48 protein-coding genes, 3 tRNA genes and 1 pseudogene (2 of these 52 running past the window's edge) are annotated in these 57308 nt (G+C 63.5%); 19 read left to right on the top strand and 33 right to left on the bottom strand.

What is annotated here, in order from left to right; translation table 11 throughout:
- The 3 genes in view from narH to P0652_RS11995 are tightly spaced (at most 31 nt apart) and all read right to left on the bottom strand, a layout consistent with a single transcriptional unit that may run on beyond the window.
- A protein-coding gene (narH, locus tag P0652_RS12005; RefSeq protein WP_284179040.1) for a nitrate reductase subunit beta crosses the window boundary here: on the bottom strand, positions 1–1403 show its 5' portion. Its footprint begins 124 nt before the window's first position; 1403 of the gene's 1527 nt are visible here — the first part of the coding sequence; its start codon is at positions 1401–1403; its stop codon lies beyond the left edge, outside the window.
- An 11-nt stretch (positions 1404–1414) separates the two neighbouring features.
- Positions 1415–5152, bottom strand: a complete 3738-nt coding sequence (locus P0652_RS12000; RefSeq protein ID WP_284179039.1) for a nitrate reductase subunit alpha — start codon at positions 5150–5152, stop codon at positions 1415–1417.
- 31 nt (positions 5153–5183) lie between these two features.
- Positions 5184–7937: a nitrate/nitrite transporter gene (locus P0652_RS11995; RefSeq protein WP_284179038.1), complete on the bottom strand. Its 2754-nt coding sequence runs from the start codon at positions 7935–7937 to the stop codon at positions 5184–5186.
- Between the two features lie 253 nt (positions 7938–8190).
- Between P0652_RS11995 and P0652_RS11990 the strand changes: the two genes are divergently transcribed.
- Positions 8191–8889, top strand: a complete 699-nt coding sequence (locus tag P0652_RS11990) for a cyclic nucleotide-binding domain-containing protein (protein ID WP_284179037.1) — start codon at positions 8191–8193, stop codon at positions 8887–8889.
- A 36-nt stretch (positions 8890–8925) separates the two neighbouring features.
- Entirely contained in the window at positions 8926–9609 is a 684-nt protein-coding gene (locus tag P0652_RS11985; protein WP_284179036.1) for an NnrU family protein, read from the top strand.
- Between the two features lie 380 nt (positions 9610–9989).
- On the opposite strand, the gene P0652_RS11980 is transcribed toward P0652_RS11985, so the two are convergent.
- The 4 genes from P0652_RS11980 to P0652_RS11965 form a co-directional block, all read right to left on the bottom strand.
- Positions 9990–11045, bottom strand: a complete 1056-nt coding sequence (locus P0652_RS11980; RefSeq protein WP_284179035.1) for a helix-turn-helix transcriptional regulator — start codon at positions 11043–11045, stop codon at positions 9990–9992.
- 117 nt (positions 11046–11162) lie between these two features.
- Complete coding sequence (locus tag P0652_RS11975) at positions 11163–12584, bottom strand: arylsulfatase B (protein ID WP_284179034.1); 1422 nt, start codon at positions 12582–12584, stop codon at positions 11163–11165.
- Positions 12585–12651: 67 nt separating this feature from the next.
- Positions 12652–13467 carry a hypothetical protein gene (locus tag P0652_RS11970; RefSeq protein ID WP_284179033.1) on the bottom strand — a complete coding sequence of 272 codons (816 nt, stop codon included), beginning with the start codon at positions 13465–13467 and terminating at the stop codon, positions 12652–12654.
- A 41-nt stretch (positions 13468–13508) separates the two neighbouring features.
- Positions 13509–13916 (bottom strand): hypothetical protein, encoded by a 408-nt coding sequence (locus P0652_RS11965; protein WP_284179032.1) that lies wholly within the window; start codon positions 13914–13916, stop codon positions 13509–13511.
- A 126-nt stretch (positions 13917–14042) separates the two neighbouring features.
- Here P0652_RS11965 and P0652_RS11960 point away from each other — a divergent pair, with 126 nt between their 5' ends.
- From P0652_RS11960 to P0652_RS11950, 3 genes are all read left to right on the top strand, one after another.
- The gene (locus P0652_RS11960) at positions 14043–16397 is read left to right on the top strand and encodes a tetratricopeptide repeat protein (RefSeq protein WP_284179031.1); all 2355 of its coding nucleotides are present in this window, start codon (positions 14043–14045) and stop codon (positions 16395–16397) included.
- 91 nt (positions 16398–16488) lie between these two features.
- Positions 16489–17037, top strand: a complete 549-nt coding sequence (locus P0652_RS11955; RefSeq protein WP_284179030.1) for an HdeA/HdeB family chaperone — start codon at positions 16489–16491, stop codon at positions 17035–17037.
- A gap of 132 nt (positions 17038–17169) precedes the next feature.
- Entirely contained in the window at positions 17170–18255 is a 1086-nt protein-coding gene (locus tag P0652_RS11950; RefSeq protein WP_284179029.1) for an alpha/beta hydrolase, read from the top strand.
- Positions 18256–18589: 334 nt separating this feature from the next.
- Here P0652_RS11950 and P0652_RS11945 read toward each other — a convergent pair whose 3' ends face one another.
- The 3 genes from P0652_RS11945 to P0652_RS11935 all read right to left on the bottom strand — a co-directional run bounded on the left by P0652_RS11945 (position 18590) and on the right by P0652_RS11935 (position 21164).
- Positions 18590–20446, bottom strand: a complete 1857-nt coding sequence (locus P0652_RS11945) for a tyrosine-type recombinase/integrase (protein ID WP_284179028.1) — start codon at positions 20444–20446, stop codon at positions 18590–18592.
- A gap of 172 nt (positions 20447–20618) precedes the next feature.
- Positions 20619–20710, bottom strand: a tRNA-Ser gene (locus P0652_RS11940).
- A gap of 139 nt (positions 20711–20849) precedes the next feature.
- On the bottom strand, positions 20850–21164 hold the full coding sequence (locus P0652_RS11935; RefSeq protein ID WP_349774981.1) for a hypothetical protein: 315 nt from the start codon (positions 21162–21164) through the stop codon (positions 20850–20852).
- Between the two features lie 313 nt (positions 21165–21477).
- On the opposite strand from P0652_RS11935, the gene P0652_RS11930 reads away from it, so the two are divergent.
- Together P0652_RS11930 and P0652_RS11925 are read left to right on the top strand one after the other, a co-directional pair.
- The gene (locus P0652_RS11930; protein WP_284179027.1) at positions 21478–21867 is read left to right on the top strand and encodes a DUF2147 domain-containing protein; all 390 of its coding nucleotides are present in this window, start codon (positions 21478–21480) and stop codon (positions 21865–21867) included.
- A 52-nt stretch (positions 21868–21919) separates the two neighbouring features.
- Positions 21920–23020, top strand: a complete 1101-nt coding sequence (locus P0652_RS11925; protein ID WP_284179026.1) for an ATP-dependent DNA helicase — start codon at positions 21920–21922, stop codon at positions 23018–23020.
- Here the strand turns inward: P0652_RS11925 and P0652_RS11920 are convergent.
- The 4 genes from P0652_RS11920 to P0652_RS11905 form a co-directional block, all read right to left on the bottom strand.
- Positions 23013–23435 carry a hypothetical protein gene (locus P0652_RS11920; protein WP_284179025.1) on the bottom strand — a complete coding sequence of 141 codons (423 nt, stop codon included), beginning with the start codon at positions 23433–23435 and terminating at the stop codon, positions 23013–23015. The two genes, P0652_RS11925 and P0652_RS11920, sit on opposite strands and share 8 nt — an antisense overlap.
- A 3-nt stretch (positions 23436–23438) precedes the next feature.
- Positions 23439–24140 carry a glutathione S-transferase family protein gene (locus P0652_RS11915; RefSeq protein ID WP_284179024.1) on the bottom strand — a complete coding sequence of 234 codons (702 nt, stop codon included), beginning with the start codon at positions 24138–24140 and terminating at the stop codon, positions 23439–23441.
- Between the two features lie 243 nt (positions 24141–24383).
- Positions 24384–24641, bottom strand: coding sequence for a hypothetical protein (locus P0652_RS11910; RefSeq protein WP_284179022.1), 258 nt, complete (start codon positions 24639–24641; stop codon positions 24384–24386).
- Positions 24638–25111, bottom strand: a complete 474-nt coding sequence (locus P0652_RS11905) for a GNAT family N-acetyltransferase (protein ID WP_284179021.1) — start codon at positions 25109–25111, stop codon at positions 24638–24640. The genes P0652_RS11910 and P0652_RS11905 overlap by 4 nt, the downstream gene beginning before the upstream one ends.
- A 131-nt stretch (positions 25112–25242) precedes the next feature.
- On the opposite strand from P0652_RS11905, the gene P0652_RS11900 reads away from it, so the two are divergent.
- Positions 25243–25797 carry a DedA family protein gene (locus P0652_RS11900; protein WP_284179020.1) on the top strand — a complete coding sequence of 185 codons (555 nt, stop codon included), beginning with the start codon at positions 25243–25245 and terminating at the stop codon, positions 25795–25797.
- Between the two features lie 64 nt (positions 25798–25861).
- On the opposite strand, the gene P0652_RS11895 is transcribed toward P0652_RS11900, so the two are convergent.
- The 5 genes from P0652_RS11895 to P0652_RS11875 form a co-directional block, all read right to left on the bottom strand.
- On the bottom strand, positions 25862–26170 hold the full coding sequence (locus tag P0652_RS11895; protein WP_284179019.1) for a hypothetical protein: 309 nt from the start codon (positions 26168–26170) through the stop codon (positions 25862–25864).
- A 182-nt stretch (positions 26171–26352) separates the two neighbouring features.
- Positions 26353–27375, bottom strand: coding sequence for a GNAT family N-acetyltransferase (locus P0652_RS11890; protein ID WP_284179018.1), 1023 nt, complete (start codon positions 27373–27375; stop codon positions 26353–26355).
- Complete coding sequence (gene gatB / locus P0652_RS11885; protein ID WP_284179017.1) at positions 27372–28856, bottom strand: Asp-tRNA(Asn)/Glu-tRNA(Gln) amidotransferase subunit GatB; 1485 nt, start codon at positions 28854–28856, stop codon at positions 27372–27374. Before gatB ends, P0652_RS11890 begins: the two co-directional genes overlap by 4 nt.
- 87 nt (positions 28857–28943) lie before the next feature.
- A complete protein-coding gene (locus tag P0652_RS11880) occupies positions 28944–29162 on the bottom strand; it encodes a hypothetical protein (RefSeq protein WP_284179016.1) in 219 nt (72 codons plus the stop codon).
- A gap of 1 nt (position 29163) precedes the next feature.
- Entirely contained in the window at positions 29164–30336 is a 1173-nt protein-coding gene (locus P0652_RS11875; protein WP_284179015.1) for a pyridoxal phosphate-dependent aminotransferase, read from the bottom strand.
- 176 nt (positions 30337–30512) lie between these two features.
- Here P0652_RS11875 and P0652_RS11870 point away from each other — a divergent pair, with 176 nt between their 5' ends.
- The 6 genes from P0652_RS11870 (at position 30513) to aat (ending at position 35934) form a co-directional block, all read left to right on the top strand.
- A complete protein-coding gene (locus tag P0652_RS11870) occupies positions 30513–31928 on the top strand; it encodes a M48 family metalloprotease (RefSeq protein ID WP_284179014.1) in 1416 nt (471 codons plus the stop codon).
- Between the two features lie 32 nt (positions 31929–31960).
- Positions 31961–32752, top strand: coding sequence for a DsbA family protein (locus P0652_RS11865; protein ID WP_284179013.1), 792 nt, complete (start codon positions 31961–31963; stop codon positions 32750–32752).
- A gap of 114 nt (positions 32753–32866) precedes the next feature.
- Positions 32867–33307 (top strand): type II 3-dehydroquinate dehydratase, encoded by a 441-nt coding sequence (aroQ, locus tag P0652_RS11860; RefSeq protein ID WP_284179012.1) that lies wholly within the window; start codon positions 32867–32869, stop codon positions 33305–33307.
- A 35-nt stretch (positions 33308–33342) separates the two neighbouring features.
- Positions 33343–33822 carry an acetyl-CoA carboxylase biotin carboxyl carrier protein gene (accB, locus tag P0652_RS11855; protein ID WP_284179108.1) on the top strand — a complete coding sequence of 160 codons (480 nt, stop codon included), beginning with the start codon at positions 33343–33345 and terminating at the stop codon, positions 33820–33822.
- 1 nt (position 33823) lies between these two features.
- On the top strand, positions 33824–35182 hold the full coding sequence (gene accC / locus P0652_RS11850; RefSeq protein ID WP_284179011.1) for an acetyl-CoA carboxylase biotin carboxylase subunit: 1359 nt from the start codon (positions 33824–33826) through the stop codon (positions 35180–35182).
- Positions 35183–35247: 65 nt separating this feature from the next.
- Positions 35248–35934, top strand: a complete 687-nt coding sequence (aat, locus tag P0652_RS11845; protein WP_284179010.1) for a leucyl/phenylalanyl-tRNA--protein transferase — start codon at positions 35248–35250, stop codon at positions 35932–35934.
- A 16-nt stretch (positions 35935–35950) separates the two neighbouring features.
- Here the strand turns inward: aat and P0652_RS11840 are convergent, their stop codons facing one another.
- Together P0652_RS11840 and P0652_RS11835 are read right to left on the bottom strand one after the other, a co-directional pair.
- Positions 35951–36616: a DUF2155 domain-containing protein gene (locus tag P0652_RS11840; protein WP_284179009.1), complete on the bottom strand. Its 666-nt coding sequence runs from the start codon at positions 36614–36616 to the stop codon at positions 35951–35953.
- Positions 36617–36696: 80 nt separating this feature from the next.
- A complete protein-coding gene (locus tag P0652_RS11835) occupies positions 36697–37101 on the bottom strand; it encodes an NADH:ubiquinone oxidoreductase subunit NDUFA12 (RefSeq protein WP_284179008.1) in 405 nt (134 codons plus the stop codon).
- A 735-nt stretch (positions 37102–37836) separates the two neighbouring features.
- Between P0652_RS11835 and P0652_RS11830 the strand changes: the two genes are divergently transcribed.
- The 3 genes and pseudogenes from P0652_RS11830 to P0652_RS11820 all read left to right on the top strand — a co-directional run bounded on the left by P0652_RS11830 (position 37837) and on the right by P0652_RS11820 (position 42536).
- Positions 37837–41556: a vitamin B12-dependent ribonucleotide reductase gene (locus P0652_RS11830; RefSeq protein WP_284179007.1), complete on the top strand. Its 3720-nt coding sequence runs from the start codon at positions 37837–37839 to the stop codon at positions 41554–41556.
- Positions 41557–41934: 378 nt separating this feature from the next.
- Positions 41935–42123, top strand: a pseudogene (locus P0652_RS11825) (GIY-YIG nuclease family protein); the annotation flags it as partial.
- Positions 42124–42236: 113 nt separating this feature from the next.
- Positions 42237–42536, top strand: a complete 300-nt coding sequence (locus tag P0652_RS11820; RefSeq protein ID WP_284179006.1) for a hypothetical protein — start codon at positions 42237–42239, stop codon at positions 42534–42536.
- Here the strand turns inward: P0652_RS11820 and P0652_RS11815 are convergent.
- Entirely contained in the window at positions 42523–43224 is a 702-nt protein-coding gene (locus tag P0652_RS11815) for a ceramidase domain-containing protein (RefSeq protein ID WP_284179005.1), read from the bottom strand. The genes P0652_RS11820 and P0652_RS11815 overlap by 14 nt on opposite strands.
- A gap of 68 nt (positions 43225–43292) precedes the next feature.
- On the opposite strand from P0652_RS11815, the gene xth reads away from it, so the two are divergent.
- Entirely contained in the window at positions 43293–44069 is a 777-nt protein-coding gene (gene xth, locus P0652_RS11810; protein WP_284179004.1) for an exodeoxyribonuclease III, read from the top strand.
- Between the two features lie 18 nt (positions 44070–44087).
- On the opposite strand, the gene P0652_RS11805 is transcribed toward xth, so the two are convergent.
- The 9 genes from P0652_RS11805 to P0652_RS11765 form a co-directional block, all read right to left on the bottom strand.
- Positions 44088–45053 carry a FecR family protein gene (locus tag P0652_RS11805; protein WP_284179003.1) on the bottom strand — a complete coding sequence of 322 codons (966 nt, stop codon included), beginning with the start codon at positions 45051–45053 and terminating at the stop codon, positions 44088–44090.
- Positions 45054–45120: 67 nt separating this feature from the next.
- Positions 45121–45894: a FecR family protein gene (locus tag P0652_RS11800; RefSeq protein ID WP_284179002.1), complete on the bottom strand. Its 774-nt coding sequence runs from the start codon at positions 45892–45894 to the stop codon at positions 45121–45123.
- Between the two features lie 59 nt (positions 45895–45953).
- Positions 45954–46826, bottom strand: coding sequence for a tetratricopeptide repeat protein (locus tag P0652_RS11795; protein ID WP_284179001.1), 873 nt, complete (start codon positions 46824–46826; stop codon positions 45954–45956).
- On the bottom strand, positions 46813–48543 hold the full coding sequence (gene ilvD / locus P0652_RS11790; RefSeq protein ID WP_284179000.1) for a dihydroxy-acid dehydratase: 1731 nt from the start codon (positions 48541–48543) through the stop codon (positions 46813–46815). The genes P0652_RS11795 and ilvD overlap by 14 nt, the downstream gene beginning before the upstream one ends.
- A 358-nt stretch (positions 48544–48901) precedes the next feature.
- The gene (locus P0652_RS11785) at positions 48902–51718 is read right to left on the bottom strand and encodes a valine--tRNA ligase (RefSeq protein ID WP_284178999.1); all 2817 of its coding nucleotides are present in this window, start codon (positions 51716–51718) and stop codon (positions 48902–48904) included.
- Between the two features lie 144 nt (positions 51719–51862).
- Positions 51863–52438: a DUF2497 domain-containing protein gene (locus P0652_RS11780; RefSeq protein WP_284178998.1), complete on the bottom strand. Its 576-nt coding sequence runs from the start codon at positions 52436–52438 to the stop codon at positions 51863–51865.
- 185 nt (positions 52439–52623) lie between these two features.
- Positions 52624–54006: a TolC family outer membrane protein gene (locus P0652_RS11775; protein ID WP_284178997.1), complete on the bottom strand. Its 1383-nt coding sequence runs from the start codon at positions 54004–54006 to the stop codon at positions 52624–52626.
- 296 nt (positions 54007–54302) lie between these two features.
- Positions 54303–54977: a protein-L-isoaspartate O-methyltransferase family protein gene (locus P0652_RS11770; RefSeq protein ID WP_284178996.1), complete on the bottom strand. Its 675-nt coding sequence runs from the start codon at positions 54975–54977 to the stop codon at positions 54303–54305.
- A 204-nt stretch (positions 54978–55181) separates the two neighbouring features.
- Positions 55182–55255: transfer RNA gene (locus P0652_RS11765), tRNA-Cys, on the bottom strand.
- A gap of 179 nt (positions 55256–55434) precedes the next feature.
- On the opposite strand from P0652_RS11765, the gene P0652_RS11760 reads away from it, so the two are divergent.
- Positions 55435–55510: transfer RNA gene (locus tag P0652_RS11760), tRNA-Asn, on the top strand.
- Positions 55511–55753: 243 nt separating this feature from the next.
- On the opposite strand, the gene P0652_RS11755 is transcribed toward P0652_RS11760, so the two are convergent.
- Positions 55754–57265: a permease-like membrane multi-spanning protein gene (locus P0652_RS11755; RefSeq protein WP_284178995.1), complete on the bottom strand. Its 1512-nt coding sequence runs from the start codon at positions 57263–57265 to the stop codon at positions 55754–55756.
- Positions 57262–57308, bottom strand: partial view of an ABC transporter ATP-binding protein gene (locus P0652_RS11750; RefSeq protein ID WP_284178994.1) — the 3' end only. It continues 736 nt past the right edge of the window; only the last 47 of its 783 coding nucleotides appear in the window; the start codon falls outside the window, past its right edge — the gene reads right to left on this strand; the stop codon is at positions 57262–57264. The genes P0652_RS11755 and P0652_RS11750 overlap by 4 nt, the downstream gene beginning before the upstream one ends.

Here is a 57308-nt window from a genome sequence, read left to right as displayed (position 1 = left end):
GCATCCTCGGTCACCTCGCGATGCGTGGTCGGGATGACGAAACGATCCTCGTAATTGGCAATCGCCATCACGTGGTACATCGCCTCGATCTGCTCGCCGGTGAGGCCCACGCGGGCAGCGACGGCCTCATCGATCACGCCGTCCACCGTCTTGGCCCGCATATAGGCCCGCATGGCCAACATGCGTTCGAGCCCGAGAGCCACCGGCTTCTCATCCCCGGCCGTCAGCAGATTGGCGAGATATTTCAGCGGAATGCGGAGCGATTTCACATCCGGCATGCCGCGATCGATGCCCATCTTCCCGGCCTCTGCCGCCGCCGTGATCGGCGAAAGCGGCGGGACATACCAGACCATCGGCAGGGTCCGGTATTCCGGGTGGAGCGGAAAAGCGACCTTCCATTCCATCGCCATCTTCCAGATCGGTGATTGCCGGGCTGCTTCGAGCCAGTTGTCTGAGATCCCGTCACGGCGTGCCTGCTCAATGACGGCAGGATCATTGGGGTTGAGGAAGATCCGCATCTGCGCTTCATAGAGATCGGTTTCGTTGGCTGCGCTGGCGGCTTCCTCGATCCGGTCGGCGTCATAGAGCATCACGCCGAGATAGCGGATGCGGCCGACGCAGGTTTCCGAACAGACCGTCGGCTGGCCCGCCTCGATGCGCGGATAGCAGAAGATGCACTTCTCGCTCTTTCCGCTCGACCAGTTGAAATAGATCTTCTTGTAGGGGCAGCCCGAGACGCACATGCGCCAGCCGCGGCACTTGTCCTGATCGATCAGGACGATGCCATCCTCCTCGCGCTTGTAGATCGCTCCGGACGGGCATGAAGCAACGCAGGCCGGATTGAGGCAATGCTCGCAGAGCCGCGGCAGATACATCATGAAGGTATTTTCGAACTGGCCGTACATCTCCTTCTGCAAGCCTTCGAAATTCACGTCGGCCGAGCGCTTGGCGAACTCACCGCCGAGGATTTCCTCCCAGTTCGGACCCCAGTTGATCTTCTCCATCCGCTCGCCGGTGATCAGCGAACGCGGCCTTGCGGTCGGAAAGGCTTCGAGTTCGGGCGCCTTCTGGAGGTGCTCGTAGTCGAAGGTGAAGGGCTCGTAGTAATCATCGATTTCCGGCAAGTCCGGATTGGCGAAGATATTCGCCAGGATCCGCCATTTACCCCCGATGCGCGGCTCGATCTTGCCGTTGCGCTTGCGGGTCCAGCCACCCTTCCAGCGCTTCTGGTTTTCCCAATCCTTGGGGTAGCCGATACCAGGCTTGGTCTCGACATTGTTGAACCACGCGTATTCCATGCCTTCGCGGTTGGTCCACACGTTCTTGCATGTCACCGAACAGGTGTGACAGCCAATGCACTTGTCGAGGTTGAGCACCATCGCGATCTGTGCGCGGATTTTCATGGCCGTTCTCCTTATTCGGCAGCCGTGGCAACCTGGTCCGGATGCGGGCGCTCCAGCCAGTCGACATTCTTGACTTTTCGGATCACGACGAATTCGTCGCGGTTGGTTCCAATCGTGCCGTAGTAGTTGAAATCATAGGCAAACTGGACGTAGCCGCCGATCATGTGCGTCGGCTTGAGCACCACACGCGTCACCGAGTTATGGATGCCCCCGCGCTGCCCGGTCATTTCCGAACCGGGCACATTCACGATCTTTTCCTGCGCGTGGTACATGAAGAGCGTGCCCTCCTTCATGCGTTGCGAAACTACCGCGCGGGCCACCAGCGCCCCGTTGGAATTGTAGGCTTCCACCCAGTCGTTATCGACGATGCCGGCCTTGCGGGCGTCGGTTTCGGACAACCAGACGATCGGTCCGCCACGGCTGAGCGTCAGCATCAAAAGGTTGTCGGTATAGGTGGAATGGATGCCCCATTTCTGGTGCGGGGTGATGAAGTTGAGGACGATCTCGGTTTCGCCGTTGGGCTTGGTGCCCTTGACCGGATGGATGGTCTTGAGATCGATCGGCGGCCGGTAATTGCAGAGCGCCTCACCGAAGGCCCGCATCCAGAGATGGTCCTGGTAGAGCTGCTGCCGCCCTGTGAGCGTGCGCCACGGAATGAGCTCATGCACATTCGTGTAGCCTGCATTGTAGCAGACCTTCTCGCTCTCGAGCCCAGACCAGGTAGGCGCCGAGATGATCTTGCGCGGCTGGGCGACGACATCGCGGAAGCGGATCTTCTCGTCTTCCTTGGGCAGGGCCAGATGGGCGTGCTCGCGACCGGTCGTCTTGCTCAGCGCCTCCCAGGCCTTGACGGCGACTTCACCGTTGGTTTCCGGGGCCATCATCAGGATGACCTCGGTCGCATCAATATCCGAGACGATCCGGGCCAGCCCCTTGTTGGCCCCCTCGAGATGGGTGCCATTGAGCGCTTTTAGGTGATCGACCTCATGGCCGGTCTTCCAGGCCATGCCCTTGATGCCGTTGCCGAGCGTGTCCATCAGCGGGCCAAGCGCGGTGAAGCGCTCGTAGATATGGGCATAGTCCCGCTGCACCGGCACCACGACCGGCATCGTCTTGCCGGGAATGGGCTCACACTCGCCTTTCTTCCAGTCCTTCGGATCGAAGGCCTGTGCCATTTCCATGGCCGTATCGTGCTTGATCGGGTTGAGAACGATGTCGGTCTCTTCGCCCAGCACTTCGGGCGCGACCTGCGAAAAGGCCTTGGCGATGCCCTTGTAGATCTCCCAGTCCGAACGGGCCTCCCAGGCCGGGTCTACCGCGCTGGTCAGCGGGTGGATGAAGGGGTGCATGTCGGAGGTGTTGAGATCGTTCTTCTCGTACCAGGTGGCGGTCGGGAGCACGATGTCCGAGTAGACGCAAGTCGTGGACATGCGGAAATCGAGCGTGACCAAGAGGTCGAGCTTGCCTTCCGGGGCTTCCTTGACCCAGTTCACTTCCCTGGTGCCGGCAGCCTCTGCCGAGCCGAGATCCTTGCCCAAGACGCCATTTGACGTACCAAGGAGGTGCTTGAGGAAGTATTCATGCCCCTTGCCGGATGAGCCGAGCAGGTTGGAGCGCCAGACGAACAGGTTGCGCGGCCAGTTCTTTGGATTGTCAGGATCTTCCCAGGCAAAGCTGACCTCACCTGATTTCAGGCCCTTGGCCACGTAATCCTTCGGTTCAAGGCCTGCTGCCTTCGCCTTGGCGGCGATATCAAGCGGGTTCTGCGTCAGCGTCGGATAGGCCGGCAACCAGCCCATGCGGACGGCCCGCACATTGTAGTCGATCATCGCGCTGTCCCAGGGGCCCGCCGGGGCGGTGGGCGAGACAATGTCCATCGCCTTCATCGTCTCGTAGCGCCACTGATTGGTGTGCACGTAGAAGGCCGAGGTGGAATTCTGCTGCCGGGGCGGACGGCCCCAGTCCAGCGCGAAGGCGAGCGGCGCCCAGCCGGCCTGCGGCCGCAGCTTTTCCTGACCGACATAATGCGCCCAGCCGCCGCCAGATTGGCCGATGCAGCCGCACATGATGAGCATGTTCATCACGCCGCGGTAATTCATGTCGGCGTGGTACCAATGGTTCATCGCCGCCCCGATGATCACCATCGAACGTCCGTTGGTCTTCTCGGCATTGGTGGCAAATTCACGTGCCACCTGGATGATCTTGTCGCGGGAAACACCGGTGATCTTCTCGGCCCAGGCGGGGGTGTAGGGCAGATCGGCATTATAATCGCCGGTCACATTCTCGCCGCCGAAGCCCTGATCGACGCCGTAATTCGCAACGAAGAGATCATGGACGCTGGCAACCAGCGCCTCGCCATCGGCCAGTTTCAGCCGTTTCACCGGGATCGCCCGCTCGAGGATCGAGCCATGATCGGAATGCGTGAAATGCTCGTTCTCGATATTGCCGAAATAGGGGAAGGCAACCGAGGCGGTTTCGTCCTCAATGCCCTTCAGCGTGAGGCGGAGCTTGGTTTCCTGGCCGTCCGAGGCCTTTTCCTCGAGGTTCCATTTGCCCTGTTCGCCCCAGCGGAAGCCGATCGTCCCGTTGGGAACGACGATCTTGCCGGAGCCCTCGTCATAGGCGACTGTCTTCCATTCCGGATTGTTCGCCTCGCCGAGACCCTTGTCGAAATCCGAGGCGCGCAGGAAGCGTTCCGGCACGAGCCGGCCATCCTGTTTCACCAGCCGGACCAGCATCGGCATATCCGTGTATTTCCGGATGTAATCCTGGAAATACGGAACCTGCCGCTTCACATGGTATTCGGTGAGGATCACATGGCCCATCGCCATGGCAAGCGCGGCATCGGTGCCCTGCTTCACCGGCAGCCAGATGTCCCCGAATTTCGACGCTTCGGAATAATCCGGGCAGATCACAGCACTCTTGGTACCGCGATACCGCGCCTCGGTATAGAAATGCGCATCCGGCGTGCGCGTCTGCGGCACATTCGAGCCCCAGAGGATGATGAAGCCGGCATTGTACCAATCGGCGGATTCCGGAACGTCGGTCTGCTCGCCCCAGGTTTGCGGCGAAGCTGGCGGCAGGTCGCAATACCAATCGTAGAACGACATGCACACGCCGCCGATCAGGCTGAGATAGCGCGAGCCTGCGGCGTAGCTCACCATCGACATGGCGGGGATCGGCGAGAAGCCAAGGATGCGATCCGGCCCGTAGGTGCGGGCGGTATAGGCATTGGCTGCCGCGATGATCTCGTTGACCTCGTCCCAGCTCGAGCGGACGAAGCCGCCATGGCCGCGCTTCGTTGTGTAGGAAGCACGCTTGTCCGGATCCTCGACAATCGAGGTCCAGGCCGCGACCGGCGAAAGCGTTGCACGGGCCCGCCGCCACAAGCGGATCAGGCGCGAACGGATCAACGGGTATTTCACCCGGTTGCCGGAATAGAGATACCAGCTGTAGGAGGCCCCGCGCGAGCAGCCGCGCGGCTCATGGTTCGGCAAGTCCGGCCGGGTGCGCGGATAGTCAGTCTGCTGGGTTTCCCAGGTGACGATCCCGCCCTTCACATAGATCTTCCACGAGCAGGAGCCGGTGCAGTTCGCGCCATGGGTCGAACGCACGATTTTGTCGTGCTGCCAGCGCTTCCGGTAGCCATCCTCCCAGCGGCGATCCTCAGCCGTGGTCACGCCATGGCCATTGGCGAAGGGCTCTGAGATCTTGTTGAAGAAGGTCAGGCGGTCGAGAAAATGGGACATGGTCTGTCGCCTCTCTGGCTAGCAATTCGGATCAGGCGGGATTGGCGACAGGCGTCGCCGGGCGGGGCGCACGGCCCCGCTCGATGTCGTGGAGGAGGCCGCCGCGCCGGGTGTAGAACCACCAGGTGATGGCGATGCAGGTGATGTAGAAACCAAGGAAGGCGTAGAGGGCGCCGGCCGCAGAGCCGGACATGGCGATCGAGGTGCCGAAGCTCTTCGGGATGAAGAAGGCGCCATAGGCGGCCACCGCCGAAGTGAACCCGATGATCGCCGCGCTTTCCTTGTCGGATTGCTTGACGAGATCCTGGCCCCTGAGCTGCGGCTCGAGCCGGGCCACTTCCTGCCGCATGATCGCGGGGATCATCTGGAAGGTCGAGGCATTGCCGACGCCGGTCGCTGCGAAGAGGAACAGGAAGCTCGCGAAGAAGACCGGGAAGGCGCTGGGGTTCCCCTTCATGCCGATCGCATAAAGGATACCGACCACGCCGAGGCACATGGCCACGAAGACCCAGAAGGTGATGCGCCCGCCGCCGATCCGGTCGCAGGCCTTGCCGGAGAAGGCGCGGGAAACCGCACCGACCAGCGGTCCCAGGAAGGCGTATTGCAGGGCGTTTACCTCGGGGAAGAGGATCTTCGAAAGCAGCGGGAACCCGGCGGAATACCCGATGAAGGAGCCGAATGTGCCTGTGTAGAGCCAGCACATCACCCAGTTATGGGTCCGGCGGAAGATCACCGCCTGATCAGCGAAGCTGGCCTTCATCGAGGCGATGTCATTCATCCCGAACCAGGCCGCGAAGGCCGAGGCGATGATGAAGGGCACGAAGACGAAGCCGGCATTCTGGAGCCACAATGTCGTGGTGACACCGTTGAGCGTGGCGGTTTGCGGCGAGCCGCCGAGTGCGCCGAAAACCCCGGCCGTGATCGCGAGCGGCACGACGAACTGCACCACGCTGACGCCGAGATTGCCGAGGCCGGCATTGATGGCGAGGGCGTTGCCCTTCTCCGCCTTCGGGAAGAAGAAAGAGATATTGGCCATCGAGGAGGCGAAGTTGCCACCGCCAAAGCCGCAAAGCAGGGCGAGCGCCAGGAAGATCCAGTAGGGCGTTTCCGGGTTCTGGACCGCGAAGCCCATGCCGAGAGCCGGGATCAGCAGTGACCATGTGGCAAGCGTAGTCCAGAGCCGGCCGCCGAACATGGCCGGCATGAAGCTGTAGAAGATGCGGAGGGTCGCCCCGGAAAGCCCGGGCAGCGAGGCCAACCAGAACAGCTGTTCATTGGTGAAGGCGAAGCCGACGCTCGGCAGACGCGCCACCACGACCGACCACACCATCCAGACCGCGAAGGAAAGGAGCAGGCACGGAACCGAGATCCAGAGATTGCGGCGGGCGATGGCACGTCCCTGCCCCTGCCAGAAGCCAGGATCTTCCGGCCGCCAATCCTGGATCGCGCCCTTGGCGGCGAGCGCACCTTCCTGTTCCGGGCCATGGATCGGCTGCATTTCCGGCAGTTGCGGCAGCTTGTTCAGCGTGGCGCCCATGGCCTGCTTTTCCATCGAGCGGATGGCGAGATGCATCCAGACGGCAGCGATGGTCACGATGGCGAAGAGCAGCCAAAAGCAGCTCTGCCAGACGCCCGTCAGGTCATTGAGCGCACCGAAAGCGATCGGCAGCACAAACCCACCGAGACCGCCGACGAGGCCGACAACGCCACCAACCGCACCCACGCGATCCGGGTAATAGACCGGGATGTGCTTGTAGACCGCCGCCTTGCCCAGGCTCATGAAGAAGCCGAGCACGAAGGCCGTGACGACAAAGCCAACCAGCCCCATCCGCGTGCTGAATTCCACCGGGCCGCGAATGCCTTCGACGATATAGCTCGTGGGCGGATAGGACAGGATGAAGGTGCAGACGATCGAGACCAGGAAGGTCCAGTACATGATCGTCCGGGCGCCATACTTGTCCGAGAGATGGCCGCCATAGGCGCGGAAGATCGAGGCGGGGATGGAATACATCGCGCCGATCATGCCGGCGGTGGCGATATCGAGCCCGTAGACGCCGATCAGGTAGCGCGGCAGCCACAAGGCCAGGGCGACGAAAGCCCCGAACACGAAGAAATAGTAGAGCGAGAACCGCCAGACCTGGATGTTCCGGAGTGGCTCCATCATGGCCGAAAGCGGTTCCGGCTTTGCACCGGTGGCGCGACGGCGGGCGAGGTCCGGGTCATCCTTGGTGAAGAGGAAGAACAGGATGCCCATGATCCCGAGGGCCAGCGCCCAGACGAGCGCGACACTCTTCCAGCCATAGGCGACCATAATGACCGGGGCGGCGAACTTGGTGACAGCCGCGCCGACATTCCCGGCGCCAAAAATGCCGAGCGCCGTGCCCTGCTTCTCCTTGGGGTACCATTTGGCGACATAGGCGACGCCAACGGAGAAGGAGCCACCGGCGATGCCGACGCCAAGCGCGGCAATCAGGAACGTCGGGTAATCATAGGCGAAGGTAAGCAGGAAGGTCATGACCGCGGCGGTCAGCATGGTCGCCGTATAGACCATGCGGCCACCATACTGGTCAGCCCAGATACCAAGCAGCAGGCGGATCAGCGATCCGGTGAGGATCGGCGTCCCAACCAGCAGCCCGAATTGCGTATCGGAAAGGCCCAGATCCTTTTTGATCTGGATGCCGATGATCGCGAAAATCGTCCAGACCGCGAAACAAACCGTGAAGGCAATGGTCGAGAACCAAAGTGCCCTGTTCTGGTCCGATGCGGTGACAGTGGCGACAGCCATGCTCGCCCCCTCTTCATGGAAAACGCGCTCTCAGGTCGAACGCGGAAGCCATGCTTGGCAGGGGGAAAGATCCGGGCCTTGATTTGAATCAACCCAGAAAAGGCCATAAAATCTTTCAAGAACAGGTACTTAATTTGTCAAGACGGAGCGCATTCTCGATCAAGACACAGCCTCGGTTCTGTCAAATCCAGGCTTGATCAATATCAAGGACGTGATTGCGCATTTGACGAAAGGTGCAGAAGGAGGTGCCGTCATGCGCGATGAAGACTTGCAGGAAATGCGGCAATTGCCGCTCTTTGACGGAGTAGGTGCGGCCTATGTCGACTCGCTCCTGCGCAGTGCCTTTGTCCAGCGGTTTCCGGCCCATGTCGAACTGGTGCATGAGGGCGATCCGGCTGATTTCCTCTACGTGATCGTTCAGGGTCAGGTGGAGATCTATGCCGGCTACCGCGATCGCGAGACCACAATTTCCGTCCTCGGGCCCGGCAACAGCTTCATCATCGCGGCGGTCTTGCTGGACCGCGTCTATCTCAAGTCGGCGCGGGGCCTGACGCCGACCCGGATCCTGATGCTGCCTGCCGAGGCGGTCCGGGAAGGCTTTGCCGAGGACGCGCATTTCGCTCGCGCCCTCGCGGTGGATATGGCTTTGGCCTACCGCGGCGTCGTGAAGGAACTGAAGAACCAGAAATTGCGCTCCAGCCTCGAGCGGCTGGCCAATTGGCTGATCGCAGAGGATGAAAAGGGCGGCAGCACCGGAAAGCTGGAAATTCCCTATGACAAGAAAGTGCTGGCCTCCCGTCTCGGGATGGCGCCCGAAGTCCTTTCACGCTCGATTGCCGCGCTGATCCCGTACAAGGTCGATATTCGCGGGCGGCATGTCCAGCTTAATGACCGCGAGGCGCTACTGTCCCTGGCGCGGCCCGTACCGACAATCGATGATCCCGCGTGCTAGGCGAAATCCCATGCGTTTCCTGCTCGTGCATCCCACATGATGGAATTTACGATCGCCGCCCTGACTTTCGGTGTCTCGCATTCCCTGCCGATGCGACCGCGCATCCGGGCAAGGCTCATCCGTCAATTCGGTAGCCGGACCTTCTGGACCCTTTATGGTCTTGTATCCCTGGTCAGTCTGGGCTGGCTGATCGACGCCGCCGCGCGGGCCCCGCATGTTGGACTCTGGGCGCCCGCGGCATGGCAGAGATGGGTGCCATTCTTCGTGATGCCGATTGTATTTGGGATCATCAGTTTGACGATTGCCGCGCCCAACCCGCTTTCCTTTGGCGGGCGGCATCCCGAGCGCTTCGAGCCCGAGAACCCGGGAATTGCCGGTTTCGCCCGCCACCCGCTGCTGGTCGCGCTCGCCCTCTGGGCCTTCGCGCATGTCATCCCGAATGGCGATCTCGCCCATGTCCTGCTCTTCGGTGCGCTGGGGCTCTTTGCTGTCATCGGCATGACGCTGATTGACCGGCGCCGGCGCGCGGAATTTGGCAACGCGGAATGGACAAGGCTGGCCAAAGGCACATCCAACTGGCCTCTTCATGCCTGGTTCACTGGCCACTCAACGCCGAAGATCATGGTCTCGGTGCAGCGTATTGGCTTCGCCATCGTCTTCTGGGCCTGCCTCATCTGGGCCCATGCGACGCTGTTCGGCGTTTCGCCGTGGCCGGTCTAGCAGCAACACTGGCTATGAAGCGGATACCAAAGGCGGCATAGGGGCTGGCGGGTCAGGGGCATGTGTCCCCGATGAATGTCTGCTTTCGGCTTGGCTTGCCAGGACCTTCAACGACCACTTTGGGGGCGCGAAGGAGACATTCAGGTTCAGGAAGCCCGAACCGGTTAGCTGCCATTGCGCGGTCTTCGCTCCGTGGTCGGTTTGCGGATGCAAAGCAGACTTCGAAAGTGCCCGGTCAAAGCGGTGTTTGGTACCTCAGTGAAACCGGATGCCGAATTCAAACCTGGCGGGTGAGACCCATGGAGTGGAAACAAGCTCGAGCCCAGCTCGACATGGCCCACACCGAGAGGAGCGTGCCTTCACTTCATCGGTTGGCGCGATCAGCAAGCGCTGCCGCCCTTTTCCGAATCCTGCAGCGTCTGACGATATTTCGATGGCGAGCAATTCTCCCATCGCCTGAAGGCGCGGTTGAAATGCGCGGCGTCGGAATAGCCAAGGGACATGGCGACATCAGTGATGGACTGTGTCAGGTCCGCCAGCCGCTTTCGGGCGAGCATCCAGCGCTGGTGATCGACAAGGGACTCAAAGGTCCAGCCGCTTTCGGCAAGTCGACGTTGCAAGGTGCGGGGCGAGAGGCCGAGCCTGGTCGATGCATTCGCGATCGTTAGCGCGGTGTAAGGCAAGCTCGCCTCTATCATCGGAAACAGAGCTTCGAAAAGACGCTTCGAGTCATAGTCGAAGCGTTCCATCTCCACGAGGCAGAACTGCCCGATCGGCATCATCTCGGCCAGCGATGGCGCATTGGTGCCCGACGGGTAGGACTTTCGTGTCGCGCTGAGCAGTGCCTTGGGGAAGTATATCCGCGCCTCGGCATGGATTCCAAAGACGACGGGCCCGCCGAAATGTGCCTCGTAGGCGGCGCGACGGCCCCGGCAGGCATGCGGAAAGGTGATCAATTCCGGAGCCCAGTTCGAACCAAGGATCTGGCGGATCAATTGCACAATGAACGCCATCGCTCCTTCGTAAAGGAGCCAAGCGGTCTGGTCGTCTCCGACAAGCCGGTGCGAGAAGATCGCACTCTGACCTTCAACCCAAAGCCGGTGCTCGCAATCATTCTGGAGCCGCGGCATCAGGGACAGGTGCCCGCGAAGGCAGGCCTCCAGCGATTGACCGGCCAGCATGGCAAGACCCGGCGGCCCCAGCTTCGCTGGTTCGGCAGCACCGCCGAGGGAAAGAGCAATTTCGGCCTGGCCGGCAGCACGGGCTGCCAGACCGAGCGCGGCATGGATCTGCGCGCGACGCACGATCAGCGGCGATACCATGTGGTCGGGTCCCATGCCGGCCTGCCGGAAGATCGACGCGGCATCGATCCCCATCTGTTCGAGATGGGCAGGAAGCATGTGGATGAGACTGGACCGCGCGATCGCACGAGACATCGGACCTCCCGGCAATAGTTAAATCAATTCACCGAAAGCCCGGCTGGCCATAAAAATCAGGGGTATCTGAGGCCGGGGCCCGAAGGCCCCGGCCGGCGTTTTCGGTCAATCCATCACTCAGTCGACCGAGGTAAAGTAGGCATCGTCATTGGGGAAGACGGGCGCGGGAGCATGCCGGCCCATATAGGCCTTGAACGTTTGCGCGAAGAACATCGAAGGCTTCATCTCCTTCGCCAGCGTGTCAATCCGCTTCTGAAGCGTGGCCACGATCTGCGGGTTCTCGGCCGATACATCCTTGGCCTCGCCCGGATCTTGCGTCAGGTTGAAGAGCTCCAGCTTGGCCGGCAGCGTCGACCGCATGACCAGCTTCCAGTCGCCCTGGCGGACGGCAGCCCGGAACATCTCGACATTGTAGACGATCTCTGTCCGCGGCGAAGGCGCACCCTCGGCGATGGTCTTCCAGACATTCATACCGTCGAGCGGTTGCGTGCCGTTGGTTGAAGCGCCGGCAAGACTGGTCAGGGTCGGCAGCATATCGACGATATGCATCATGCCGCTGACCTTCTGGGCCTTGATCTTACCGGGCCAGTTGGCAAAGGCGACAACGCGAGTCCCGCCTTCATAGAGCGAGCCCTTGCCATCCCGGAACGGCTTGTTGCTTGCCGGCGGCTCGCCCTTCGTTGCGATCTGGCCAGCAAAAGCAGCCGAACGGACGCCGCCATTGTCGGAATGGAACATGATCAGAGTGTTGTCGCGCATGCCTTTCTTCTTGAGCGCCGCGAGCACATTGCCAATCTGGTCATCCATCGCCGCAATCATGGCGGCATAGGTTCGGCGGTTCTCGTCCGGGATCGACTTAAACCGGTCGATGTATTCCTTCGGCGCCTGAAGCGGCGTATGTGGCGCGTTGAAGGCGAGATACATGAACATCGGCTTCTTCGGATCATGCGCCTCAATGTAGCGCACGGCATCGCGGCCGAAAAGCGTGGTGGCATATCCTTGCTCGTTCCGGAGCTGGTTATTCCGATACCAGTCCTTGGTGCCATGCACATCGTGGTTGTAGTAGTCGACCTCGCCGATCAACGCACCGTACTGGTAGTCAAAGCCCCGCTGGCGAGGCCAAAGCTTGCGATCGGCATGGCCAAGATGCCATTTGCCGATGATCGAGGTCGAATAACCCGCTTCCTTGAGCAATTGCGGGAGAAGCTTCTCTTCCAGCGGAATGCCGTAGGTCTGTTCCGGCAGGATGACGAAGCTCTGCATGCCGTAGCGGATCGGATAGCGGCCCGTCATCAGGGCTGCGCGCGTCGGCGTGCACATCGGCTGGACATAGAATTGATCCAGAACGGCCCCCTCGCTGGCGAGTTGATCCAGCGTCGGCGTCTTGAATTCGGCGCCCTGGAAGCCAAGATCGGCCCGGCCGAGATCATCTGCCACTATGTAGAGGATATGCGGCTTTTGCGGCGCCTGTGCTGTAACCCAGGATGGCGCCAGCGCCATCAGGGCAACACTCGCACCACGCAGAAACTGTTTCAACATGGTTCCCCCTTGCGGTTGGTTTGATGTCGAACCAGCGCGGCATCCTGTGCCGGCTGATCCACCGGCCTCAGAAATGCGATTGGATCCCGAGCAAAGGTCCATGCTGGTAGGCATCGTAAACGAAGGAGCCCCGACGGTAGTCGACCTTCATCGCGCGATACCCGGCAAAGGCAGACCAGCTCTTGTTGAAGTCATAGCCAATGCCGCCATAGACATCCCACATGTATCGTGAGCCGCCTGTGCCAACGAAGCCCATCAGGACGCTGTGCCAAGACGGAGCAAAATTCACCTTCAGGCGGCCGCCCACGACAGCATCGATCCATTGTTCGGAATTGGTCAGCTTGAGCGCGACCGGAACGACCTGAACCTTCAGCGAATTGCGCATGGCAAAGCCGCGGATCCCGGCAAAGCCATCCACCGAGTAGCGGGGATCATCGACCCAGCGATACCCGGCGGCAGCCATGCCGGTGAAGGAGCCGCTGACCATCTTCACACTGCCGGGATAGCCTGCCGGGTTGATCGCCTTGCCGGGCGAGATCTTGCTCGCCATGAAGTCGAAAAACCCGATATAGCGGCCGTAACGCATCTCGGCGGTCCCCATGAGGCCGCCGTCGAAATTCTTCATCACCTCGTCGAAGCCGATATTCACGTTCGCTGCCGGAAACGGCGGGAGCGTGCGGAGACGCCCCTCGAGGCCGGTGGCCCAGAGATAGGCCGAGGTGGTGAAGGTGAAGGCAGGGCCGACAACAACCGGCGCCTTGACCACTGGTGCCGGCCTTCCGAAATCCGCTGCCTGTCCTGCACCGGACATCAGGACAAGGCCTGCAACCATACCGCCAATCCCCCGAATGTGCTGGATCGGACTACGCTTCGTGACCGCCATGGCGGAACTCCCTTCTTGAATTCTCTTGATTGACGGGCGGCTCAGGAGGTCGGCGGCACGCAATAGTCCCAGTAGCCCCGCAGCTGGGTGTCATCGGTCCAGAACCAGCAAAGTGTTGAGGACGGCGCCTTTGGCGCAAGCCCTGCGGCCGTGACCACAATAACCGTTCCGATCGTCACGCCTGCCACCACGCGACCCCAATACCAGGGATGGACAACCGGAAGCGGCCGAACGGGGGCGACAATGATCGGGCGAGGCCGATGATGGTGGTGGTGGACATGGACCGGTCGCCGGGCTGGGGCGGCACCGGGCCTGCCGGCCGGCCGCGTGGCCGGGCCTGCTGGACGTGCCTCGACTGCGTCCCGGCCCGGAAGACCGGCGGGACCAAGCGAAAGCGCACCAAGGGCCAATACTCCCCCACAGGCGGCGGCAAGAAGTCTGGGCAACATTCGCAGGCTCCGGAGCAAATCAGAATTGCACGGAGACTATCGGTGGGACGGACACCCGGCTTGCCATTTGGCGCCAGATGGCGCGATGCGCTGGCGAAGTGCGGAAGGCTGGACCAGAAAGTAGGCGTGTTCTCAAGCGAAGGTCGCTATGGCCCCGTCATGATCCATGCCACTGCCCGCCATTTGCCGGTCTGGATCGTATTGACGATCGCCATGATTGGGGTTGCGATTTTCGCAATGATGCCCTTGTTGCCGAAAGCGCAGGACCGTCTTGCCAACCACCTGCCGGCAGAGCAGGGCTTCGTGGGCTCCGGAGCCTGCCGCGGGTGCCATGCCACGCAATTCGAGGCTTGGTCGGGCTCCCATCATGCCCATGCAATGTTCGCGATTGACAGGCCCGGCGCCGTGCTCGGCGATTTCGGCAATGCCACCACCTCTGCCGGGGGAAGCTCAGCCCGCTTCTTCCGCGAGCAGGGGAGATATCTTGTGGAAACCTCGGACAAGGCGGGTCAGCCGGCGAGGTTCACGCTCTCGCATACATTCGGCTGGACGCCTCTCCAGCAGTATCTCGTCACCCTGCCGGATGGGCGGTTGCAGGTGCTCCCTTGGGCCTGGGACAGCCGGCCGGCCGTTGATGGCGGGCAGCGCTGGTTTGCAATCTATGGCGATGAACCCATCGCCCCGGGAGATCCGCGGCATTGGTTGGGCCTCCAGCAGAATGCAAACCACATGTGCATCGAGTGTCATGTGACAGGGTATGAGAAGGGCTATCGCCCGGAGGCAGACCGGTTCGAGACCCGCTGGCGTGAACTGGGCGCCGGCTGCGAAAGTTGTCACGGACCGGCCGCAGGCCATCTCGGCTGGGCGGCCAGGGGAGCGCCGGGGGAGGAACCATTGAAGGGCTTCCCGGCCGGGCAGCCGCGGGTCGGTCCCCTCCCCGCAGCGTCCGGCAGAACCGGCTTGACGGGCCCTCCCGGCCCCTCGGCCGAAGTCGAGACCTGCGCCCGTTGCCATAGCCGCCGCAGCCAGATTGAAGCTGGCTGGCAGCCTGGCCAGCCCTTCCTTGATGGCCATCGCCCCGTCTTGCTGGCGCCGGACCTGTTCGAGCATGACGGCCAGATGAAAGACGAGGTGTTCAATGATCACAGCTTCCGGCAGAGCCTGATGTTCCAGAAAGGCGTGACCTGCGGCCATTGCCATGATCCACATGCCGGAAAGCTCCGTGCCGGGCGGGCTGAGATTTGCGGCCAGTGCCATGAGCCAGCGCGCTTTTCGGTGCCCGCCCATACCGGCCATGTCACCGGACCCGGATCGCCGGATTGTGTCGCCTGTCACATGCCGGCCCGGACCTACATGCAGATCGACCGGCGGCACGACCATTCGTTCCGAATCCCGCGGCCAGACCAGACAGCCCGGCTGGGAACACCGAATACCTGCCAGGCCTGCCATGCCGACAAGCCGGCCATCTGGGCCGCGGCTGCACTCGAGCGCCTGCACGGGCCACCCCGCAAGGGCTTCCAGGCCTTCGGGGAGGCCTTTCACGATTCTCGGGCCGGCGATCCGGGCGCACGCCTTGTCCTCCAGGCTCTGGCCATCGACCCGGCTCAACCGGCCACCGCGCGGGCAACGGCGCTTGCCGAATTGGGCAACTGGCCGGCGCTGGGCACTGCCCGGGTTCTTGCCATCGCCTTGGCGGATTCCGATCCGCTGGTACGAGCCACGGCGATCCGGGAGCACGAATCATTGCCGGTGGAGATCAGGCGTCAGCGTCTCCTCCCCAGCCTTGCGGATCCGATCCGAGTCGTCAGGATCGCCGCCGCCATCGCGCTGGCGGATCTCAGGCCCGATACACTGGCACCACCGGATGCCGGCCGGCTCATGGCGGCACTCCGTGAGGCGGAGGCTGCCGAAACAGCGCATCTCGACAGGCCAGAGGCCCGCATGGCCCTTGCCGTGCTGTTTCTGAAGCGGGGGCGCATCGCCGATGCTGAAGCCGAGTATCGTGCGGCATGGCGGCTGGACCCCGGTTCCGCCGCAACGGCCATCAATCTCGCGGATCTTCTGCGCCGGACAGGCCGTGAGACGGAGGCCGGCTCGATCCTGCGCGCCGCCCTCGCGCGCGATCCCGATGCCGCGGCCGCACGCTACGCGCTTGGACTGTCTCTGTTGCGCTCCGGCAAGCCTTCAGATGCGCTGACGGAGTTCCGGATCGCTGCTGAGCATCGTCAGCCACAGGCGCGTCATCTCTATGCCTACGCCCTGGCCCTCCAGTCGGCAGGGCAGCCGGATCAGGCTCGCGAAATCCTGCGCAAGGGCTCAGGCCTTTTCCCCGGCGATCTCGATCTCGCCGGGGCCCTATTCCAGGATGCAATCCGCCGCGGCGACAACGAGGCGGCCCGGGCGCTGGCCGCACGCCTGGCCCGGTTGCGGCCAGACGATCCCGGCATCCGCCAGTTGGAGCAGCGACTCAGCCGCCCCTGACGTCAAATGGCAAGTCGCGCCGCGCCCGACAGCCTATTGTCCGATTGCCGCCCCTTTCGGGCCGGATCGACATAGCGCAGGAGTTGACTTCATGATGTTCAGGTTTCTCAGGTCCCTTTGCCTTCTCGCCCCCGTCGTGATGGCCGCACCGGCACAGGCGCAAGTCACGCTGGACATGAGCAAGGTCACCTGCATCGACTACGCGACGATGGCACCTGAAATGCGGCGGGACTTCATTGCGTGGATGAGTGGCTGGTTCAACCAGAAGGAAGGCCAGACGGAGATCAACCTGCGAATCATGCGGACCAACATCGCGACGATGGAACAATGGTGTGCGCGTAACCGGGACCAGCGTGTGATGAGCCTGATCGAGGCTGCCTCCCGCAATCCGGGATCTGCACCGGGTGGCCCGCTGAGCATCGATATCGCAAAGGTGTCCTGCGCCGATTACCGGGCGAGCGAGGCCGAAGGACAGTTTCTCCTTAGCGCCTGGATCGCCGGATTTGTCGCGTCAGAGAAGAGCCAGCCGCGCATCGATACCAAGGGCTTTGCGAGGATCGAGCAGGCAACGGAAGCCGCTTGCAAGAAAAACCGCAAGGCGCTGCTGATGCCGACCGTGAAGGCGCAGATCAAGGGCTGATCACATTCCAGCCCCGGCTCTGTCTTCCGGAGGAACACCGCCATGTCGTTATGCCTCGCCGGTCGGACCATGGCGGCACTTTTAGCCTTGGGCCTCCTAGGCGCCTGTTCCTCGCGACCGGAACCCGGACTGATGGTCCCGGAATCCACGACCGGCACGCCCGGTATTCCGCTGGAGATCTTCGCGATCGCCACACGCAAGCCGTCGGCCGATCCCGGCCTGCGTTTTTCCGGTGAGCGGAACGACGTGCCCCAGTTTGCCCGGCTGGCCCTGTCGATCCCCAAAAATCGAACAATCGGCGAGATCCAATGGCCTTCGGGGGAGCCGGACCCGGGACGCCACTTCCAGCTCAGGGCCTTTGAGCCGTTGGACAGGCCTGGCTTCACCAAGCGGCTACGAAACAGGCTGGCCGCACAGCCGGACCGGCACGTGCTGCTGTTTGTCCATGGCTACAATACACGCTTTGACGAGGCGACCTTCCGTTTCGCGCAGATCGTTCAGGACAGCGGTGCGGCGGTCACGCCGGTTTTGTTCAGCTGGGCCTCTTGGGGTTCGGCACGCGCCTATCCTTATGACCGGGAGAGCGCCGCTCTGGCGCGCGATGGGCTGGAAGCCGCGCTTGATGCACTGGCTGCATCACCTGAAGTGGCGCAGGTCACGGTCCTCGCCCATTCAATGGGGGGCTGGCTGACCCTCGAGACCCTGCGCCAGATGGTTGTGCGCCGGAAAGGTATCAACCCGAAAATCCGTGACGTCATGCTTGCCTCGCCTGATGTCGATATCGATGTCGCGAGGGCACATGCGACTATTCTCCGGAGCGCCAGGACAAGGCCGTCGATCGTCCTTTTCACCTCCACGGATGACAAGGCCCTCTCGGCTTCACGCTGGCTTCTGGGCAGCAAGGCGCGGCTCGGAGCGATCAATCCGACCCAGGAGCCTTACCGGAGCGGGCTTGAGCGAGCCGGCGTGATGGTTGTCGACCTGTCGGGGGTCTCCTCCGATGATCCGCTGAATCATGGCAAGTTCGCGCAAAGCCCGGCGATCGTGCAGCTTATCGGCCGACGGCTTGCTGCTGGCCAAGAACTGAACCCACGCGATGGTATCGAAAACCCTGTGGCTGCAATCATCGGCGGTACGACCCGGGCCGCTGAACTGATTGTCACCATCCCGACCCAGATCAGCGAACCCTTGCCCCCAGGCGGCGTACTCGTCGAGTAGCTCCTTTTTTCCCAGAGCCCCTGTCCGAATGGCGCGGCCCGTTGATTGCGGATCGCGGCCAAAGTCTCCGGTATCCGACATCGGGCCTCAGGCGGCCCGTCGATTGTGCTGTGCTCTTGGGTGATTAGCGTCGTGGGCGACCGTAAGCCCTTTATACCTGTCGCACGGACAGTGCCGAAACAAATGTCCGGTTTCGGATGGACTCCTCGTGCTAGCCAAACGACCGAAATGGCGGCGCAATCCGGATCGGCAGGTTTCACTGCGAAGCTGGGACATCTTGTTGACCCGATTTCGAGCGAACAACAGGGCCAGCTCATTCAGCTTAGGCCAAAAATCAAGCATAGGTCGGCAATCTGATATGGCTGAAGTCGAGCCCCCGGAACTCAACCCTTTGAACTATCTCGTTTATTTTTCCGATCTCGTGGCCGCGACCATACTTCGCGTTCATGCTGGTATTCGCATGTCCCGTGACGCGCAAACGGAGCCTTTCGTCTTCGGTGACTTCCAACAGCTTATCGGTGAACAAGTGTCGGAACGAGTGAAATACGAATTCGGCACCACTGATCTCACTATAAGCTCGTGAATAACGTCGCCACCATTTGGAAAACCCGGCGGATTTCTCGGTTGAGGCAGAGGTAACGGCGGGAAACAAGCGAGTCTCACCATTCCGCTTCATTGCTGCGCAATAGGTGAGGAACCCGAGTTCGATGAGCTTCTGATGGATCGGCACTAGTCGGCGAGAGCTTTTCGTCTTGCGCTTGGTCGAGGCGATCGGATCATCATCGATGATCATGAGGTCCAGAACATCGACGCCTTCGAGGCGCTGCACATCCACCACGCGAAGCTGCGCCAACTCTTCCAGGCGAGCACCTGTAAAAAGGGCGAGCAGAGGCAGCCAAACTGCGGCCTCCCCTCCCCCGCCCTTCGGCCGAATGGTGGGATCACAATAGATCGGCATCGCAAAAATCCGGGCGAGTTGATCCATCGTGTAAGGCAGCCTCTTGAGCTTCGTCCCTTCTGCATTCTTAACGCGCACACCAAGACGAGGATTGACCTCGAGGATCATCCCGTCAACCGCCCACGCAAACATCGACGACACGGCACCAAGGCCGCGATTCTTCACCGTTTGTGGTGACAAACGCGGTGTTCCCGGTGTTTGATCGGCCCATTCCGCAAGGGCCTCTGGAGAGGCACCGGCCATCGCCCTTGGCACGATCGTCGGCAGCCGGAGCAGTAGGTTTCGGAACGCGATCATATCCTGCGCCGTGACCAGCTTGGCGGCGCGATCTCCCCTGAACTCTGCGAACATCAGGAGATAGCGGCGATAAAGCTGCTTTGTCTTCGCCGGCAGGTCCACCTCGGCCAGAAATCGCTCGGCAAGTTGGGTCAGAGTGGGGCCATCAGCGTCAGGGCGCGGCAGAATGGCTTCTGGCTGCGCTGGTGTTGGAACTGGCTTACCCTGCCGGCGAGCCAAGAGATCCTCATAGGCCCGAACGCGCGTACGAAGGATTGTCAGCGCCAGCACCCTTCGATCGGGATGCCCTGGCAGGATCGCGATGCCGCATCGCTCAAGTTCGCTATCAACGATGGATTTCGCGAGGAAAGGGCCGTCGTCGAATTCGAGCGTGACGGTTTCCTCAACGGGTGTGATGTCGACTGCGGCAAGGTCACGGCGCGCGGCCGCGAGGAGCGTCTCGTAAGCGTCGTCGATCCTTCCGCCATAGCTTGAATCGCGCGGGTCGAGGATCTCGCCCTCCTGCCCAGCCACCTCCGCCAGACCATAGATATCCCGCTCGGGATAGAGAGTCGCCTCGTCGTCAGTAGCGAGAAGCTCGGCATAGATCCGGTCGCCAATGCCCCGAATGACTTCGGGCGGTAGCCGGGGCACAAGTTGTGGCGACGGCGCCGCAACCCTCGCCGAAGGCTTGCGCTTCAGGGCCGCGATCAGCGGTTCGACCTGGCTACGAATTTTAAGCGCACGCTCACAGGCAAGCGTGACGTCATCGGTGCCCAAGCTGATCTTTATGGTGCCCTGCCCTTTGATCGCATAGCTGCGCTGTGCCCAGCCAAGCCTGACCTCACCCACGAAATAGGGACGAAAGCGGGCCGGAATCGCTCTGAGGTAAACATAGTCGCCCGTATCTGCGCGCCGGTGCAGATATGTCGGGCTCGATTTTTTCGAGCGCCCCATCAGCGGCCTCCCCGGCTTGAAGCATGCCGAGCAGAGACGCCGGAAACACTGCCGGAGATGGGAATTTTGACCAGGATTTTAACCAGGATTTTGACCATGATTTTGACCAATCGGGCTCACGAGAGCTGAACAGGCCAAAATCTATAGCATTATCAACGATTGAAGGCAAAAATGGCGGAGACGGAGGGATTCGAACCCTCGATACCCCTTTCGAGGTATGCTCATTTAGCAAACGAGTGCCTTCAGCCTCTCGGCCACGTCTCCGGCGCTGCCGAAGCAGCGAGGACGCTCTATGCCCGAGGGCGGGCTGGAGTTCAAGCCGCAATCCGAGGCGGAAGGATTGGTCCGCACAGCAAAAGGGGCGCCAGGAAGCACCCCCGTTGCGGGCTTAAGACCCACGGCGTCAATGGATCGACAGCCATTCCCGGGCGCGGCGCTGTGCAGCCGCAATCTCGGCCGCGCTCAGTTCGGCGGCGATTTCCTGCCGGCGCCGGGCGGCTTCTGTATCGCCACGCAGAGCGGCGATATTGAACCACTTGTGCGCCTCGACCAGATCGAAAGTGCCGGCCCGGCCGCAGGCATAGTTGACGCCCATTTCGAAGAAGTTCAGTTCCGGTTCGCCGGCTGCATTGATTTGCTGCACCATACCCATTGTAGCCCCCTGTATCACTTCTGTTGACGACTGCCCTGATCGAAGGATCTGCTGGCCTTGAGCCATGTCGTTGCCTTCGATGCGTCAAATTTGAAGCAAACTTTCAAAGAACCCCTGAATCGATGTGCCTAACGACACGTTTCCGAAATTACCAGCCTGTCCGGCATTCACGCTCCGCTAAGGCTGAAATCCTGATTTCCCTATTGGAATCAAGGATTCAGCTTCAGGCAAGATTCCTTTCCGGAAGCTTCTCTCAACCATTCCCAAGATTGACGCCCTGACGCGGCCTCGCGCGGCCATCTGACGAGGCCCTTGACGTTTTTTTGTTTATATGTGAACTGATCTCATAAGAACAAATTCAAACAGGGAGAATCTGACCATGCGAAACGCCCACGCAATGCTACTGGCTGCCACGATGGCTTCGGGCCTTGGCCTCATGGCCACCCCGGTCATGGCCAATGAGCTCCAGGGCACCTGGCAGCGCACGGATACGAATGCGAGCCGGGTCCGCTTCTCGAAATGCGGTGATGCGTCCTGTGGGTCGATCATCTGGCTGAAGGAAACATCCGGCCCGGCAAAAGTGGGCCAGCGCGTCTTTTTCGACATGAAGCCGAATGGTGACAATCGCTGGGTCGGCAAGGCGTTCAACCCGGAAGACGGCAAGAGCTATTCCGGCAAGGTGCTGATCAACGGGAAACAGATGATCACCGAGGGTTGCGCACTGGCGGGCCTCGTGTGCCGCAGCGTGAACTGGGTCCGCGTGGACTGAGACCCCGAGGGACCCCCATTCCCGAATCGGGCTGAACGGCTATAGAGGCGGGATGGAGTTCAGCCCGCAGCAGGATCGCGCGCTTGCCGCGATTTCCGATTGGCACAAGGCGGCCCGCCGGAAGCGCGGAGAGCCGGTTTATCGGCTGTTCGGCTATGCGGGCACCGGCAAGACAACCCTTGCGCGACACATTGCCGAGGGTATCGACGGCGATGTGCTGTTCGCCGCCTTTACCGGCAAGGCCGCTGCCGTCATGCGCGACAGAGGCTGCGGCGATGCCCAGACCCTGCATTCCCTCATCTATCGCTCGAAAGACAGCGAGAACGAGGAGCCGACCTTCGTCCTCAACCGGCAATCTGATGTGAAGAAGGCGGAACTGGTCATCGTTGACGAATGCTCGATGGTCGATGCCGAACTGGGGACAGACCTTCTGTCCTTCGGTGTGCCTGTGCTGGTCCTCGGCGATCCCGCGCAGCTTCCCCCGGTCAAGGGCGGCGGCTTCTTCACCGAGGCCGAGCCGGATGTGATGCTGACGGAAGTGCACCGGCAGGCCGCCGGCGATCCCATCATCCATCTTTCGATGCTCGCCCGGAACGGCGAGCGGCTGCCGGCCGGCGAATATGGCGACAGCCGGGTCATCCGCCGCGAGCAGATCGACGCGCAGCAGATCCTGGCAGCCGACCAGGTGCTGGTGGGCCGGAACGAGACCCGACGAAAATACAATGCGCGGATCCGCACCTTGCTGGGCAAGATCGATGCCCTGCCGGAAAAGGACGAGAAACTCGTCTGCCTTCGCAACAACCGTCAGAAGGGCCTGCTCAACGGCTCGACCTGGACCGTGAAGCTGGTCGGAGAGCGCGTGGGCGAGTTTGTCCATATGCGCGTGGCCCCGGATGACGGGAATGGCCCGACGGTCAAGGTTGTGGTGCCACGTGGCTTTTTCGAGGGGATCGGCGAGGAGATCCCCTGGGAAATCCGCCGGCATGTCGAGGAATTCGACTACGGTTACGCGCTCACCGTGCACAAGGCGCAGGGCTCGCAATGGGACCGCGTGGTGCTGTTCGACGAGAGCTTCGCTTTCCGCGAGCACCGCACGCGGTGGCTCTACACCGCCATCACCCGCGCAGCGAAGGCGCTGACGGTCGTCATCTGATTCCGGGGCAATTCGGCACCACGGTCAGCCAGTCGGGACTGGCCGAGGTATCATATACATAGAGATGGACGAAGCGATCCGGCTGGCCTGCGCAGCCGGGGACCGGCCCAACCAGCCGCCCGACCAGCCGCCCGGTATGCGCCTGTCGGCTGCGTGGCTCGCCGGCTTGCTCGGCCACGTCGCAGAGCGGCTCGCAATGCGGGAATTTCGGCTCAGGCCCGGTCTGGACATAGAGCATCGACTGGGTGCGCGAGAAGCGGATGCGATAATGGTGGCGGGCCGGGTCAGCGGCCACCGCCATGAAGGCCTCACGCGATTCGAGGCAGAAATCGCCGAAACAGGACCGGGTAATCTCGATGGATCCGGCCCTTGCCTCGGATGCGCAAAGCAGCAAGGCGAGGACCGCAAACCGCATCGATCAGGATTTCGCCTTGTTTCCGAACAGGATCTCCTGAACCTTGGGATCCTTCATGTTCTGCGAGGACGGGTCCCGCTTCTCCGAGCTCACGGCGAGGCCCCGCTGTACGGCCGGGCGTGCCAGGAAGGCATCGAGCCAGCGCTTTGCATGAGGGAACTCGGTAATGTCCTGGCCCTGCCGTTCCCAGAGCTTCGCCCAGGGGCCGATGGCAATGTCGGCGATCGAATAGTCGCCCGCCACCCATTCGCGGTCCTTCAGGCGCTTGTCGAGCACGCCATAGAGCCGCTTGGTTTCGTTGGTATAGCGGTTGATCGCATACTCGATCTTTTCCGGCGCATAGATCCGGAAATGGTGCGTCTGGCCGAGCATCGGGCCGAAGCCGCCCATCTGCCAGAACAACCACTGGTCAACCTCGACGCGCTTGCGCTCGTTGACCGGGTAGAGCTGACCGGTCTTGCGGCCGAGATACTGGAGGATGGCGCCGCTCTCGAAAAGCGAGATCGGCTCGCCGCCGACAGTGTCATAATCGACGATGGCCGGCATCTTGTTGTTCGGCGCGATTTTCAGGAAATCGGGCTGGAACTGCTCGCCCTTGGTGATGTCGACGAGGTGGACCTCATAGGGAAGCCCCATTTCCTCGAGGGCAATGGAAATCTTCCAGCCGTTCGGTGTCGGCCAGTAGTGAAGATCGATCGGCTGCATGAGGCGCTCCAGCATTCGGAATGTGCCCTGTCATATCGCGATGCGCCGCGCCGCAACAAGGGGGGAGCCGCGATAAGGCCGGGCACAAAAACGTGACGATGCCGGAAATGCAACGTCCGCTTGCTTTACGGGGCGAGAAAAGCGGCGCAGCATGTCGTTGTTCTTTCAGTTATATTTCAGGTTTTCCGAATGCATCGGCGTTTCCGGGCAGTCATTGTGGCCCTGCCCCTGCTTGTCCTTCTGTCACCCTCGCCCGGCCTGCCAGCCCAGCTGCCCGGGCAGCATCCGCTCCGGCCCGAGGACAATTCCGGCCAGGCCGATGCGGCCGGCCCCTTCCTCCGGCCCCAGCGAAAGGCCAGCGATCGGCAACGCGAAAGCCTCGCCCGAACGCGGCGATGCGGTCAGGAATGGCGCGCTCTCAAGGCGGGCGGACGCAAGGGCGAGCAGGATTGGCGCGCGTTCAGCCGGGAATGCCGGGAACGGCTGAAGGCGCGCGGTCACTGACCGGCGAGCGCCTTGCCGAAGCCCTCATGGCGTTGCTCGTAGCCGAGGTTGCGGTAGAACCGATGGGCATCGACGCGCTTCTTGCCCGAAGTCAGTGTCACTTCTGTCGCGCCGCCCTGCCGGGCGATGGCTTCCGCCGCCGCCACGAGCCTGGCGCCGACCCCCATGCCGCGGGCCGCAGCGGCAACAAACACGGAATTCAGCACAACCTTGAGCCGGCCATGTGAAGGCAGGCCACGCAGGAAATAGAGATGCACGAAGCCGAGCACCCGGCCCTCGTGGCGCGCGACGATCACGCGGTGATCCGGATTGGCAAGGATGGCTTCGAAGGCAGCCCGGTAGCCCGGCGCAAGATCATTCGTCCAGGCATCGCCTTTGCCCCCGACCTCGTCTTCCGCGAGGATCTGCACCAGCGCCGGCAAATCGGCCGCCAAAGCCCCCTCCACAACCGGCTGTTCCTGCACCATGTCTGCCTCTGTTCCGCCTTCCGGAATTCGTTCTTGCGCCTCGATTACCCATAACCTGGCACAGGCGCTAGACGGGGGCTTCCCGTCCCGCTAACACACCCTGCCCCGCCGCCTCTCGAACCCCGGTTCCCATGGCCATTGAGATCGAAACGTCCCGGATCCTCGAGTTCGTCCAGGCCAACCAGTCCATGGCACCGCTCGCCATCTTCCTGATGGCAATGGGCGAGACCATCGTGATTGTCTCGGTCTTCATTCCCTCGACATTCCTGCTTTTCGCCATCGGCGGCATCATGGCAGCTGCCGGGGTGCCCTTGATGCCCTCGCTGCTTGCGGGCTGGCTCGGCGCATCCCTCGGCTTCTCGATCATGTATCTGATCAGCGCCTCGATGGGCGACCGGATCCTGACCTTCTGGCCGTTCCGCACCTATACCGAGACTGTGGGAAAAACGATCGCCTTCTCACGCAAATGGGGTGTATGGGGCGTGATGATCGGTCATTTCGCCGGGCCCTTGCGCGTCCTGATTCCAATCGTCGCCGGAATCTCGCGAATGCGGCCAATCCCCTTCATGGCCGCGAACCTGCTCGGAGCCTTGGGGTGGATCGTCACCTTCTTCGCGCCGGGGCATCTCGTTGTCTCATCGGAATGGTTCCGGAGCATCTTCTCCGGCTTTCTCAAATTTACCTGAGACGAAAAACCCCGCCCTTTCGGGGCGGGGTCACGAATTCATTCCGGTCAGCCCGGCTTGCCCGTCATTCGCAGACGCGGCGAGTGACGCGGACCCAGCGGCCGCGATAATCGTCCCAGACGCGCTCGCGGACACGGTAGCAGACCGGCTCTTCGACATAGACCGGGCCGGGGGCGTGGTAAACCGGCGCGCCATAGGCGCGCGGGGCCAGCAGCGCACCGCCGATCAGGGCGCCGCCGATCAGACCGGCTGCCAGAGCGGCGTTCCGGCCGCGACGGGCTTCGGCTTCCTGCACCGGAAGGGCCGCGAAGGTCAGCGCGAGCGCTGCGGCGGCCAGAGCCGAGGTCTTCTTGAAAGAGATCGCGTTGATCATGGTCATTCTCCGCTGTTGGTCGAAGCCTGCGGGGCACCGCCCCTTCCTGCCAATCGGCTTCGTCGATATACCCATATACTTGCCGCCTGGATGCAAAAGTGCGCTATCGCACCTGTAGGGAAGCTGAATGAACCGGGGCAAGAACGAGGCAGGGACCGCGATCAAGAGCATGCCCCCATCCTTCAGAGCATCTTGGTAAATTGATACTCTGAAGTCCGCGAAATGTCACCCAGATCGCGGGTCTGCCCGGTCGCCTCGTAGCCAAGCCGGCGATAGAGGCCGTGGGCCGACGTGAAGCGCGTGTCGGACCAGAGGATCATCCGGCGCGCCTCATCGGAGCGCGCGAGAGCCTCAACATGGAGGACAAGCCGCGCCGCGATACCCTGCCGCCGGCAATCCGGCCGGACATAGAGCCGGTGCAACTCCGCGATGCCGGGCTCCGGCAGATCATAGGCGACGGAGGCACAGATGCGCCCACGCGTATCCTCCAGCACGAGAAAGGCCCCGCCCAACGGCATGGGGCGGCCATCCGGCCCAGGGCGCGTCCGTTCGAGCCAATGCCCGGGCTTCACAAGATCGGGCAGATCCTCATGCGGATCGACAAAACAGCCGGGATACTCGGCGAAACACAAGGCCAGCAGTCCGAACAGATCCTGCGCGTCCTCGTCACGGGCCGGGCGCAATGTCCAGAGCGGCAAGGCAGCTTCGAGAACGAGATGAGCGATGCCCGCTTCGGCATCGCCGCCGCAGGCGACGCCAGAGGAAACGGGCAGGAAGCCGTGCCGCCGGTAGAAGCCCAGCGCGCGGGCATTGCGTGGCTCGACCTCGAGCCGCGCATGGCGGGCCGCAGGAAAGGTTGCGAGCAGCTTCTGCAAGAGCCGGCGTCCGAGGCCGCCGCGCTGGAACTCGGGCAGGATGTAGATGCGGCTGATCTCGATCCAGCCCTCGGGGGCGAGATGTGCAGAGGCCGTGGCTATCACCCGGCCATCCGCTTCGGCAACAAGGAAGGCGCGTTGACCCGGCTGGGCCAGCATGTCCTCCATCTGACGCTGCAACGCTTCGGGCGAATGCCAGCGCGACGTTATCTCGGCGACCTTCGCCGCGCCGAGCGCCTCGTCATAAGTGGCATGCCAGGTCCGGACGAGCACATCCCGGACCGCGGCGAGATCCTCTTGCTGGACGGGCCGGATCACAGGGACGTTCACTCGATCCCCAGTTTCGACTTGAGCAGGTCGTTGACAGCGGCCGGGTTTGCCTTGCCGCCGGAGGATTTCATCACCTGGCCCACGAACCAGCCCAGCAGGGTCGGCTTGGCCTTCGCCTGCTCGACCTTGTCAGGATTGGCGGCGATGATCTCGTCGACGACCTTCTCGATCGCGCCGGTATCGGTCACCTGCTTCATCCCGCGCGTCTCGACAATCCCGGCGGGGTCTCCGCCTTCGGTCCAGACGATCTCGAACAGGTCCTTCGCGATCTTGCCCGAGATGGTGCCCGCGCCAATGAGATCAATGATTCCGCCGAGCTGGGCGGCGCTGACCGGGCTCTCGGTCACGCCGAGGCCCTCCTTGTTGAGGCGACCGAACAGCTCGTTGATCACCCAGTTCGCGGCGATCTTGCCATCGCGGCCACGAGCGACGGCTTCGAAGAAATCGGCGCTTTCGCGCTCCATGACCAGCACCGAGGCATCATAGGCTGTCAGGCCGTACTGGCGCATGAACCGGGCCTTCTTGTCGTCGGGCAGTTCCGGCAGACCGGCTTTCAGCACCGCGACGAACTCTTCCTCGAGCAGCAGCGGCAGCAGGTCCGGATCGGGGAAGTAGCGGTAATCATGCGCTTCTTCCTTCGAGCGCATCGAGCGGGTTTCCCGGTTGCCCGGATCATAGAGGCGGGTTTCCTGGTCGATCTTTCCGCCATCCTCGATAATGGCGATCTGACGGCGGGCCTCGACCTCGATGGCCTGACCGATGAAACGGATGGAATTGACGTTCTTGATCTCGCAGCGCGTGCCGAAAGGCTCGCCAGGCCGGCGGACGGAAACGTTCACATCGGCGCGGAGATTGCCCTTCTCCATGTCGCCATCACAGGTGCCGAGATAGCGCAGGATCTGGCGCAGCTTGGTAACATAGGCCTGCGCTTCCTCGGCCGAACGAAGGTCCGGCTTCGAGACGATCTCCATCAGTGCAACACCGGCGCGGTTGAGATCAACGAAGGAATTGGCCGGGTCCTGATCATGGATCGACTTGCCGGCATCCTGTTCGAGATGCAGGCGCTCGATCCGCACCATGATCGGCTCGGCTTCGCCGGGGATATCGACAATGACCTCGCCCTCGCCAACGATCGGCTCGGCGAACTGGCTGATCTGGTAGCCCTGCGGCAGATCCGGGTAAAAATAGTTCTTCCGGTCGAACCGGGACTTGCGGTTGATCTGCGCCTTCAGCCCGAGGCCGGTGCGGACTGCCTGCGCCACGCATTCGCGGTTGATGACCGGCAGCATGCCCGGCATGGCAGCGTCAACGAAACTCACATGGGCGTTGGGCTCGCCGCCAAAGGCCGTCGAGGCCCCGGAAAAGAGCTTCGCGTTCGAATTGACCTGGGCATGGATCTCCATGCCTATGATGATTTCCCAATCGGCCTTGGCGCCTTTGATCCAGTATTTCGGCGGGGCAGAACGGATATCGAGCGACATGATGCTGCTTTCACGATCGGTGGAGGATTCGCTTTTCGCGAGGGTCGCGGCCAGCGTCAAGGGTTTAGGACGTCCTGGGCGTCCGGGCTAGCGCGTATTGCGGGCGAGAGCCTTGCGCAACAGGCCGGCAGCGAGGCCTGTCGCGAGGAAGATACCGGCCCCGACAAGCGCCTGCCACCAGCGGATCGTGAGGTCGGCATCGAACAGGCTGCGGATGGCGACCATCACGAAAAGGGCTGCGATCGCGAGGCAGAGCACCCGCATCGCGACCAGAACCGCCAGCATGATCATGGTGGAAATGGGCATTTCAGGGCGCCAGCCAGCGCTTCAGGCGCGCCACGCCTTCGAGGATATCCGCTTCGCTGCCGGCATAGGAAAGGCGGATGAAGCGATGGCCCTCGCTGCGGTCGAAATCGAGGCCCGGTGTGATGGCGAGACCGGCCTCGTGCAGGGCCTTTTTCGAGAAGGCCATGGAATCGTTCGAGAACCGGCCGATATCGCAATAGGCGTAGAAGGCGCCATCCATCGGCAGCGGCTTCAGGCCAAGTGCCGGCAGCGCCTCCATCAGCACCGCGCGGTTGCGGGCATAGCCGGCCTTGATCGCCTCCAGTTCCTCCTCGGCCTCGAAGGCCGCGATCGCAGCGACCTGGCTGAGATAGGGCACCGAGATGGCAAGGTTCTGCGCGAGGCATTCCAGCGGCCGGACCATCCGCTCCGGCACGACCAGCCAGCCGATGCGCCAGCCGGTCATGCAGAAGTATTTCGAGAAGGAGTTGACGATGATCGCCTCGTCCGAGCCGGCAAGCGCCGTTGCTTCCTCACCCTCGTAGGTCAGGCCGTGATAGATCTCGTCCGAAACCAGCCAGAGCCCGAGTTCGCGGCATGTTGACGCGATGGCAGCCACTTCGCTGGCCGATGTCAGAACACCGGTCGGGTTGGCGGGGCTCATGACCAGTACGGCATCGAGCGGCGTGCGGGCATGGGCGGCGCGGATCGCCGCGGCAGAGAGCACGAAGCCTGTTTCCGGCCCGGTCGGGATTTCGACAGCCTCGATGCCCAAGGCCTGCAGGATGTTGCGGTAAGCGGGATAACCCGGCGAGGGAATGCCGATGCGCCCGCCGTGATCCAGCATGGCGAGAAAGGCCAGGATGAAGCCGGCGGAGGAGCCCGTGGTCACGGCGACGCGCGTGGCAGGAACATCGATCCCGTAGCGGCGGCGATAATGACCGGCAATGGCCTCGCGCAAGGCGGGCAGGCCAAGCGCCTCGGTATAGGCGATGCGGCCGGCCTCGAGCGCCCGCATGGCGGCCTCGCGCACGGGGCGCGGCGAAGGGGCGCCGGGCTCGCCGACCTCGAGATGGATGATCCCCGGCCGGCCGGTGCGGGCTGCCTCGCGGCCAAGATCCCGCGCCTCGCGCAGGACATCCATGGCGATGAACGCGGCGATCTGCGAGCGGCGGGAAAGGATAGGGCTCGGCATGGCGGCTCCTCGGGCTCAGGCGCCGGGCCTTCTCCGCCGTTCCTTCCCGCAAGTCAATAATCCCCCAGCCTGCAGGACATTCGCCTCGCCATCCATCACAAGACCGCGAATCCCGCTGCCCAGAATTGACCGCATTGGTCGCTATAGCCTATGCCGGTTCGACCTGCGGAGAAGTCATGGTAGTGGACGCGCTGCCCTCACATCCTGAAGCCCGGCCCCGGCATTGGGCCCGGAAGATGCTCTCGCTTGTCATGGCGGGCGTAATTGCTCTCGGCTCGCTCGTGCCGGTGGAGGCACAGCAGCGGCGGATCAGCTTCATCCGCGATGCCGAGATCGAGCAGGTCATGCGGGACTATCTTGACCCGATCCTCGGGGCGGCGGGCCTGCGGAAAGGCTTCATTCGCGTCGTGCTGGTGAATGACCGGAGCTTCAACGCCTTTGTCGCAGACGGAAAGCGGGTCTTCGTCAATATCGGCGCGATCATGGATTCGCAGACGCCGAACCAGATCATCGGCGTGCTGGCCCATGAGGCCGGGCATATTGCCGGCGGCCATCTCGCCCGGCTCCGCAACGAACTCGAAAAGGCGCAGGCCATCGCCATCATCGGCACCCTGCTCGGCGGCGCGGCTTTGATCGGGGCGGCACAATCCCGGCAGATCGGCAGCAATTCGACCGGGGCGATGGGCGCACTCCTCACCGGCCCGGAAATGGCGCGCCGTTCGCTGCTGGCCTACCAGCGCGGCGAGGAACAGGCGGCAGACCGTGCAGCCCTGACTTTCCTCGAAAAGACGCGGCAATCGCCGAAGGGCATGCTCGAGACGTTCGAGCGCATGTCGAATGACATGCTGTTCTCCTCGACGCGGCTCGACAAATACACCCAGAGCCACCCGCTGCCGCAGGATCGTGTCGCCTCCCTGCGCGAGGCGGCGGTGAAGTCACCCTTCTTCAACGAGAAGGATCCGCCGGCCCGGCTGATGAAGCACGAGATGATCCGGGCGAAGCTCTATGCCTTTACCGGCAATGCCAGCGAAGTGGCACGGCGCTATCCCGGCCACAACACCTCCCTGCCGGCCCGCTATGCCCGCGCGATCATCGACTACCGGTTCGGCCGGCCGGACAACGCCCTGAAGGCGATCGACGCCCTGATCGCCGAGCAGCCGGGGAACCCGTATTTCTGGGAGCTCAAGGGGCAGGCCCTGCTCGAGGCAGGCCGCGCGAGCCAGGCCGTGGCGCCTTTGCGGCGGGCGGTGTCGCTGGCGCCGAACCAGCCGCTGATCCGGACGATGCTCGGCCACGCGCTCGTGGCCGCAGACACACCGCAATCCATCGCCGAGGCAATCAAGGAACTGACCAACGCGACCAGCCGGGACCCCGACAATTTCGAAGGATTCCGCTATCTTGCGCAGGCCTACGGCCGCAAGGGCGACGAGGGCAATGCCGCCCTCGCCGCTGCCCGTGGCGCCCTGATCGAGGGGCAATTCCAGGATGCGCAGCGTTTCGCACGGCGCGCCATGCCCCTGCTGCCCCCGAATTCCGCTGCCTATCTCGCCGCCCGGGACATCGCCGAAGCGAAGCCCGAGAAGACCAATTGACCTCCCGATTCCGCAGCCCAGAAGGAACGACCATGCGCCGCCTCCCCCTCTTCGCCCGCATCCGGATGCTCGCGGCTTCCAGCATCCTGCTGGTCGCCAGCCAGGGCACAAGCTTCGCGCAGGGCACGCCGCCGGCCAGCCCGCCTGTTGATCGGAGCGCCATCGAATCCATCGTGAAGGAATATCTCCTCAAGCATCCCGAGGTGATCCAGGAGGCGATGATCGAACTGGAGCGGCGGCAGAAGGAGGAGGAGCAGAAGGCAATCCGGCGCCTCACGGCTGACCCGAAGAGCCCGCTCTACGTGTCCGAGCATCACACGGTTGTCGGAAACCCGAACGGCGATGTGACCATTGTCGAGTTCTTCGATTTCAATTGCGGCTTCTGCAAGCGCGGCCTCGCCGACATCCAGAAGATCCTCGATACCGACAAGAATGTCCGCGTCGTGATCAAGGAGTTCCCGATCCTCTCGCCCGGCTCGCGGGATGCCGCCGTGGTGGCCCTGGCGCTCCGCCAGCAATTCGACAAGGACAAGCTGTGGAAGTTCCATGCGAACCTCCTGAACACCCGGGGCAGTGTCGGCCGTGATCAGGCGCTTGCGGTGGCCAAGGATCTCGGCGCCGACCTGAAGAAACTCGAGACGGCGATGGCCTCGCCGGCCATTCCGCTGGCCCTCGAGGAATCTCGCGGGCTGGCGGATGCCCTCGGCATCAACGGGACGCCGAGCTATGTGGTGGCCGAGGAACTGATCATCGGCGCGCGCGGCTATGACGAACTCTCCAAGCGCGTGCAGGCCTGGCGCCAGTGCAAGAAGGCGGAATGCTGAGACCGGATTCGCAGCCTGCCCGGACTTCTCAACAGAGGGCGTTTCCGTTTTGCGATGTTTTGGGCTAGAGAGGGCGCCCTTGCGTAACGCAAAATGTGGCGGGCAGGCAGAAGCATGCGTCAGATTCACGTCCTGAACGGACCCAATCTCAACCTTCTCGGCAAGCGCGAGCCGGGCATCTATGGCACCAAGACGCTCGAGGATATCGAGGCTTCATTGCAGGCCATCGCCCAGCGCGAGCATATCCAGCTTGTGTTCCGGCAGACGAATTTCGAGGGTGGGCTTGTGACGCATATTCACGAGGCCGGTGAGGTCATGGCGGATGTCATCCTCAATGCCGGGGCCTATACCCACACTTCTGTGGCTGTCCGTGATGCGATCAAGGCAGCCAAGGTCCGGGCCATCGAGGTGCATCTGTCCAACGTGCATGCCCGCGAGGAGTTCCGGCATCATTCCTATATCGCACCGGTTGCCATCGGGGTGATTGCGGGCTTCGGCGCGAACAGCTATGTGCTCGCCCTCCGCGCATTGCTCGATATGCCGCCTGCGGCCTGACACAGCGAGACGACGAATTCATGAAAGCCCCATCCATGGCCAAAGACCTGACCATTGATCCCGATCTGGTGCGCCAGATCGCCCTGCTGATCTCGGAGACTGACCTGACCGAGATCGAAGTGGAGAAAGGGGATCTGCGGATTCGCGTGGCCCGGCAGGTTACCGTGGCGCCCGTCATGCAGACGGTCGCTGCCGCTCCGGCCGTTGCGGCGGCACCTGTGGCCGCAGCCGCGGCGGTGTCCGCCCCCGCTGCCGACAAGCCGGCGGATCTCGGGGCCCATCCGGGTGCCGTGCGCTCGCCGATGGTTGGCACGGCCTATCGCCGTCCCTCGCCGGGCGCCACCGCTTTCATCGAAATCGGCAGCCAGGTGAAGCAGGGCGAGAAACTGCTTCTGGTCGAGGCGATGAAGACCTTCAACGAAATCGTTGCGCCGCGCGCCGGCACCGTAACGCATATCCTCGTCGAGGATGGCCAGCCAGTCGAGTATGGCGAACCGCTGGTGGTGATCGAGTAACATGTTCGACAAGGTCCTCATCGCCAATCGCGGCGAGATCGCGCTTCGCATCCTCCGCGCCTGCAAGGAACTCGGGATCGCCACGGTTGCGGTCCATTCGACGGCCGATGCGGATGCGATGCATGTGAAGCTCGCCGATGAAAGCGTGTGTATCGGCCCGCCCTCGCCGCGCGATTCCTACCTCAACATTCCCTCGCTGATCGCCGCCTGCGAGATTACGGGCGCCGATGCTGTCCATCCCGGCTACGGGTTCCTGTCGGAGAATGCCCGGTTTGCCGAAGTGCTTGAACAGCACAAGATCGGCTTTATCGGCCCGAAATCGCAGCATATCCGCACGATGGGCGACAAGATCGAGGCGAAGAAGACAGCTGTCCGTCTTGGCATCCCCGTCGTTCCCGGCTCGGAAGGCGGGATTACCGAGGACGAAGAGGCCAAGCGTGTTGCGGCCGAGATCGGCTTTCCCGTGATCATCAAGGCCGCAGCCGGCGGTGGCGGCCGCGGCATGAAGGTGGCCCGCACCGAGGAGGATCTCTCCTATGCGCTGGCGGCGGCGCGCACCGAAGCCAAGGCGGCGTTCGGGGATGATGCGGTCTATATCGAGAAGTATCTCGAAAAGCCGCGGCATATCGAGATCCAGGTTCTGGGCGACGGCAAGGGCGGGGCGATCCATCTCGCCGAGCGGGATTGTTCGCTCCAGCGCCGCCACCAGAAGGTCTGGGAGGAAGGCCCCTCGCCCGCCCTCAATGCCGAGCAGCGCGAGAAGATCGGCGGCATCGTCGCGAAGGCCATGTCGGAGCTGGGTTATCTCGGCGCCGGGACGATCGAGTTCCTTTACGAGAACGGCGAATTCTATTTCATCGAGATGAACACGCGCATCCAGGTCGAGCATCCGGTGACGGAGATGATCACCGGGATCGACCTCGTGAACGAGCAGATCAAGGTGGCGGCCGGCTCTCCGCTCTCGGTCAGCCAGAGCGACATCAAAGTGTCCGGCCACGCGATCGAATGCCGCGTCAATGCCGAGCACCCGGCGACGTTCCGCCCCTCGCCCGGCATGGTGACCTATTTCCATCCGCCCGGCGGGCTCGGCGTGCGGGTGGATTCGGCCGTGTATCAGGGCTACCGGATTCCGCCGCATTACGATTCGCTTGTGGCGAAACTGATCGTCCACGGGCGGACGCGGAATGAATGCCTGATGCGCCTTCGCCGTGCCCTTGACGAGTTTGTCGTCGACGGGATCGAGACGACGCTGCCGCTGTTCCGAACGCTGGTCCGGAACCAGGATATCCAGAATGGACTCTATGATATCCATTGGCTGGAGAAGTTCCTGCGCGACGGCGGCATGGGTGAACTGGCCTGACGGCACACGCGCCGACAACGCGGCGCGGCACCGCGCCAGCCCCTTTCAGGAAACGGGCCGTAGCCATGCAGGATGACGACCAGGATCTCCCGATCACTCCGGATATCCTGCTGCGTGCCTATGCGGCCGGCATCTTCCCCATGGCGGAAAGCGCAGAGGATCCCGGCCTTCACTGGATCGAGCCGCAGAAGCGCGGCATCCTGCCGCTCGACCGGTTCCATGTCGGCTCCCGGCTGATGCGGCTGGTGCGGCAGGCACGCTATCGCGTGGTGGTGGACCGTGATTTTGCAGCCGTGATCGAGGCCTGCGCCGCGCCCCGGCAAGAGGAAGGCGCGACCTGGATCAACCGGCCGATCCGGCGGCTCTATGGCGCGCTGTTCGAGCAGGGATTCTGCCATACCGTCGAGGTTTATGACGGGGAGGCGCTGGTCGGCGGCCTCTATGGGATCGCGCTTGGTTCAGCCTTCTTCGGCGAAAGCATGTTCCACCGCGCGCGGGATTGCTCGAAGATCGCGCTGGTCCATCTGGTGGCGCGGCTCCGGGCGGGCGGGTTCACGCTGCTCGACACGCAGTTCGTCACGAGCCACCTCCAGCAATTCGGCGCGACCGAAATTCCGAGGAAGGCCTATCGCGCCCTGCTCGATGCAGCCTTGGACAGGCAGGGCGATTTCCATGTCTGGCCGGCCGAGGGGCCCGGCCATATCGGCACGGTGCTTGCCGCGCTCGGGCGGGCCAAGCCCCCGGCACCATAAAACTGGCGGTTGGACTTCAGTTCCTCGGGCCGGGATCATAGGCCGCGCCGCCGCGGGCCGGCCCGGTATTGGTGGGGAAGAAGCGCTGCTGTGGCTGGGCGCGCGGCGCAACGCCCGCCGGCGGGACCGGCGCACCACGGCCGGTGCTGTCCGGCAGGCGCAACGGGGCATTGGTAGCGGCCTGGCCCGGGCCACGCTGGACCGGAGAGACCGGCCGGGGCGGCTGTTTGCGATCGGCGGCGAGTGGCGGCGGCGTCTCCTCGACCTCGTCGGCTTCCGGCGGGGTCTTGATGATCTCCGTCCCGCCCTTGCAGTCGGTCAGCCAGACATCATAGACCGGGTGCTCAATGGCGTTCAGGCCCGGGCTGGCCGCGAACATCCAGCCCGCGAAGATCTTCTTGTACTGGTTGTCGGTGCTGACCTCCTCGACCTCGAGGAAGGTGGTCGTCTGCGGGTTCTCGTAATCCGGCCGGGAATAACAGATGCGCGGCGTCAGTTGCAGCGAGCCGAATTGCACCGTCTCGTCGACGGCGGCCTCGAAGGCGATGATCCGCCCGGTAATCTTGTCGAGACCGGAAAAGACTGCTGTGGGGTTCTTGATCTTGTCGGCAAGGGCCGGAGCCGCCATGAGGCCTGCAAGGCTCAGGCCGACAAGCGGGAGCAACCGAAAATGCCGGATCATGATGTTTCTTCGAATCCCTTCCCGCGCCAGCGCGGCAACGGCGCCTGCCCTATCACTGAAATCCGGACGAAAAAAGGGCGTTACGGGCGCCAAGGCTCGTATTCACCGCGCGTACCGGCCGGCTGCCCCTGCGCCAGGATCGACCCGGCCGGGCGATAGGCATCGGCCGTGCCGGTCGGGTTGCCCTGATGCGGCAATTCCCATTCCTTCGCGGCGTAATCCTCCTGCGAGGGCGGCATCGCAACCCGGTGATGCATCCAGCCATGCCAGCCGGGCGGGATCATCGAGGCATCAGCCTCGCCGTTATAGATCACCCAGCGGCGCTCGTGGCCAAGGGCCGGATCCTTCGCGCCGCCGCGCGTACGGTAATAGATGTTGCCGAACTGATCGGTGCCGACCTTCTCGCCCTTGCGCCATGTCCAGAAACGGGTGCCGAGGGTCTGGCCATTCCACCAGGTGAAAATCTGCAGGAGAAGGGTCTTCATCGTGGTCTTCCGGTTTTGCGAATCGCTGTCGGGCGGAATGTGATTCGTCCGCCTGCTCCAGCAAGCGCCGCATGACGCTGCTTCTCGCAAATTTGCTGACCGAGGTCCAGCGATTCCAAGGGTGGAGACCGGATTCACGCGTGATTTCAGAGCCCGGGACCGGCATTGCGCCTTGTGCCTCGGCTGCCCTGAGCCGCTACATCTGGTATCGGCCCGGCGCGGCCCGATGGGGAATCACCCCCTGGAATCTTTGCCGGCTGAACCCGCCAATGCGGCAAAATTCGCCGAAGATTCCGCTTGATTTTTTGCCGGTTCAGGAGGCCACCGAGTCACCCGCCGAGAAAAATCCTGACTCATCATACCGTTGCGAAGAATCGCCGAATTGTCCCCACGATTCACAAGTTAGTCACCAGATGTTGCGACCATCATGTGGATACCCAACTAGATATTGACGCCCTCGAAGCGGCTGTCCTAGCTTGGGCGTCTTCGCGACAGAGACCGCCGGGCCAGATCCGGCGTCAAAAAAAGCGGGGTTCGGGATACGGCCGGGGGGCCGGCTTTCCGGGCCACCCAAAGTCTCTTCCGCGAACAGGGTCGGGGGTTCTGGCACGTCAAACGGAGCAGGCGGGGGCCGTGAGTATTCACGGCTCAATGCGGATTCGCCTCTCCATAGCGGTTCGGGCGCTTCGCAAGAGCAAGGTCAGCGGTGCCGAGGCACCCAAAAGGGGACGAGAGATGAAGTTCGAACGGCTTTACACCCAGGCAGGCCAGACGCCCTATTCGGGCCTGGCCTTCCACGAGACACGCTCGGAGATCAAGAATCCCGACGGCTCGGTGGTGTTCCGACTTGAGAAGCTGGAAGTTCCCGAGAGCTGGAGTCAGGTGGCCGCCGACGTGCTGGCGCAGAAGTATTTCCGCAAGGCCGGCGTGCCGGCGGTGCTGAAGCGTGTCGAAGAGAACGATGTCCCCTCGTTCCTCTGGCGCTCGGTGCCGGACGAGGCCGCCCTCGCCGCGCTGCCCGAGAAGGAGCGCTATGGCTCCGAAACCTCCGCCAAGCAGGTTTTCAACCGGCTGGCCGGCTGCTGGACCTACTGGGGCTGGAAGGGGGGCTATTTCACCTCCGAGGATGACGCACAGACCTTCTTTGACGAGCTTTGCTACATGCTCGCCACCCAGCGCGTCGCGCCGAATTCGCCGCAATGGTTCAATACCGGCCTGCACTGGGCTTACGGTATCGATGGCCCGGGCCAGGGCCATTTCTATGTCGATTACAAGACCGGGAAGCTGACCCGCTCGAAATCCTCCTACGAGCATCCGCAGCCGCATGCCTGCTTCATCCAGGGCGTGCAGGACGACCTCGTCAACGAGGGCGGGATCATGGATCTCTGGGTGCGCGAGGCGCGCCTGTTCAAATACGGCTCCGGCACGGGCTCGAACTTCTCCGCGCTGCGCGGCGAAGGCGAGAAGCTTTCCGGCGGTGGCCGTTCCTCAGGGCTGATGAGCTTCCTCAAGATCGGTGACCGTGCTGCGGGCGCGATCAAGTCGGGCGGCACGACGCGCCGCGCGGCGAAGATGGTGGTCGTCAATGCCGACCATCCGGATATCGAGGCCTATATCGACTGGAAGGTGAAGGAAGAGCAGAAGGTCGCTGCGCTCGTCACCGGTTCGAAGATCAATGCCAAGGCCATGAAGGCGATCATGCGCGCCTGCCTCAATTGCGAGGGCGATGGCGATTCCTGCTTCGATCCGGAGAAGAACCCGGCCCTGAAGCGCGAGATCAAGGCTGCGCGCCGCGTGATGGTGCCGGACAACTACATCAAGCGCGTGATCCAGTTCGCCAAGCAGGGCTACAAGGATCTCGAATTCGACATCTATGATACCGACTGGGATTCCGAGGCCTATCTGACCGTTGCCGGCCAGAACTCGAACAATTCCGTGTCTCTGACGGATGATTTCCTGCGTGCGGTCGAGGCCGATGGCGACTGGAACCTGATCCGCCGCATCGACGGCAAGGTGGCCAAGACGCTGAAGGCCCGCGACCTCTGGGAGAAGATCGGTTATGCGGCCTGGGCCTCGGCCGATCCGGGCCTGCATTTCAACACGACCATGAATGACTGGCATACCTGCCCGGCTTCGGGGCGGATCAATGCCTCGAATCCGTGCTCGGAATACATGTTCCTCGACGATACGGCCTGCAACCTCGCATCGATGAACCTGCTCCAGTATTATGATGCGGAGGGCCGCGCATTCGATATCCGCGCCTATGAGCACACGATCCGGGTCTGGACGCTGGTGCTCGAGATCTCGGTGCTGATGGCGCAGTTCCCGTCGAAGGAGATCGCCGAACTGTCCTATGAATTCCGCACCCTCGGCCTCGGCTATGCCAATATCGGCGGCCTGCTGATGACGATGGGCCTGTCCTATGATTCGGATGCCGGCCGGGCGCTCTGCGGCGCCCTGACGGCGCTGATGACGGGGATGAGCTATCGCACCTCGGCAGAGGTCGCTTCCGAGCTGGGCCCCTTCCCGGGCTACAAGAAGAACGCGGCGCATATGCTGCGCGTCATCCGCAACCATGCCCGCGCCGCCCGTGGCGAAGCCACCGGCTACGAGGCCCTTGCGGTCAATCCGGTGCCGCTCGACCATGCGAATTGCCCGATCCCGGCGCTTGTCACGCATGCCGTGGCCTCCTGGGATGGCGCCCTCGCGCTCGGCGAGAAGCATGGCTATCGCAATGCGCAGGTCACCGTGATTGCCCCGACGGGCACGATCGGCCTTGTCATGGATTGCGACACGACGGGCATCGAGCCGGATTTCGCGCTGGTGAAGTTCAAGAAACTGGCCGGTGGCGGCTATTTCAAGATCATCAACCGCGCGGTTCCGGCGGCCCTGCGCACGCTCGGCTACAGCGAGGCCCAGATCGGCGAGATCGAGGCCTATGCGGTGGGCCATGGTTCGCTCCGGCAGGCGCCGGGCATCAACCACACCACCTTGCGGGCCAAGGGCTTCACCGACGAGATGCTCGAGAAGCTCGAAAAGGGCCTGCCCTCGGCCTTCGACATCAAGTTCGCCTTCAACCGCTGGACCTTCGGCGACGAAGCGATGAAGGCGATGGGCATCACCGACGAGCAGCTCAATGACATGAGCTTCGAGCTGCTGCCCTTCCTCGGCTTCTCGAAGAAGGAGATCGAGGCCGCCAATATCCATGTCTGCGGGGCGATGACGCTGGAAGGCGCGCCGCATCTCAAGCAGGAGCATTACGCGGTCTTCGATTGCGCCAATCCGTGCGGCCGGCTCGGCAAGCGCTATCTCTCGGTCGAGAGCCACATCACCATGATGGCGGCGGCGCAGCCCTTCATCTCGGGGGCGATCTCCAAGACGATCAACATGCCGAACGAGGCGACCGTCGAGGATTGCAAGAGCGCCTATCTGCTCTCCTGGCGCCTGGCGCTGAAGGCCAACGCGCTCTACCGCGATGGCTCCAAGCTCAGCCAGCCGCTCAACTCCGCCCTGATCGAGGACGAGGCCGAGGAAGCCGACGAGGCGGTCGAGGCGCTGGTGGCGATGCCGAACGCGGCGCGCGTGGCCCAGATCTCGGAGAAGATCGTCGAGCGCGTGATCGAGCGGATCGAGAAGGTGCGCGAGCGCGAGAAGCTGCCGGGCCGCCGCAAGGGCTATACCCAGAAGGCGATTGTCGGCGGGCACAAGGTCTATCTGCGCACCGGCGAATATGAGGATGGCCGCCTCGGCGAGATCTTCATCGACATGCACAAGGAAGGCGCCGCCTTCCGGGCCATGATGAACAATTTCGCCATCGCGATCTCGCTCGGCCTGCAATATGGCGTGCCGCTCGAGGAATATGTCGATGCCTTCACCTTCACCCGGTTCGAGCCGGCGGGCTTCGTGCAGGGCAATGACGCCATCAAGTCGGCCACGTCGATCCTCGATTACGTGTTCCGCGAGCTGGCCATTTCCTATCTCGGCCGCGAAGACCTTGCCCATGTGACGCCGGATGATCTCGGCGCGACGACCCTGGGCCGGGGCGACGATGCCGAGGGCCTGCCCTCGGGCTCGACGCCGGCGGCGCGGGTGGTTTCGAAGGGCCTCGTCCGCGGCCGCGCCACCAACTATCTCGGCGTGGTCGAGGGCGGTGCCGGCGGCGGGGCAATGGCGGCCACGGCCACCAGCACCACCACCGTCTATGCCATGGCCGGCGCGACAGCGCTGAAGGCGGATACCTCGATCGCGGAAGCCATCGAGAGCCTCGGCTTCGTGGCGCCGGCGGCGCGACCGGCCGGTGCCGCCGCGACTAACGATATCGCCACCAAGCGCTCCATCGCCAAGATGAAGGGCTATGTCGGCGAGGCCTGCCCGGAATGCATGAACTTCACTCTGGTGCGGAACGGCACCTGTCTGAAATGTGATACATGCGGTTCAACGACGGGCTGTTCGTGATCGGCGGTCCCCTTGTTTGATCCATAAGACATAAAGCCCGGCTCCGGCCGGGCTTTTCCGTTGACCGGCCCTCTCCGTCATGGCCGGGCCTGGCCCGGCCATCCACGACTTGGCGATCCTCCACGAGCAGAGCCGGTGGACAAGTCATGGATGCCCGCCCCAAGGGCGGGCATGACGGCCATAAGGGCACAACCGGGTTTCGCGTGCACAACCTTGCATCGCTTCCACGACGGGCTGGCTTCCGGCACGATCAAGAGATCGTTGACGGGAAGCGACTTCATGCCCGGCTATGTCTACATGATGACCAACCGGCCAAACGGAACCCTCTATTGCGGGGTTACGAATGATATCGCCAGATGAAGCTACGAGCACCGGAATGGCGAAGGCGGCCACTTTACCCGGCGCTATCGCCTGAACAGGCTGGTCTGGATTGAATGCCATGACGGCATTGCCGAGGCGATCCAGCGCGAGACATCCATCAAGCGCTGGCCAAGGGCCTGGAAGGTCCGGCTCATTGTCGCCGATAATCCGGATTGGGCCGATCTCTACGAGGATCTGAACAATTGACTGATTCCGAAGTCATGGATGCCCCTCCCCTTTGATCCCGATCATGGCGGGGGACCGGGAAGCCCGCCATGCTGGTTTCATCAGGCCCGGAACGGGCCGAGGAGGAGACCAGCATGAGTGTGTTTGCCAAGAGCGCGGTGGAGTTCTTCTACAATACCGGCCGGCCGAGCCGGAACGTGACCGGGGCGGTGCGGCTCGAGCACGACGAAATCACGGTCGAGTATCCGGGCGAGCACGGGCAGGAGCGCTATTTCGGCAAGGCGCTGGCGCCGGGGCATTATGAGTTGCGCTGTGTCGAGATCGGCGGGCGGGCGACGCTGCATCGCTTTCCGGAGAGCGATTATCTCGAGGGCTACTGGAGCCAGGACCATCATTACGGCATGTGGCGGATCCAGCTGATCAACGAGGATTGATCGCCCGGATCGCCGCAAGGGCGAGCAACCCCAGAACCGTGGCATTGAACAGGTGCCAGAGAAAATGGAGCCCGTAGGGCCAGGCGCTGCAGAGCGGCTGGTCCAGGGTGCGCAAAGCCAGCGACAGGGTGAAGAGCCCGCCGGCGAGCAGCAGGGCGCGGGCGATGGGCCGGGCGGCATCGCCCGTCAGACCGGCTCTTCCCGGCGCCGCCTGTCGGCTGCGGGCCGCCACAGCAAGACCGAAGCCATAGAGCGCCAGCAAGGCCGGGACATAGCCGATGCCGCCGCGCAAGGCGCTGGCACCAGCAAGCTGCACCAGACCGGCCGAGGCAGCGAAGAACATGACCGGGCCGGCCAGGGCCAGCCAGAGCGGCGCGCCGAGGAAACGGCGGATGGCGAGGCCGAGATAGAGAAGGATGAAGCCCTGGATCGGCAGGACATCCATCAGCACCGTCCGACGGTTGGGGATGGTGTGGAAGAGGAAGCTGCCGATGCCGATCGCCACCATCAGCAGGATCAGCACGAGGGCAGGCACATCCCGCGGGTGGCGCTGGCGCCAGAGCCAGAAGGCCATGCCAGCCGCCAGCACGAAGCCGGCATTGGTCAGCGCGTTCAGCGGTTCGGCCCAGAAGGCGGGCGAGCCGAGACGTTCACAATAGGCCATCAGGAAGCGGGCTTCCGGCTGCATCCGAGAACTCCTGTGGGCGGCGGGAAACGGCTGTCCCCCTGCGGGCGATTCGCGCTACAGATGGGCACATGATCATCGCGACCTACAACGTCAATTCGGTGCGGCAGCGTGAAGCGCATCTGTTGCGCTGGCTTCAGGCCCGGCAGCCGGACATTGTCTGCCTGCAGGAACTCAAATGTCTCGACGAGGCCTTCCCGCGCGAGAGTATCGAAGCGCTGGGCTACACTGTCGAGACGCATGGCCAGAAGACGTTCAACGGCGTCGCCATCCTGTCGAAACACCCGATGGAGGTGGAGAACCGTGGCCTGCCCGGCTTTGACGACAGCCAGGCGCGCTATATCGAGGCCGTCGTCTCGGTGCCCGGCGAGGCCCTGCGGATCTGCGGTGTGTATTTCCCGAACGGCAACCCGGCGCCCGGGCCGAAATATGACTACAAGCTCGCCTTCATGGATGCGCTGACCCACCATGCCCGCACCCTGCTGGCGCTCGAGGAAAAGCTCGTCATTGCCGGCGATTACAACATCATCCCCGATGCACGCGATGCGCGCGAGCCCGCCGCCTGGGCGCAGGATGCGCTTTTCCTGCCCGAGAGCCGGGCCGCCCTGCAACGGCTGCTGAATCTCGGTTTCACGGAAGCCCTCCGCGCCACCACCGATGCGGCAGGCCTCTACACGTTCTGGGATTACCAGGCTGGCGCTTGGCAGCGGAACAATGGCATCCGCATCGACCATCTCCTGCTTTCGCCGCGCGCGGCGGACAGGCTGGCCGAAGTCGGGATCGACAAGGATCTCCGGGCCGAGGACAAGCCCTCGGACCATGTGCCCGTCTGGGCACGGCTCACCTGAGCGGAGCCGCCCCGGCCATTACTGGAACCCCCGGCCTTTGGGGCCCTGCGGCACCCGTCCGGGATAGCGGTCGCCAGAACCGGGAAAGCGTGGCCGCCCGAAACCAGGCCCGATGATCAGGCCGGGAATGACCGGGACCAGAGCCGGATAGGCCGGCCGGCGATAGATCGGCTCATCAATGATCTCCTCTTCCTCGATCACCACGCGGCGTGGCCGCTGCGGGCGGGGGCGCGGCGCTTTCGGCGGCGTGGCGCGCGGCGGCCGGGCGGCTGGCGGAACCACCCCGCCCTGCCCCTTGATCTGCGGCGTGCAGCGATCGACCACGCAGAAATCGCCGGTGCATTGCGCCGAGTAGACCGGCAGGCGCGAGGACAGCCGCTGCGGCAGGGTCACGCCCCGTCCATCAACAGAGACATACGTGCAGGCCTGGGTCAGATCCATGCAGCGGCCGGAACGCGTGCAGACCTGCGCCGCGCCTTCATGCAGCGAAACATAGGTCCGGTTGTTGATGACGCTGACTTCGACCGTCGTACCGCGCAGCCCCACGGTCGCGACCGGCGTGCGGATGATGTAGCTGCCTTTGGGGCCATTGCCCGACACGAAACGCATCGCCCCGGCGGAGAGTTCCATCGCGGCGTTCTTCTCGCCGGAATAGACGAAGGCATCGAGCTTGATGCTGGCCTTCGGGCCGAGGCGGAGATCGGTTTCGTCCTTGAAGCGGAGGCGGGCCTGCGCCTTGTCCTCGGTCGTCACGCGTTCGTTGCGGTGAACCGGATCCGGAACAGCCAGCGGCCGCGGGGCCTCGCCCTGCTGGCCCATCACGCGGTTCTCGATCGTTTCGGCCTTGCCGATCACGTCATTCGCCAGGGCGGGCAGCGGCAGGGCTGCGGGCAGGAGGAGGAGGGCTGAAAAGGCGGCGCGCGCCATCCGTCCGGAGTGGCGCCGGTCAGGCGAGAAGGGCGGGCAAGGCTGAACCATGTTCATGGCAGGGGCTCCGTTTCCGCTACCTTATCGCAAGGAAGGCTGGAGACGGTGCGGAAAAGCACAGGACCTAACGCCCTTTGCCGCCCCCGGCCGACGCACCGGAACCGCCCGCTCCACTTGACGCGCCGCCAGCCGGGTCATAGCCACCGGGTGGAGCCGCTGCAGGGCCGAGGGTTCCCGTTGCGCTTGCGGTGCAGCCGGCGCCACCACAGGCGGCGCCACGACACGCCGTGCTGAAAGTCGGGATACTGGGGCTCAGCCGCCGGGCCGGGCTCACCTGCCCGCCGCCAGCCTCGATATAGTCACAGCGATTGGTGAGTGAAGCACAGCGATTGCCACTGCAGACCTGGGCCGCGCCATCCACCAGGGTGACGAAGGCCCGCCCCTGGCGGAGAACGATATCGACCGTGGTGCCGCGCAGACCAATCGTCGCAACAGGCGTTCGGATCTGGTAGGTGCCGACCGGGCCATTGCCGGAAACAAAACGCAAGGCGCCGCGGGTGAGCGTGACGGCCGTACCCGCCTGACCAGTATAGATTGCAGAATCCAGCCGGATCTGGGCCGACGGGCCGAGGCGGAGATCCGATCGATCAGAGAAGCGCAAGCGGGTGCTGGAGGCAGCCTCGGTCCGGATCAGCTCGCTGCGGTAGATCTCGGCTTCGGGCGCCAGCTGACGGCGGATGCCGGAAATCTCGCCAGAAACGCGGTTCTCGACAATCTCGGCCGAGCCGATGATCTGTGCCGGCTGGGCGACAAGCGGGCCGGAAACCAGCATGACCATCAAGCCAAAAGCAGCCTGAACGGGCAGGATACATTCGAGCAGAGGCTTCAAGGACGGCATGGTCATCTCCCCCAGCGGGCAAGACCTATCCGAGATCGACGGGCGAATCCACCCGGTTGTCAGCGGATGCCCTTGCCCCGCTTGCGCAGAAAGGCCTCCGACAGTTTCCGCTCGTCCTCGGTGGCGATTTCCCGGGCGCGCTCGTTCAGTTCGACTACCCATGGATAACGGGTCGGATCCACCTGCTCACGGGCCAGTTGCATCCACATCAGGCCACGCGGTGCCTGGCGCGGCACGCCATCGCCATTGAACAGCATCTGGCCGAACCGGGCCTGCGCGAAGGCATGGCCCTGCTCGGCGGCGAGATAGAACCAGCGCGCGGCCTGCTGGAGGTCTTTCGTGCCGTTGAGGCCATCAGCCAACACGCGTCCGAGATGATACTGGGCATCGGCATCGTTGTAATACGAGGCCGCATAATGGAACATTTCCCTCGCGCGGCCCGGATCCCGGCGGACGCGGGTATTCGGGATGCCGGTCAGGTGGTAGCTGCCAAGGGCGACGAAGGCCTGCGCTACCATGCGGGCATGAGGCGAATCCGGGCTCTCATCCGCACGCAGGTTCACGATCTGCGAGAAGTTCTGGTAGGCCTTGTAATCATCCCGGCGGACGCCCTCGCCCTCGCGATACATCTGGCCGAGTTTCCATTGCGCCGCGACATTGCCCTCGCGGGCAGCGAAAGTCAGCGGCTCGACGGCGGAACCGGGGTCGCCGCTGGACAGCGCACGCAAACCAGCGCGCAGGGATTCGCCCACCGACTTGAAAAGCGTACCCTTTTCGGCCGGGGCCGGCGGCGCTTCCTTGACATCGAAGGCCCAGGCCGCGGGAATGGCCATGGCCAGCGCCATCAACGCGCCAAGCACGCTGCCCGACCAGCGGGCGCCGACCGGGGCGAGGCCGGTGCCCCGGCTCAGGGTGTGCTCACAGATCTGCATAGCAATGCTTCTCGGCAACGCCGCCCGGATGGGTCACCGCGCCATCGCGCGCAGACCCGACCGTTTGGGCATATTTCCATAATGCGCCAGAGGCGTATTCGGTCTCTCGCGGCTTCCAGTTCTTACGACGCGCTTCAAGTTGGGCATCGGTAAGGCGAGTTTGCAGCACCCCCGTGACCGCATCGATTTCGATGATATCGCCATCCTCGAGCAAGGCGATCGGGCCGCCGACAGCCGCTTCCGGGCCGACATGGCCGATGCAGAAACCGCGCGTCGCACCCGAGAAACGGCCATCCGTGATCAGGGCCACCTTGTCGCCCATGCCCTGGCCATAGAGGGCTGCCGTGGTGGACAGCATCTCACGCATGCCAGGGCCGCCCTTCGGCCCCTCGTAGCGGATGACCAGTACCTCACCCTCGCGGTATTCGCGCTTCTTCACCGCCTCGAAACAGGCTTCCTCACTGTCGAAACAGCGGGCCGGGCCTGTGAAGCGGAGCCGGTCCGGCGCCATGCCGGCGATCTTCACGATGGCGCCATCGGGCGCGAGATTGCCGGACAGGCCGACCACGCCGCCAGTGACAGTGATCGGGTCATTGGCGGGCCGGACAACATCCTGCTCGTCGTTCCATTTCACGGAAGCGAGGTTTTCGGCCATGGTGCGGCCCGTCACGGTGAGGCAATCGCCGTGCAGGAAGCCATGATCGAGCAGCGTCTTCATCATCAGGGGGATGCCACCAACCTCGAACATGTCCTTTGCGACATAACGACCACCCGGTTTCAGATCGGCGATATACGGCGTTTTCCTGAAAATTTCGGCAACATCGAACAGGTCGAACTTGATGCCGACCTCATGCGCGATGGCAGGCAGGTGCAAGGCGGCATTGGTCGAGCCGCCGGAGGCTGCCACCACGGTGGCGGCATTTTCCAGCGCCTTGCGGGTGACGATGTCGCGCGGGCGGATGTTGCGGGCGATCAGCTCCATGACCATCTCGCCGGCCGTCATGCAGAACTGGTCGCGGATCTCGTAGGGCGCCGGGGCGCCGGCGGAATAGGGCAAGGCGAGGCCGATCGCCTCGGAAACCGTCGCCATCGTATTCGCGGTGAACTGGGCGCCGCAGGCCCCGGCGGAGGGGCAAGCCACGGATTCGAGCGTCTCGAGATCCTCGTCCGACATGGCGCCGACGGAATGCTTGCCGACGGCCTCGAACACGTCCTGCACGGTCACCGGCTTGCCCTTGAAGGAGCCAGGCAGAATCGAGCCACCATAGATGAAGATCGACGGCACGTTGAGGCGCACCATTGCCATCATCATGCCGGGAAGCGACTTGTCACACCCTGCGAGGCCGACCAGCGCATCATAGCAATGGCCACGCATGGTCAGCTCGACGGAATCGGCAATCACGTCGCGGCTGACCAGCGAGGATTTCATGCCCTGATGGCCCATCGCGATGCCATCGGTGACGGTGATCGTGCAGAATTCGCGCGGTGTGCCGCCGGCACTCGCCACACCCTTCTTCACCGCCTGGGCCTGTCGCATCAGCGCAATATTGCAGGGCGCCGCCTCGTTCCAGCAGGAAGCCACGCCGATGAAGGGCTGGCGCATCTGGTTCCGGGTCAGGCCCATCGCGTAGTAATAGGAGCGGTGCGGCGCACGCTCCGGCCCCTCCGTCACATGGCGGCTGGGCAATCTCGACTTGTCGAATACGCGATGATCCATGATCCGACCCTGTACGACCCCGGAGCTTTCGTTCCGTGGCTGTCCCGGATGCCATGCAAGGCCCCGATCGACAATCTGCCCGGCCGGATGAATTCCCGACATGGTTGACGGTCGACCCGCCTGCCCCGCCTTGGGAAACCACCCATTTTCGAAAGCTTTAGTGCCGCGAGCTACACGCTTCTTTGTGGCGCAAAAGCGGCGCATCGTGGCAGCGGTACAGGCCGATCCGGAATCATTCCGCGTTGTTGCGAAACAGACACAATGATGCGCCCGGGCCATGGGAAGAGCGAACCGGACAGGCGCAGCCCCGATCAAGGTCAAGAAAGCCGATCCGGCAATGCCGGACCGGGCATCGCCCTCACCCCAGCCGAGCCAGCGCCTCGTCGATCTTCGCCATGCGGGCTTCGGCCTCCGCGACGCGCTCGCGGTTTTCCTCGACCACCTCTTCCGGCGCCCGGGCGAGGAAATCCGGATTGGTCAGCTTGCGCATCGTGCCCTCGACATCCTTGACCAGCTTGTCGCGCTCGGTCGTCAGGCGTTTGCGCTCGGCAGCGAAGTCGATGATGCCCGCCAGCGGCAGGCAGGCAACAAGCCCCCGCACCACAAGCTGGACGCTCTGGCCCGGCGGAGCCGGCGCGAACTGTACCTCGGAGACGCGCGCGAGCCGCTTAAGGACATCCGTCGCCCGGCCGACGCGTTCCTGAGCAGCGTCATCCAGCCCGACAAAGACCACAGGCGCCAGTGTCGCCACCGGCACATTCATCTCGGCCCGGGCCGAGCGGATCTCGGTGATGAGATCGACCACGAAGCCGATCTCGGCCTCGGCGGCCGCGGAATCACGGCCGACGGGCTCGGGCCATGCCTCGACGCAGAGCAGGCCCGGCTTCTGGCCGGCCCATTCCCCGAAGACCTGCCACAATTCCTCGGTGATGAAGGGCATGAACGGGTGCAGCATCGCCACGATGCGGTCGAGGAGGAAGGCCGTCGTCGCCTGCGTCTCGGCCTTGAGCGGCCCGTCCTCGCCCTGCAAAACCGGCTTGGCCAGTTCGAGATACCAGTCGCAGAACGTGTTCCAGGTGAATTTGTAGGCCGACAAGGCGGCCTCGTTGAAGCGATAGCCCTCGATGCCGGCCACGATGCCGGCCAGAGCCTTGTCCGCCTCGCCGATTGCCCAGATGTTGAGCGCGCCGGTCGCGCCCGCCGGGTCAAAGCCGGGCGCGCGCCGGCAGGCATACATCTCGGCGAGACGCGAGGCGTTCCAGAGCTTTGTGCAGAAGTTGCGGTAACCCTCGGCCGTCTTCAGGCCGAGCTTGGGGTCGCGCCCCTGCGCCGCGAAGCTGGCAATGGTGAAGCGCAGAGCATCGGCGCCCATCGCCTCGATCACCTCCAGCGGATCGAGCACATTGCCGACGCTCTTGGACATTTTCCGGCCCTTCTCATCCCGCACGAGGCCGTGCAGATAGACGGTCCGGAACGGCACATCGAGCGGCTTGCCCTCATGCTCGAGGGCTGCCGAGGCCATCATCATGCGGGCGACCCAGAAGAACAGGATATCCGCGCCGGTCACCAGCACGGAGGTCGGGTAGTATTTGGTGAGTTCAGCCGTCGAATCCGGCCAGCCAAGCGTCGAAAACGGCCAGAGCGCCGAGGAGAACCAGGTGTCGAGGACGTCGGGATCGCGCGTCAGTGTCACGCCGGTGCCCCATTTTGCCTCGGCCTGACGCCGCGCATCGGCCTCGCTCTCGGCGACGACGTAGCTGCCATCCGGCCCATACCAGGCCGGGATCTGATGGCCCCACCAGAGCTGCCGCGAGACGCACCAGGGCTCGATATTCTCCATCCAGCGGAAGAAATCGGCCTCCTTGTTCGCCGGCAGGATGGTGATCGCGCCGGAGCGAACCCATTCCATCGCCTTCGCGGCCAGCGGCTTCACATCGACATACCATTGCTCGGTGAGGAAAGGCTCGATCGGCACGCCGGAACGATCGCCATGTGGCACCTGCTGGGCATGCGGCTCAACCTGCCGCAGCACACCGGCCGCCTCGAGGAAGGCGACAATCGCCTTGCGCGCCTCGAATCGCGGCCGCTCCGCCAGAGCCAGTGCTTCGGGCGAAAGGCCGGTGGCGAAGGCGGGATCCGAAAGGTCGATCCGGCCTTCCTTGTCGAGCAAGTTGACCATGGCGAGGCCATGGCGCTTGCCGACATCGAAGTCGTTGAAATCATGCGCAGGCGTGATCTTCACCGCGCCGGTGCCCTTTTCGGGATCGGCATAGTCATCCGCAATGATCGGAATGCGCCGGCCGACCAGCGGCAGGATGGCATGGCGCCCGATCAGGTGCTTCAAACGCTCGTTCTCCGGATGCACCGCGATGGCAGTATCGCCCAGCATCGTCTCGGGGCGGGTCGTCGCCACCGTGATACAGGTCGCGGGATCGGCCGGGTCGAACGCCATCCCCTCGATCGCATAATCAAGATAGTAGAGATGGCCGCCCGGCTCGCGGTCGAGGATCTTGCCCAAGGCGGCCGCATCAAAGCCGCGCGGGTTGCCTTCCTTGTCAGTCTCGCCACGCTTCCAGGCATAGCTGCCCTTCACTTCCTTCTGCTCGACCTCGAGATCGGAGATCGCGGTCAGGAGCTTGGGGTCCCAGTTGACGAGGCGCTTGTCCTTGTAGAGCAGGCCCTTCTCATGCAGGCGCACGAAGAAGGCGAGCACCGCGCGGGAAAGGCCCTCGTCCATGGTGAACCGCTCGCGCGACCAGTCACAGGAGGCACCGAGGCGCTTGAGCTGGTTGATGATCGTGCCACCGGATTGCGCCTTCCAGTCCCAGACCTCCTGCAGGAAGGACTCGCGGCCGAGCGTCCGGCGATCCGGCTTGCCTTCCGAGGCAAGCTTGCGCTCGACCACCATCTGCGTCGCAATGCCGGCATGGTCGGTGCCCGGCTGCCAGAGCACGTCCCGGCCCTTCATGCGCCAGTACCGGCAAAGAATATCCTGCAACGTGTTGTTGAGCGCATGCCCCATATGGAGCGAGCCGGTGACATTCGGCGGCGGGATGACGATGGTGAAAGGCTCGGCATTCGCCCGGCCGGCAGCCTGGGCCCGGAAGGCATCGGACTGATCCCACGCGCGGGCAATGCGCGCCTCGATCTGCTTCGGGTCAAACGTCTTTTCCATCGTCCATCACCGGCTGCGGTCCACATCCCGGGGGACGGGCCATTGAAAAAGGGCGCCGGTTCGCGCCCTTGTCTCTGGTTCCTGTAATTCGATGCTGCCGCGGGTTCAAGCTCCCGCATGCCGGCGCGACGGGGCTGGCGCCCCTCAGCCGCGGGCGACGCGCTCGATCTCGGCCTTGACCATCTTCTCGACGATGCCCGGCAGATGCTGGTCCATCCAGTCGCGCAGCATGGGACGGAGGATCTCGACAACGACATCCTCGATTGAACGGCCGATGGCTGGCATGGCCGTATGGCGGGCCAGGGTCTGGAAGGCCTGGCCGACCAGCACGCCCGTATTGTCTGAGACGATCCGCTCCTCAAGGGCAGCGACCGTGTTGATCGGAGCGCGTGGCGGCTCCTGCATGACAGGCGCGGGCTCGAACATCACTTCCGGCATGGGCTCCATCTCCGGTTCCGGCTCGATCTCGACCGTCTGCGGCGCGCTGGCGACCTTGGCCACTTCGGCAAGATCGAGCACTTCGGGCTCTTCCTCAACGACCGGCTTGGGCTCAGGCGCCGGCGGCTCCTTCTTGGCGGCCGACTTTTTCTGGACCGGTTCGTCCTTCTTCATCCCGAGGCTGTCATCCGCGATGATCTTGCGGATGGACGCCAGGATTTCTTCCATCGACGGTTCGTTTTCGTCCCGGTTCTCCGGCAGGGAAGCGGATTTCGAGGACATGACAGACGCTCCATCTTTGGGAATACAAGGCTGTCCGGGCTGCGTTCCGAGGGCACCGCGCCCTCCAGAATCACATCGGATAAGCACGAGTATGGCAGCGCCAGCCTTGTGATCAAGCCAGCGTTGTCAGGCAGTTGCGCTTGGATGGGGACAACCCGGATACCGGCCTTGCGGCCGGCGGGACATCACTCGCCGCTGGGCGTACGCAGGCCGAGCCAGCTGTCCTTGACCTGCTCGAAATGCACCTTCGGGTCATAGGTTGCGACCTTGAGGCCGAGCGACCGCGCCGAGAGCTGCCCCGTTGCCGAGAGCAGGGCATAGGAGGCCACAACCCGGTCGCGCTGGGCCGTGACCTGCGAAACCCGGGCATTCAGCAGTTCCTGCTGGGCATTCAGCACGTCCAGCGTGGTCCGCTGGCCGACGCGGGCTTCCTCGCGGACACCGTTCAGCGCGATTTCCGCCGCCGCCACCTGCGCATTGGCGCCCTCGATCTGGAAGCCGGTTGCTTCCATCAGTGCCCAGGAAGCAACCACCGCCTGGATCACGCGGTCACGGGCCGAATCAACCTGGAGCCGCCGCTCGCCGAGGGTTTCCTTGGCCGCGCGGGTTCGGGAATAGGTCGAGCCGCCATCATAGATCGGGATCGACACCGTGCCGAGCACGGAGCCGACATTGCGGCTGTCACCCTGCGTGCTGGAATCATAGCGACGCGCCAGCGAGCCGGTGAGCGAGACGGTCGGGTAAAGTTCACCTTCGACGATCTTCACCTGAAGGGACTGCGCATCGACGCCATGCAGGGCGGCCGAAATCGCCGGGTGATCCTTGATCGCGCGGTTGACCGCCTCGCCCTGGTTCTTCGGAAGCCGGGCAGCCGCGACGGGCTTTACCGCGCCGAGCCGCTTGGGCTCCATCCCGATGATCTGCTTGAACCGGGCCACAGAGCCGCGCAGGTTCGACTGCGAGACCGCGAGGTCGGACCGCGCGCCGGCGAGCCGCGCTTCGGCCTGGGCAACGTCTGTCCGGGTGACTTCGCCAACATTGAAGCGGTCCTTCGTCTGCCGGACCTGCTCGTTCAGAACATTCACGTTGTTCTGGCGGAGTTGCAGGATCGCCTGGTCGCGGACCACGTTCATATAGGCCGTGACGCCGTCGAGCAGCGTGTTCTGTTCGGTGTTCCGCAGCGTCTCGCGCGAGGCGAAAATGCTCGATTCCGCCTGGCGGATCGAATTGGAGGTGCGGTTGCCATTATAGATCGTCTGGGTGGCTGACAGCGTGACGCTGCGCGGCATCAGTTCGGTCTGCGAGCGGTTGCCGCCGGATTTGCCGTCGATGGCAGTATACCCGGCATCGCCCTGCAGGGTGATGCGCGGGCGATTGCCCGACTTCGCCGTGGGCACCCCTTCATCGACGCTGCGTGTATTGGCCCGCTGGGCGTTGAGATCCGGGTTTGCCATATAGGCATGCGCCAGCGCTGCGTTCAGATCCTGGGCGCGGAGCGGAGCGGCCACAACGAGACTGCCGGCCACAAGGGCCGCCGTTGCAACGCTTTGAAAAACCGAACTTTTCATGCTCAAACTACCCAGAAACCGACCACATGCCCAGCAGAGCGCAGGCGTATGCCTGCCAACCGGGTAGAGCCCATCCGGGCCATCGCGCTGACACAGATACGAAAGTGCATCGTTTTCGACTCCGCATTTCCGCCACCGGAACGATTACTAGCGGCACCCGGGCGGATGTAAACCTCGGGTTAACCCGCGGCCCGAGGCGGCAAACAGAAAAGCGTGTGGGTGAGACGAAAAGGTAACACTGCTGACTAATTGACAGGGTTCGTCAGCAACAGGGCCTCCGCCCCGCCAGGCTTGCTTCAGAATTCGAAAGCCGGCTTCCGGTCAAACCCCGGCAAGACTGCCGCCTGGACATCAAAGATCCGTCGACGGCCAATCGTTTCACCCGATTTGACATAGAGCATGGCACGGGAAGCGCCGTTCTCGTGCAGGATGACCGCGAGGCGCCCGCCTTCGGCAAGGAGCGGAAACAGGCCCGTCGGCTCAACTTCCGTCGCACCGCTGAGGAGGATGCAGTCAAAGCTGCTCGCCGGCAGCGCCACGCCCGAGCTCGCCGTCAGACCCGGCATGGCCGGCGCCAGGGCAACAGAAGCACCGGCAGCGGCTAAGGCCTTGCCGGCCGCCTCGAGATGACCGGCCTCGGCCTCGAGCAGCGTCGCGTCCAGCCCCATCGCGGTCAGCAGCGCAGCGGCGTAGCCGGTTCCGCCGAGGACATCGAGCGCCTTTTCGCCCGGACGGGCCTCGAGCGCCTGCAGCATGCGGGCAAGGATCAGGGGTGGCAGCATCGGCCGCGCGGCCAGCCCGGCCCCGACCTGCAGCGGGCGATCGGAATAGGCGATCCGGCGATCGGCCGAGGAGACGAACATTTCCCGCGGCACCGTCTCGAATGCGAGCAGGACAGCCGGATCCGTCACGTCGAAAGTCCGGATCTGGTTGTCCACCATGACACGACGGGCGTTGCGCATCTCGTCCATTTCAGCCCCCCGGGAATCCATCGCCGTATTGCGGCACCACTCCCGCGCTTTTGCGCGAGACGCGGAGCGAAAGCAAGCCATCTCGAGCATCGCGGAAGGCCCCCGGGCGAGGGTCGGAGACCGCCCGTTGCATGCGGCGGACCAGCGCGCGCAGAAGCGGGCCGCGATCGGCCGGTGCACCTATCCAGAACGTGACGGGAAAATTGGAGGCCTCGGAGGGAATCGAACCCCCGTACAAGGATTTGCAGTCCTCTGCGTAACCACTCCGCCACGAGGCCTCGCGGGAAGAGGAGCGGCTATAACCCTAGTTGCCTGCCCGAAGCAAGCGGCGGGGCGTGCGTTACAATGAATTTTGCGCCCTGCTTCCGGCACAGGGCCTGCGTTCAGAAAATTTTAGGGGGACCGCGCGAAAACAGGTTTGCGTTCCCTGCGGATTTTGCTACACGGCACGCCTCATTCCTCGATAGCTCAGTTGGTAGAGCGTTCGACTGTTAATCGAATGGTCGCTGGTTCGAGTCCAGCTCGAGGAGCCAAACTTTTCCCGCTTTTTTTCAAAGCCTCCGGCCGCGCAAGCATGCCACTGGTCAGGGGTGACGCATGGTCAGTCGTGACGTCACCAACTCGGACGAGCAATCGTGCTGAATCGCGGATATGCGGCGTCGGCTCCGCGCCTGCCCTGCTGCTGATCGGGGATCCCCGTTAAACGATCCGGCCTTGCACGACCGTTACGGCATCTCGCCCAGCGAGGTGGTGCGGCGCGAGACAGGGCCGATCGGCTAGACCCGCTTCCGCGTCGCGCCAAGCAAGCCCATTAGCAGAGCGGCAACGATCAGCGGCACAGGTGCCACTTCGACATAGCCGCTGATGACGAGCCAGCCCGCGAGGCCTATCATCAGCAGGACAGCGATTTCCATCAGCGCCACCTGCGCCGAGCCTGAGCCCCGCCGGCGCATCCGATGACGGGAGCCGTCAATGGGCTGATGCCAGAGGTTGACCAGAATGCCGGTGGCCACGGCGAGCACAATGCCGATAACGGCAATGGCGGCAGCGGGCCGGTTCGCCCAGGCGATCAGGAGCAGCGGAACCATCGCAATGCTGCTGGCGAGGCTGGCGACGGCCGCGAGTTTGGCGCGGATTTGCGTCTTCTCATCCACAGGGGCGGCCGTGACCATATCGCCGGCATCATCGGCAGCCATCGCCACAAAGGTGAGGCCGCCGGCGATCTGCCCCGTCGTGATGATCACGACGGCAACAAGCGTCGCAAAATCGACATTGCCCGACCTGGCGTTCTGGAAGGCGCTCAGCCCCACTGGCAGGAGGAACAGACAGGGCATCAGCACCTGCGAGATCGCCGAGGGATCGCGCAGCACGAGCTGGCGCTCCTTCCAGAAAAGTGCGCCGAGAGGGCTGCGCCCGAACCGCGCATTTCCTTTGGCGACACGGCCGCGGGGCGCCGCAACGGCGCTACCGGCCATTTTGACCGCAGCCTTGACGAAAGGCTCCGCCAGAAGCGAAAGCGCCAGCGCCGACAACGCCACGCCTGCGACAAGCGTGACGGCCAGCGCGCCCGGATCGCCCAACGCCGCGCGTGTAGGCATCTCCAGCCAGATGGGCAGGCCGCCGCTGAAGGCCGCGTCGATCAGCTCATTGACCTCCACCGGCAATAAAACGCGCCGCTGAAGCATGAAAACCGCCGAAAGCGCGGCCATGGCCGAGAAAGCCTGGGCCAGAATGCGGATGCGATTTGTGCTACCCAGCGCCATCAGCAGCAGGATGATGGCGATGGCGATGCAGGTCGCGATCATGGCCATGGCCAGCAGCACGCCGTAACCGGCAAGAAAGTGATTGCCATGCCGCCAGACCATGACGTTGATCAGCGGCGCGCTGTAGAGCAGCACTCTCGTAAATGTCACCAAAGCCACATTGAGCGCGCGGATGAGGAAGATCATCCGTGGCGGCAATGGCGCCGAAAACAGGAGATCATAATCGGCACGCTGGTGAAGCGCATGCACTGCGGAATCGATGGCGGCCGCAACCAAGATCATGCCGGCGAAGATCAGCATGGGTGCCAAGGCAGCGAGATCGGCCTCGCTGGCGTGGGAGAGCGGCGCCATGGGCATCATGACGGCCGCGAGCCCATGCGCTCCGGCAATCATCGCGGCAACCACCAATGCGAAAGCGATATTGCGCAGGCCGCCGCCTCCCGATCGGCTCGTGAACCTGCGGAGCGCAAGGCGCACCTCATGCGCCAGCACTGTCCTGATCGGCAATCCGAGGGAGGCGCTCATGCGGCGGCCATACCCTGTCCGTCGGAGTCCTGTCCGCGGGTCT

This window comes from Rhabdaerophilum sp. SD176, assembly GCF_030143245.1.
Taxonomy (GTDB): Bacteria; Pseudomonadota; Alphaproteobacteria; order Rhizobiales; family Beijerinckiaceae; genus Rhabdaerophilum.
Note: the sequence above shows the minus strand (reverse complement) of the source record. Positions and strands in the feature narration are given on the sequence as shown.

Coding starts and splice junctions, on each gene's coding strand:
- P0652_RS12000 (WP_284179039.1), bottom strand. CDS start 5,152: ATGTCCCATTTTCTCGACCGCCTGACCTTCTTCAACAAGATCTCAGAG.
- P0652_RS11995 (WP_284179038.1), bottom strand. CDS start 7,937: ATGGCTGTCGCCACTGTCACCGCATCGGACCAGAACAGGGCACTTTGG.
- P0652_RS11990 (WP_284179037.1), top strand. CDS start 8,191: ATGCGCGATGAAGACTTGCAGGAAATGCGGCAATTGCCGCTCTTTGAC.
- P0652_RS11985 (WP_284179036.1), top strand. CDS start 8,926: ATGATGGAATTTACGATCGCCGCCCTGACTTTCGGTGTCTCGCATTCC.
- P0652_RS11980 (WP_284179035.1), bottom strand. CDS start 11,045: ATGTCTCGTGCGATCGCGCGGTCCAGTCTCATCCACATGCTTCCTGCC.
- P0652_RS11975 (WP_284179034.1), bottom strand. CDS start 12,584: ATGTTGAAACAGTTTCTGCGTGGTGCGAGTGTTGCCCTGATGGCGCTG.
- P0652_RS11970 (WP_284179033.1), bottom strand. CDS start 13,467: ATGGCGGTCACGAAGCGTAGTCCGATCCAGCACATTCGGGGGATTGGC.
- P0652_RS11965 (WP_284179032.1), bottom strand. CDS start 13,916: ATGTTGCCCAGACTTCTTGCCGCCGCCTGTGGGGGAGTATTGGCCCTT.
- P0652_RS11955 (WP_284179030.1), top strand. CDS start 16,489: ATGATGTTCAGGTTTCTCAGGTCCCTTTGCCTTCTCGCCCCCGTCGTG.
- P0652_RS11950 (WP_284179029.1), top strand. CDS start 17,170: ATGGTCCCGGAATCCACGACCGGCACGCCCGGTATTCCGCTGGAGATC.
- P0652_RS11945 (WP_284179028.1), bottom strand. CDS start 20,446: ATGGGGCGCTCGAAAAAATCGAGCCCGACATATCTGCACCGGCGCGCA.
- P0652_RS11935 (WP_349774981.1), bottom strand. CDS start 21,164: ATGGCTCAAGGCCAGCAGATCCTTCGATCAGGGCAGTCGTCAACAGAA.
- P0652_RS11930 (WP_284179027.1), top strand. CDS start 21,478: ATGCGAAACGCCCACGCAATGCTACTGGCTGCCACGATGGCTTCGGGC.
- P0652_RS11925 (WP_284179026.1), top strand. CDS start 21,920: ATGGAGTTCAGCCCGCAGCAGGATCGCGCGCTTGCCGCGATTTCCGAT.
- P0652_RS11920 (WP_284179025.1), bottom strand. CDS start 23,435: ATGCGGTTTGCGGTCCTCGCCTTGCTGCTTTGCGCATCCGAGGCAAGG.
- P0652_RS11915 (WP_284179024.1), bottom strand. CDS start 24,140: ATGCAGCCGATCGATCTTCACTACTGGCCGACACCGAACGGCTGGAAG.
- P0652_RS11905 (WP_284179021.1), bottom strand. CDS start 25,111: ATGGTGCAGGAACAGCCGGTTGTGGAGGGGGCTTTGGCGGCCGATTTG.
- P0652_RS11900 (WP_284179020.1), top strand. CDS start 25,243: ATGGCCATTGAGATCGAAACGTCCCGGATCCTCGAGTTCGTCCAGGCC.
- P0652_RS11895 (WP_284179019.1), bottom strand. CDS start 26,170: ATGATCAACGCGATCTCTTTCAAGAAGACCTCGGCTCTGGCCGCCGCA.
- gatB (WP_284179017.1), bottom strand. CDS start 28,856: ATGTCGCTCGATATCCGTTCTGCCCCGCCGAAATACTGGATCAAAGGC.
- P0652_RS11880 (WP_284179016.1), bottom strand. CDS start 29,162: ATGCCCATTTCCACCATGATCATGCTGGCGGTTCTGGTCGCGATGCGG.
- P0652_RS11875 (WP_284179015.1), bottom strand. CDS start 30,336: ATGCCGAGCCCTATCCTTTCCCGCCGCTCGCAGATCGCCGCGTTCATC.
- P0652_RS11870 (WP_284179014.1), top strand. CDS start 30,513: ATGGTAGTGGACGCGCTGCCCTCACATCCTGAAGCCCGGCCCCGGCAT.
- P0652_RS11865 (WP_284179013.1), top strand. CDS start 31,961: ATGCGCCGCCTCCCCCTCTTCGCCCGCATCCGGATGCTCGCGGCTTCC.
- aroQ (WP_284179012.1), top strand. CDS start 32,867: ATGCGTCAGATTCACGTCCTGAACGGACCCAATCTCAACCTTCTCGGC.
- accB (WP_284179108.1), top strand. CDS start 33,343: ATGGCCAAAGACCTGACCATTGATCCCGATCTGGTGCGCCAGATCGCC.
- accC (WP_284179011.1), top strand. CDS start 33,824: ATGTTCGACAAGGTCCTCATCGCCAATCGCGGCGAGATCGCGCTTCGC.
- aat (WP_284179010.1), top strand. CDS start 35,248: ATGCAGGATGACGACCAGGATCTCCCGATCACTCCGGATATCCTGCTG.
- P0652_RS11840 (WP_284179009.1), bottom strand. CDS start 36,616: ATGATCCGGCATTTTCGGTTGCTCCCGCTTGTCGGCCTGAGCCTTGCA.
- P0652_RS11835 (WP_284179008.1), bottom strand. CDS start 37,101: ATGAAGACCCTTCTCCTGCAGATTTTCACCTGGTGGAATGGCCAGACC.
- P0652_RS11830 (WP_284179007.1), top strand. CDS start 37,837: ATGAAGTTCGAACGGCTTTACACCCAGGCAGGCCAGACGCCCTATTCG.
- P0652_RS11820 (WP_284179006.1), top strand. CDS start 42,237: ATGAGTGTGTTTGCCAAGAGCGCGGTGGAGTTCTTCTACAATACCGGC.
- P0652_RS11815 (WP_284179005.1), bottom strand. CDS start 43,224: ATGCAGCCGGAAGCCCGCTTCCTGATGGCCTATTGTGAACGTCTCGGC.
- xth (WP_284179004.1), top strand. CDS start 43,293: ATGATCATCGCGACCTACAACGTCAATTCGGTGCGGCAGCGTGAAGCG.
- P0652_RS11805 (WP_284179003.1), bottom strand. CDS start 45,053: ATGAACATGGTTCAGCCTTGCCCGCCCTTCTCGCCTGACCGGCGCCAC.
- P0652_RS11800 (WP_284179002.1), bottom strand. CDS start 45,894: ATGCCGTCCTTGAAGCCTCTGCTCGAATGTATCCTGCCCGTTCAGGCT.
- P0652_RS11795 (WP_284179001.1), bottom strand. CDS start 46,826: ATGCAGATCTGTGAGCACACCCTGAGCCGGGGCACCGGCCTCGCCCCG.
- ilvD (WP_284179000.1), bottom strand. CDS start 48,543: ATGGATCATCGCGTATTCGACAAGTCGAGATTGCCCAGCCGCCATGTG.
- P0652_RS11785 (WP_284178999.1), bottom strand. CDS start 51,718: ATGGAAAAGACGTTTGACCCGAAGCAGATCGAGGCGCGCATTGCCCGC.
- P0652_RS11780 (WP_284178998.1), bottom strand. CDS start 52,438: ATGTCCTCGAAATCCGCTTCCCTGCCGGAGAACCGGGACGAAAACGAA.
- P0652_RS11775 (WP_284178997.1), bottom strand. CDS start 54,006: ATGAAAAGTTCGGTTTTTCAAAGCGTTGCAACGGCGGCCCTTGTGGCC.
- P0652_RS11770 (WP_284178996.1), bottom strand. CDS start 54,977: ATGGACGAGATGCGCAACGCCCGTCGTGTCATGGTGGACAACCAGATC.
- P0652_RS11755 (WP_284178995.1), bottom strand. CDS start 57,265: ATGAGCGCCTCCCTCGGATTGCCGATCAGGACAGTGCTGGCGCATGAG.